Origin of the sequence: Streptomyces sp. NPDC059853 (assembly GCF_042731495.1) — a bacterium.
GTDB lineage: Bacteria > Actinomycetota > Actinomycetes > Streptomycetales > Streptomycetaceae > Streptomyces.
On the sequence record NZ_JBHWJL010000002.1, the window covers coordinates 1 to 57,671 of the forward strand.

50 protein-coding genes and 2 tRNA genes (1 of these 52 running past the window's edge) are annotated in these 57,671 nt (G+C 69.6%); 27 read left to right on the forward strand and 25 right to left on the reverse strand.

The annotated features are described in order from the left end of the window. Positions 1-43: 43 nt before the first annotated feature. On the reverse strand, positions 44-613 hold the full coding sequence (locus ACFV5N_RS00270) for a DUF5324 family protein (RefSeq protein ID WP_385592123.1): 570 nt from the start codon (positions 611-613) through the stop codon (positions 44-46). A 171-nt stretch (positions 614-784) separates the two neighbouring features. Here ACFV5N_RS00270 and ACFV5N_RS00275 point away from each other — a divergent pair, with 171 nt between their 5' ends. Both ACFV5N_RS00275 and ACFV5N_RS00280 read left to right on the forward strand, forming a co-directional pair. Then, a complete protein-coding gene (locus ACFV5N_RS00275; protein WP_385592125.1) occupies positions 785-1,306 on the forward strand; it encodes a peptidylprolyl isomerase in 522 nt (173 codons plus the stop codon). A gap of 90 nt (positions 1,307-1,396) precedes the next feature. Beyond that, a complete protein-coding gene (locus tag ACFV5N_RS00280; RefSeq protein WP_385592127.1) occupies positions 1,397-2,281 on the forward strand; it encodes a rhomboid family intramembrane serine protease in 885 nt (294 codons plus the stop codon). A 183-nt stretch (positions 2,282-2,464) separates the two neighbouring features. Here ACFV5N_RS00280 and crgA read toward each other — a convergent pair whose 3' ends face one another. Further along, positions 2,465-2,725, reverse strand: a complete 261-nt coding sequence (crgA, locus tag ACFV5N_RS00285) for a cell division protein CrgA (RefSeq protein ID WP_019432154.1) — start codon at positions 2,723-2,725, stop codon at positions 2,465-2,467. A 109-nt stretch (positions 2,726-2,834) separates the two neighbouring features. On the opposite strand from crgA, the gene ACFV5N_RS00290 reads away from it, so the two are divergent. From ACFV5N_RS00290 to ACFV5N_RS00315, 6 genes are all read left to right on the forward strand, one after another. Next, complete coding sequence (locus tag ACFV5N_RS00290; protein ID WP_385592129.1) at positions 2,835-3,572, forward strand: DUF881 domain-containing protein; 738 nt, start codon at positions 2,835-2,837, stop codon at positions 3,570-3,572. A gap of 91 nt (positions 3,573-3,663) precedes the next feature. Continuing rightward, positions 3,664-3,846 (forward strand): hypothetical protein, encoded by a 183-nt coding sequence (locus tag ACFV5N_RS00295; protein WP_019432156.1) that lies wholly within the window; start codon positions 3,664-3,666, stop codon positions 3,844-3,846. Next, positions 3,846-4,499 (forward strand): aminodeoxychorismate/anthranilate synthase component II, encoded by a 654-nt coding sequence (locus ACFV5N_RS00300; protein WP_385592131.1) that lies wholly within the window; start codon positions 3,846-3,848, stop codon positions 4,497-4,499. Before ACFV5N_RS00295 ends, ACFV5N_RS00300 begins: the two co-directional genes overlap by 1 nt. Beyond that, positions 4,496-5,707, forward strand: a complete 1,212-nt coding sequence (locus tag ACFV5N_RS00305) for a class E sortase (protein ID WP_385592133.1) — start codon at positions 4,496-4,498, stop codon at positions 5,705-5,707. Before ACFV5N_RS00300 ends, ACFV5N_RS00305 begins: the two co-directional genes overlap by 4 nt. After that, positions 5,691-6,467 carry a class E sortase gene (locus ACFV5N_RS00310; protein WP_385592135.1) on the forward strand — a complete coding sequence of 259 codons (777 nt, stop codon included), beginning with the start codon at positions 5,691-5,693 and terminating at the stop codon, positions 6,465-6,467. Before ACFV5N_RS00305 ends, ACFV5N_RS00310 begins: the two co-directional genes overlap by 17 nt. A gap of 245 nt (positions 6,468-6,712) precedes the next feature. Continuing rightward, positions 6,713-7,276, forward strand: a complete 564-nt coding sequence (locus ACFV5N_RS00315; RefSeq protein WP_385592137.1) for a dihydrofolate reductase family protein — start codon at positions 6,713-6,715, stop codon at positions 7,274-7,276. A gap of 300 nt (positions 7,277-7,576) precedes the next feature. Here the strand turns inward: ACFV5N_RS00315 and ACFV5N_RS00320 are convergent, their stop codons facing one another. Both ACFV5N_RS00320 and ACFV5N_RS00325 read right to left on the reverse strand, forming a co-directional pair. Beyond that, entirely contained in the window at positions 7,577-8,716 is a 1,140-nt protein-coding gene (locus ACFV5N_RS00320) for a GNAT family N-acetyltransferase (protein ID WP_385592139.1), read from the reverse strand. Then, positions 8,709-10,010, reverse strand: a complete 1,302-nt coding sequence (locus ACFV5N_RS00325; protein ID WP_385592141.1) for an acetyl-CoA carboxylase biotin carboxylase subunit family protein — start codon at positions 10,008-10,010, stop codon at positions 8,709-8,711. Before ACFV5N_RS00325 ends, ACFV5N_RS00320 begins: the two co-directional genes overlap by 8 nt. Before the next feature lie 213 nt (positions 10,011-10,223). On the opposite strand from ACFV5N_RS00325, the gene ACFV5N_RS00330 reads away from it, so the two are divergent. From ACFV5N_RS00330 to ACFV5N_RS00370, 9 genes are all read left to right on the forward strand, one after another. Then, a complete protein-coding gene (locus ACFV5N_RS00330) occupies positions 10,224-11,477 on the forward strand; it encodes an MFS transporter (RefSeq protein ID WP_385592143.1) in 1,254 nt (417 codons plus the stop codon). Between the two features lies 1 nt (position 11,478). Next, positions 11,479-12,312, forward strand: coding sequence for an alpha/beta fold hydrolase (locus tag ACFV5N_RS00335; RefSeq protein ID WP_385592145.1), 834 nt, complete (start codon positions 11,479-11,481; stop codon positions 12,310-12,312). 136 nt (positions 12,313-12,448) lie between these two features. Further along, positions 12,449-13,183: a class I SAM-dependent methyltransferase gene (locus ACFV5N_RS00340; protein WP_385592147.1), complete on the forward strand. Its 735-nt coding sequence runs from the start codon at positions 12,449-12,451 to the stop codon at positions 13,181-13,183. Positions 13,184-13,187: 4 nt separating this feature from the next. Then, a complete protein-coding gene (locus ACFV5N_RS00345; protein WP_385592149.1) occupies positions 13,188-14,474 on the forward strand; it encodes a peptide ligase PGM1-related protein in 1,287 nt (428 codons plus the stop codon). 4 nt (positions 14,475-14,478) lie between these two features. Further along, positions 14,479-15,096: an SET domain-containing protein gene (locus ACFV5N_RS00350; RefSeq protein WP_385592150.1), complete on the forward strand. Its 618-nt coding sequence runs from the start codon at positions 14,479-14,481 to the stop codon at positions 15,094-15,096. 45 nt (positions 15,097-15,141) lie between these two features. After that, positions 15,142-16,539 carry a KamA family radical SAM protein gene (locus tag ACFV5N_RS00355; protein ID WP_385592152.1) on the forward strand — a complete coding sequence of 466 codons (1,398 nt, stop codon included), beginning with the start codon at positions 15,142-15,144 and terminating at the stop codon, positions 16,537-16,539. A 229-nt stretch (positions 16,540-16,768) separates the two neighbouring features. Beyond that, positions 16,769-18,079, forward strand: coding sequence for a lysine N(6)-hydroxylase/L-ornithine N(5)-oxygenase family protein (locus tag ACFV5N_RS00360; RefSeq protein WP_385592200.1), 1,311 nt, complete (start codon positions 16,769-16,771; stop codon positions 18,077-18,079). Positions 18,080-18,094: 15 nt separating this feature from the next. Further along, positions 18,095-19,165: an NAD(P)/FAD-dependent oxidoreductase gene (locus ACFV5N_RS00365; RefSeq protein ID WP_385592154.1), complete on the forward strand. Its 1,071-nt coding sequence runs from the start codon at positions 18,095-18,097 to the stop codon at positions 19,163-19,165. After that, entirely contained in the window at positions 19,162-21,141 is a 1,980-nt protein-coding gene (locus tag ACFV5N_RS00370; protein ID WP_385592156.1) for a class I tRNA ligase family protein, read from the forward strand. Before ACFV5N_RS00365 ends, ACFV5N_RS00370 begins: the two co-directional genes overlap by 4 nt. Before the next feature lie 256 nt (positions 21,142-21,397). Here ACFV5N_RS00370 and ACFV5N_RS00375 read toward each other — a convergent pair. Beyond that, a tRNA-Ala gene (locus tag ACFV5N_RS00375) sits at positions 21,398-21,470 on the reverse strand. Positions 21,471-21,612: 142 nt separating this feature from the next. Between ACFV5N_RS00375 and ACFV5N_RS00380 the strand changes: the two genes are divergently transcribed. Continuing rightward, positions 21,613-22,173, forward strand: coding sequence for a helix-turn-helix domain-containing protein (locus tag ACFV5N_RS00380; RefSeq protein ID WP_385592158.1), 561 nt, complete (start codon positions 21,613-21,615; stop codon positions 22,171-22,173). 183 nt (positions 22,174-22,356) lie between these two features. Here the strand turns inward: ACFV5N_RS00380 and ACFV5N_RS00385 are convergent, their stop codons facing one another. The 10 genes from ACFV5N_RS00385 to dnaA form a co-directional block, all read right to left on the reverse strand. Further along, positions 22,357-22,500 carry a DLW-39 family protein gene (locus tag ACFV5N_RS00385; protein WP_019432167.1) on the reverse strand — a complete coding sequence of 48 codons (144 nt, stop codon included), beginning with the start codon at positions 22,498-22,500 and terminating at the stop codon, positions 22,357-22,359. A gap of 164 nt (positions 22,501-22,664) precedes the next feature. Then, positions 22,665-22,738 (reverse strand) — tRNA-Ile (locus ACFV5N_RS00390). Positions 22,739-22,807: 69 nt separating this feature from the next. Beyond that, on the reverse strand, positions 22,808-23,353 hold the full coding sequence (locus ACFV5N_RS00395) for a DUF3566 domain-containing protein (RefSeq protein ID WP_385592160.1): 546 nt from the start codon (positions 23,351-23,353) through the stop codon (positions 22,808-22,810). 113 nt (positions 23,354-23,466) lie between these two features. Next, positions 23,467-26,079, reverse strand: coding sequence for a DNA gyrase subunit A (gene gyrA / locus ACFV5N_RS00400; protein ID WP_385592162.1), 2,613 nt, complete (start codon positions 26,077-26,079; stop codon positions 23,467-23,469). Positions 26,080-26,129: 50 nt separating this feature from the next. Next, positions 26,130-28,187 carry a DNA topoisomerase (ATP-hydrolyzing) subunit B gene (gene gyrB / locus ACFV5N_RS00405; RefSeq protein ID WP_385592164.1) on the reverse strand — a complete coding sequence of 686 codons (2,058 nt, stop codon included), beginning with the start codon at positions 28,185-28,187 and terminating at the stop codon, positions 26,130-26,132. A gap of 280 nt (positions 28,188-28,467) precedes the next feature. Further along, positions 28,468-29,013, reverse strand: coding sequence for a DUF721 domain-containing protein (locus ACFV5N_RS00410; protein ID WP_385592166.1), 546 nt, complete (start codon positions 29,011-29,013; stop codon positions 28,468-28,470). Then, positions 29,006-30,136, reverse strand: coding sequence for a DNA replication/repair protein RecF (gene recF / locus ACFV5N_RS00415; RefSeq protein ID WP_385592168.1), 1,131 nt, complete (start codon positions 30,134-30,136; stop codon positions 29,006-29,008). The genes ACFV5N_RS00410 and recF overlap by 8 nt, the downstream gene beginning before the upstream one ends. A 27-nt stretch (positions 30,137-30,163) precedes the next feature. Further along, positions 30,164-31,039 (reverse strand): phosphogluconate dehydrogenase (NAD(+)-dependent, decarboxylating), encoded by an 876-nt coding sequence (gnd, locus tag ACFV5N_RS00420; RefSeq protein ID WP_385592170.1) that lies wholly within the window; start codon positions 31,037-31,039, stop codon positions 30,164-30,166. Between the two features lie 126 nt (positions 31,040-31,165). Then, a complete protein-coding gene (dnaN, locus tag ACFV5N_RS00425; RefSeq protein WP_385592171.1) occupies positions 31,166-32,296 on the reverse strand; it encodes a DNA polymerase III subunit beta in 1,131 nt (376 codons plus the stop codon). Between the two features lie 808 nt (positions 32,297-33,104). Further along, positions 33,105-34,934 carry a chromosomal replication initiator protein DnaA gene (dnaA, locus tag ACFV5N_RS00430; RefSeq protein WP_385592173.1) on the reverse strand — a complete coding sequence of 610 codons (1,830 nt, stop codon included), beginning with the start codon at positions 34,932-34,934 and terminating at the stop codon, positions 33,105-33,107. 369 nt (positions 34,935-35,303) lie between these two features. On the opposite strand from dnaA, the gene rpmH reads away from it, so the two are divergent. The 8 genes from rpmH (at position 35,304) to ACFV5N_RS00470 (ending at position 40,953) form a co-directional block, all read left to right on the forward strand. Further along, the gene (rpmH, locus tag ACFV5N_RS00435; RefSeq protein WP_019432177.1) at positions 35,304-35,441 is read left to right on the forward strand and encodes a 50S ribosomal protein L34; all 138 of its coding nucleotides are present in this window, start codon (positions 35,304-35,306) and stop codon (positions 35,439-35,441) included. A gap of 28 nt (positions 35,442-35,469) precedes the next feature. Then, positions 35,470-35,838, forward strand: a complete 369-nt coding sequence (gene rnpA / locus ACFV5N_RS00440) for a ribonuclease P protein component (protein WP_385592175.1) — start codon at positions 35,470-35,472, stop codon at positions 35,836-35,838. Continuing rightward, positions 35,835-36,149 (forward strand): membrane protein insertion efficiency factor YidD, encoded by a 315-nt coding sequence (gene yidD / locus ACFV5N_RS00445; RefSeq protein WP_078575806.1) that lies wholly within the window; start codon positions 35,835-35,837, stop codon positions 36,147-36,149. Before rnpA ends, yidD begins: the two co-directional genes overlap by 4 nt. 12 nt (positions 36,150-36,161) lie before the next feature. Continuing rightward, positions 36,162-37,232: a membrane protein insertase YidC gene (yidC, locus tag ACFV5N_RS00450; RefSeq protein ID WP_385592202.1), complete on the forward strand. Its 1,071-nt coding sequence runs from the start codon at positions 36,162-36,164 to the stop codon at positions 37,230-37,232. Continuing rightward, positions 37,232-37,756, forward strand: coding sequence for a protein jag (locus tag ACFV5N_RS00455; protein WP_385592176.1), 525 nt, complete (start codon positions 37,232-37,234; stop codon positions 37,754-37,756). Before yidC ends, ACFV5N_RS00455 begins: the two co-directional genes overlap by 1 nt. A gap of 38 nt (positions 37,757-37,794) precedes the next feature. Continuing rightward, complete coding sequence (rsmG, locus tag ACFV5N_RS00460) at positions 37,795-38,532, forward strand: 16S rRNA (guanine(527)-N(7))-methyltransferase RsmG (protein ID WP_385592204.1); 738 nt, start codon at positions 37,795-37,797, stop codon at positions 38,530-38,532. A gap of 274 nt (positions 38,533-38,806) precedes the next feature. Then, a complete protein-coding gene (locus tag ACFV5N_RS00465) occupies positions 38,807-39,853 on the forward strand; it encodes a ParA family protein (RefSeq protein WP_078575807.1) in 1,047 nt (348 codons plus the stop codon). Next, the gene (locus ACFV5N_RS00470; RefSeq protein WP_385592178.1) at positions 39,850-40,953 is read left to right on the forward strand and encodes a ParB/RepB/Spo0J family partition protein; all 1,104 of its coding nucleotides are present in this window, start codon (positions 39,850-39,852) and stop codon (positions 40,951-40,953) included. The genes ACFV5N_RS00465 and ACFV5N_RS00470 overlap by 4 nt, the downstream gene beginning before the upstream one ends. A gap of 103 nt (positions 40,954-41,056) precedes the next feature. Here ACFV5N_RS00470 and trxA read toward each other — a convergent pair whose 3' ends face one another. From trxA to ACFV5N_RS00505, 7 genes are all read right to left on the reverse strand, one after another. After that, complete coding sequence (gene trxA / locus ACFV5N_RS00475) at positions 41,057-41,404, reverse strand: thioredoxin (protein ID WP_385592180.1); 348 nt, start codon at positions 41,402-41,404, stop codon at positions 41,057-41,059. A 37-nt stretch (positions 41,405-41,441) separates the two neighbouring features. Continuing rightward, positions 41,442-42,404 carry a thioredoxin-disulfide reductase gene (gene trxB / locus ACFV5N_RS00480; protein ID WP_385592182.1) on the reverse strand — a complete coding sequence of 321 codons (963 nt, stop codon included), beginning with the start codon at positions 42,402-42,404 and terminating at the stop codon, positions 41,442-41,444. Between the two features lie 111 nt (positions 42,405-42,515). Next, positions 42,516-43,352, reverse strand: coding sequence for an anti-sigma factor family protein (locus ACFV5N_RS00485; protein ID WP_385592184.1), 837 nt, complete (start codon positions 43,350-43,352; stop codon positions 42,516-42,518). Beyond that, a complete protein-coding gene (sigM, locus tag ACFV5N_RS00490; RefSeq protein WP_385592185.1) occupies positions 43,349-44,071 on the reverse strand; it encodes an RNA polymerase sigma factor SigM in 723 nt (240 codons plus the stop codon). Before sigM ends, ACFV5N_RS00485 begins: the two co-directional genes overlap by 4 nt. A 67-nt stretch (positions 44,072-44,138) precedes the next feature. Next, complete coding sequence (locus ACFV5N_RS00495; RefSeq protein ID WP_385592187.1) at positions 44,139-45,860, reverse strand: protein kinase family protein; 1,722 nt, start codon at positions 45,858-45,860, stop codon at positions 44,139-44,141. An 88-nt stretch (positions 45,861-45,948) separates the two neighbouring features. Further along, positions 45,949-48,021 (reverse strand): murein biosynthesis integral membrane protein MurJ, encoded by a 2,073-nt coding sequence (gene murJ, locus ACFV5N_RS00500; RefSeq protein WP_385592189.1) that lies wholly within the window; start codon positions 48,019-48,021, stop codon positions 45,949-45,951. Positions 48,022-48,057: 36 nt separating this feature from the next. Continuing rightward, complete coding sequence (locus tag ACFV5N_RS00505; RefSeq protein WP_385592191.1) at positions 48,058-50,340, reverse strand: DUF6049 family protein; 2,283 nt, start codon at positions 50,338-50,340, stop codon at positions 48,058-48,060. A 64-nt stretch (positions 50,341-50,404) separates the two neighbouring features. On the opposite strand from ACFV5N_RS00505, the gene ACFV5N_RS00510 reads away from it, so the two are divergent. After that, a complete protein-coding gene (locus ACFV5N_RS00510; protein WP_385592193.1) occupies positions 50,405-51,985 on the forward strand; it encodes a CCA tRNA nucleotidyltransferase in 1,581 nt (526 codons plus the stop codon). Here ACFV5N_RS00510 and ACFV5N_RS00515 read toward each other — a convergent pair. The 3 genes from ACFV5N_RS00515 to ACFV5N_RS00525 form a co-directional block, all read right to left on the reverse strand. After that, positions 51,957-53,294: an MFS transporter gene (locus ACFV5N_RS00515; protein WP_385592195.1), complete on the reverse strand. Its 1,338-nt coding sequence runs from the start codon at positions 53,292-53,294 to the stop codon at positions 51,957-51,959. The genes ACFV5N_RS00510 and ACFV5N_RS00515 overlap by 29 nt on opposite strands. A gap of 12 nt (positions 53,295-53,306) precedes the next feature. Further along, positions 53,307-54,743: a glycosyltransferase family 87 protein gene (locus ACFV5N_RS00520; RefSeq protein ID WP_385592197.1), complete on the reverse strand. Its 1,437-nt coding sequence runs from the start codon at positions 54,741-54,743 to the stop codon at positions 53,307-53,309. A gap of 906 nt (positions 54,744-55,649) precedes the next feature. After that, positions 55,650-57,671: part of a transglycosylase domain-containing protein coding region (locus ACFV5N_RS00525; RefSeq protein ID WP_385592198.1), annotated on the reverse strand (this coding region is incomplete at its 5' end). The annotated region continues 161 nt past the right edge of the window; the window shows 2,022 of its 2,183 annotated nt.

A 57,671-nucleotide genomic window follows, 5' to 3' on the forward strand; every position in this document is an offset into this window, starting at 1 on the left:
CCGCCGGGCCCTCACCCGTATCCGGTCCGCCGCCCGCGGGGCCCTACGGCCGGTCGTTCCCGTCCAGGACGTCGGGCCCGCCGGTGGAGGTGGCCGCGTCGGCCTCGGTGGGCGGGCTGGGTTCCATCAGCCAGTCGGGGCTGGACTGGCCCTGCCACCAGCGCCAGGCGAGCACGGCCACGCCCACGGTGAGGCCGGCCACGCCCACGCGCCGCATCCTGCGCCGGCGGCGCGCTGCGCAGCGGCGGCGGTGGACGGCGTGCTGGATCTCCTCGGGCGTGACCTGGCCGCGCAGTGCGGCCAGCGCCGCGGCGGAGCGGGCGGCCGCCTCCTGGGAGGCGGGTCCGGCCGCCGCGATGGCCGCCTCGATGCGCGGTCCGGCGATCTCCCGGGTGCGGACGGCCGCGATCCGGGCCCGTTCGGCGGCCCGTACGGCGGCGGCGTCGACGCCCTCGGGGAGGTTCTGCCGGGCCTGGGCGAGCCCCTGCTGGAAGCCGTCGCGGGCATATCCGGCCGCGCGCTGGGCATGCGGAGCCATGTACGAGCCGGCGTCCCTGGCGTAGCAGGCAGCCTGGTCGCGCAGAGACCGGACCCGCTGGGATGTGTGGGGCATTCGTCCTCCTCCGTACCGCTTTACCGTGATAAACGACCTTCTCACCACTTGTGTGGAAATCATGCCGCCTGGGGGAGGTCTCAGCACGCGAAACGGGCATCCGGGCGCAGGGTGTGTCGCCGCCGCATGGCAGGATCGTTGACCGTCACTGACGTAAACGGAAGGTACATCGTGGCTGAGCAGCTGTACGCCACCCTGAAGACGAACCGCGGCGACATCGAGGTGCGGCTCTTCCCGCACCACGCGCCGCAGACGGTGCAGAACTTCACCGAGCTGGCTCAGGGCACCCGTGAGTGGGTGAACCCGGAGACCGGTGCCAAGACCACCGAGAAGCTGTACGACGGCACGGTCTTCCACCGCGTGATCAGCGGCTTCATGATCCAGGGCGGCGACCCGCTGGGCAACGGCACCGGCGGCCCCGGCTACAAGTTCAAGGACGAGATCCACCCCGAGCTGGCCTTCACCAAGCCGTACCTGCTGGCGATGGCGAACGCCGGCCCGGGCACCAACGGCTCGCAGTTCTTCATCACCGTGGCCCCCACCACCTGGCTGACCGGCAAGCACACCATCTTCGGTGAGGTCACCGCCGGCCAGGACGTGGTCGACGCGATCGCCACCACGGAGACCAACCCGCGCACCGACCGCCCCGTCAACGACGTGGTGATCGAGTCCGTGGTCATCGAGAACCGCTGAGGCGCTCCCCGCACCTCGGGAACCATTGAGGCCCCCCTGTCCGTAGGATCAGGGGGGCCTATCCATGGTGCCGGGACCCGAGGGGATGTCATGACGGAGCAGCAGGGGCAGCAGCAGCCCTCGGGCCTGGCCGTCTGCTACCGCCACCAGGACCGGGAGACCGGCATCCGCTGCACCCGCTGCGAGCGCCCCATCTGCCCGGACTGCATGATCTCGGCCTCGGTGGGCTATCAGTGCCCCGGGTGCGTGCGGGGCGCCTCGGCGGCCGGCCGGGGCAGCGCGCCGCGCACGCTGGCCGGCGGTTCGCTGGTGGCGGACACCCGGCTGGTCACCAAGATCATTCTGGCGCTCAACGTCGCCGTGTTCATCGCGGTGCTCTCGGCCGGCGACCGGCTGGTCACCGACCTGGGGATGCTCGGGCACGCCTGGGACCCCTCGCGCGGCGGCTGGGACTTCATCGGCGTCGCCGACGGCGAGTGGTACCGGATGCTGACCTCGGCCTTCCTGCACCAGGAGATCTGGCATGTGGGATTCAACATGCTGGGGCTGTGGTTCCTGGGCCCGCAGCTGGAGGCGGCGCTCGGCCGGCTGCGGTTCACCGCGCTCTATCTGATCTCGGCGCTGGCCGGCTCGACCCTGTCGTATGTGCTCGCGGCGCCGAACCAGCTCTCCCTCGGCGCCTCCGGGGCGATCTTCGGCCTGTTCGGTGCGACCGCCGTGCTCATGCGCCGGATGAACTACGACATGCGGCCGATCGGGATTCTGCTGGCGATCAACCTGCTGATCACCTTCACCTGGTCGGGCATCGCCTGGCAGGCGCACATCGGCGGTCTGGTGGCCGGGGCGGTGATCGCGTACGGGATGGTGCACGCGCCGCGCGCCCGGCGGACGCCGGTGCAGGTGCTGACCTGCGTGGCGGTGCTGGCCGTCATCGTCATCGCGTGCGTGGTCCGCACCCAGCAGCTGGTCGGCTGATCCTACTTATCCACAGCCCGGATGAGGTTGTGCACACCCGGTAGCGGCCCGCGTTTTCCGACCGTTTCCGCAGGTCAGCTACGGTCGGACCACTCCGCCCGACCAGGGGGCCGGAACGTCCGGCACCGGTTATCCACAGCCCATCCGATGATCACTGTGGATAACCCCGGGGACCGGCCCCGCTCACTTCCACTGCGTCGAGACGACGAACCCCACGGCGATGAACCCGAAGCCCACCACGATGTTCCAGTTGCCCAGCGCGGCCACCGGCAGTTCCGCCTGCGTCACGTAGAAGAGCACGATCCACGCCAGACCGATCACGAACATCGCCAGCATCAGCGGGGCCACCCAGCGACGGCCACCCATGTCGAGCTTGGTGCTCTCCTTCTTCTCCGGCGCGTGGAAGGCGGCGTCCTTCTTCTTCCGGATCCGGGACTTCGGCACGAGGGACTCTCCTGTCGATCGTGCGGCGGCTGGGGCGCGCACAGCGGTGGGATCGTCAGCTAGCGTAGTGCTTCCACGGCCGATACAGGAGACCAGGGGTGGGAGTGGGATGCGAGTGAACCCGATCCGCCCCGCCCGCCTCGGCACCATAGCCGTCTTCGCGCTCGCCGGTCTCCTCTTCTGGGTCAGCTTCAGCGTCTCCGGCGGCAGCAACATCCGCACCGACGACTCCCTGCTCCAGATGTCCGACCTCATCAGGGAACGCGACCGCGACAACGCCCGCCTCGAAGCCGACGCCGCCGAACTGCGCGCCGAGGTCGACTCCCTCACCAAGCGCGAGAACGGCGCCGACCCCGCCGGCAGCGAACGCCTCGCCCGCGCCGAGGACGCCGCCGGCCTCACCGAGCTGACCGGCGACGCCCTCACCGTCACCCTCACCGACGCCCCGCCGGACGCCGTCCCCCTGCTGCCCGGCCTCCCCGACCCGCTGCCCAACGACCTCGTCATCCACCAGCAGGACCTCCAGGCCGTCGTCAACGCCCTGTGGGCCGGCGGCGCCGAGGGCATCCAGGTCATGGACCAGCGGCTGATCTCCACCAGCGCGGTGCGCTGCGTCGGCAACACCCTCATCCTCCAGGGCCAGCTCTACTCCCCGCCCTACACCGTCACCGCCGTCGGCGACCGCGACACCCTGCGCGCCGCCCTCGACGAGGACCCCGCCATCCAGAACTACCGCGCCTACGTGGACGCCTACGGCCTGGGCTGGAAGGTCGAGGAGAACGAGAACCTCACCCTGCCCGCCTACAACGGTTCCACCGCACTGCATTACGCGGGCCCCACCGAATGACCTGATCCCCTGAAGGGCGCCCGCCGCCCGTCGTACCCTTGGGACACGCGGCGCCGCCGCGCGGAGCGGGACACGAAGGAGAAGCGACGCCATGTACGGCTGGATCTGGCGGCACCTGCCGGGCAACACGCTGGTGCGCGCGCTGATCTCCCTGGTGCTCGTCCTCGGGGTCGTCTATCTGCTGTTCAGCTACGTCTTCCCCTGGGCCGAACCCCTGCTCCCGTTCAACGACGTGACGGTCGACGACCAGCAGGGACAAGGGGCAGCCGGCTGATGAACGCACGCATTCTGGTCGTCGACAACTACGACAGCTTCGTCTACAACCTCGTCCAGTACCTCTACCAGCTCGGCGCCGAGTGCGAGGTCCTGCGCAACGACGCGGTCCGCACCACCGACGTCGCCGCCGACCGCTACGACGGCGTGCTGCTCTCCCCCGGCCCCGGCGCCCCCGAACAGGCCGGTGTCTGCATCGACATGGTCCGCCACTGCGCGGAGCGCGGCATCCCCGTCTTCGGGGTCTGCCTGGGCCTGCAGGCGATGGCCGTCGCCTACGGCGGCGTCGTGGGCCGGGCCCCCGAGCTGCTGCACGGCAAGACCTCCCAGGTCGAGCACACCGGCGGCGGCGTCTTCGCCGGGCTGCCCTCCCCGCTCACCGTGACCCGGTACCACTCGCTCGCGGTCGCCGAGGGCACCGTGCCCGAGGTGTTCGAGGTCACCGCTCACACCCAGGGCGTCGTCATGGGTCTGCGGCACCGCACCCTGCCGGTCGAGGGCGTGCAGTTCCACCCCGAGTCGGTGCTCACCGAGGGCGGCCACCGCATGCTCGCCAACTGGCTCACCGTGTGCGGCGATCCGGGCGCCGTCGAGCGCTCCCACGGCCTGGCCCCGGTCGTCGGACGAGCCGGCCGGCAGGAGCCCGCGGCGTGACCGACGGGCGTGGGGGCGAGGAAGGAACCTGGTACCCCGGGGAGGACGCCTACTACCCGCAGCAGCACCACCCGCCCCACGGGCAGCAGCAGCCCTACCAGGACCCGTACGCCGGCTACCCGCCCCCGTACCAGGGCGCCCCGCAGGACAGCCCCCCGCAGAACAGCGCGGCGTACGACAGCGCCCCGTACCCGGGCACCCCCACCGACCCGCAGACCGTCGGCCTGCGCCCGCCGGCCGATCTGCGCCCCGACGAGGCCGCCACCACCGTCCTGCCGCCCGTCCCCGCCGAGGAGAGCCCAGCCGGCCCCGCGCCGCTGCCCCCGCCCGGAGAAGGCCGCGCCGCCCGCCGCAAGGCCGCCCGGGCCGCCGGCCGGCACGGCGCCGGCGCCGCCGACCGCCCCCCGGCACGCCCCGGCACCCCGGCCGCCGACACCACCGCGCTGCCCGAGACCGGCGGCCGCGCCGCCCGCCGCAAGGCGGCCAAGGCGGCAGCCAAGGCCGCCAAGCAGACCGGCACCGCCATCAGCAACGTCATCGGCGAGCTGTTCATCACCACCGGCGTGCTGCTGATGCTGTTCGTCGTCTACCAGCTGTGGTGGACCAACGTCGAGGCCCGCGCCCACGCCAACGGCCAGGCCGACTCCCTCCAGGAACAGTGGGACCGCTCCGGGACCGACGAGGAGGACGAGGACACGGAACGCGAACCCGGGGTGTTCTCCCCCGGCGAGGGCTTCGCCATCATCTACCTGCCCACCCTCGATGTCCGCGCCCCCATCGCCGAGGGCGTCGACCCCAAGGGCGTCCTCGACAAGGGCATGGTCGGCCACTACACCGCCGAGGACCGGCTGCCCACCGCCATGCCCTGGGACGAGGAAGGCAACTTCGGCCTCGCCGGCCACCGCAACACCCACGGCGAGCCGTTCCGCTTCATCAACAAGCTCGAACCGGGCGACCCGATCGTCATCGAGACCGAGACCACCTACTACGTCTACGCGATGGCCTCCCGGCTCGACTCCACCTCGCCGTCCAACATCGCCGTCCTCGACCCCGTCCCCGAACAGGGCGGCTTCACCGAACCCGGCCGCTACATCACCCTCACCACCTGCACACCGGAGTTCACCTCCACCTACCGGATGATCGTCTGGGGGCAGTTGACCGAGGAGCGTCCCCGCAGCGAAGGAAAACCCGATGCCCTCGTCGACTGAGACGCCCGACACCGCCCAGGACCCCGAGCCCGCACCCGGGCCGGAGCCCGCGGCGAAGCCGGCCCGCGGGATACGCGGCCGGGTCGCGTTCGCCCTCTCCGTCTTCGGCGAACTCCTCATCACCGGCGGCATCGTCCTCGGGCTCTTCGTCGCCTACTCGCTGTGGTGGACCAACGTCGTCGCCAACCAGGAGGCGTCCCGCGCGAGCGACGCCGTGCGCGACCACTGGGACACCGAGGAGGCCGGCCCCGAGGACCCGGCGGCCTACGACCCCGCCGACGGCATCGGCTTCCTGCACGTCCCCGCCATGACCAAGGACGAGATCCTCGTCAAGGAGGGCGTCGACCTCGGCACCCTCAACGGCGGGGTCGCCGGCTACTACGACGAGCCCATCGAGTCCGCCATGCCCTGGGACGACGAGGGCAACTTCTCCCTCGCCGCCCACCGCGACGGCCACGGCGCCAAGTTCCACAACATCCACCGGCTCACCGACGGCGACGCGATCGTCTTCGAGACCCGCGACACCTGGTACATCTACCGGGTCTACGCCGTGCTGCCGGAGACCTCCAAGTACAACACCGCCGTCCTGGAGCCCGTCCCCGAAGAATCCGGGGCCACCGAGGCCGGCCGGTACATCACCCTGACCACCTGCACCCCGGTCTTCACCTCGCGCCACCGCTACATCGTCTGGGGCGAGCTGGAACGCACCGAGGCGGTCGACGAGCAGCGCACCCCACCCGCCGAACTCACCACGGACTGAAACACGCCAGCCCAACGTCTTGGATGACGCCCGGAAGGCACAGGCAGAGACGCCTTCCGGGCCGGCAAGCCGACGGACGCGAGGGATCGCGGGCCGTGGACGCCATCGACACGCCGGAGTCGCGCGCGGGAGGCCGGCGCCGCCCGGCGAACCCTTCGTCCGGCCCAGCGGTACCCGCGAGCCGCGATGAGTCCCGCACCGCCCGGCAGTCGTACGGTCGAACCCGGTACCGAGGAGGGCTTCTCATGCGCGACGTGACCTATTCGATGAGTGTCTCACTCGACGGCTACATCGTCGGGCCAGACGGCGGCTTCGACTGGACGACTCCCGACGCGGATGTCTTCCGCTTCTGGATCGACGACATCCGGGAGGTCGGCGTCCACCTGCTGGGGCGGCGGCTGTACGAGACGATGCTGTACTGGGAGACCGCCGACGCGGACCCCACGCTCGACGCCTCACAGCGTGAGTGGACCGCGTTGTGGAAGCGACTCCCCAAGGTGGTGTTCTCCACCACCCTCTCGGCGGTGCGGGGCAATGCCCGCCTGGCCTCCGGCAGCGTGGCGGAGGAGATCGGGCGGTTGCGAGCCGAGCCGGGGGAGGGCGAGATCGCGATCGGCGGCGCGACGCTGGCCGCCGAGGCAGCCGCGGCAGGTCTGATCGACGAGTACCGCGTCATGGTCCACCCGGTGCTGGTGGGCGGTGGCATTCCGTTCTTTGCGCAGCACGAGCGCCGGGTGGATCTGGAACTCGTCGAGACCCGCGCCTTCGGCTCGGACGTCGTCTACCTCCGCTATCGCGTGAGGCGCTGAGCAGGCCCCGCTCGTCCTGGACGGTCTTCGGCGCATGCGCCGCCCACCACACGCGAAGAGGACCCCCCGCCCTGCGTTTCCGCAGGTCAGAGGGGGGTCCGGAGAAGTGGAGCCCAGAAGAGTCGGACCCGGCGCTATCCCGCCGCCCCACGGAAAAATCGGAAAACCGGAAAGACACCCTCTTTTTGCCTTCCTGCGTCCTTCTCCGTTCAGCTTGACCGGCCCCCGTGCTGATGTGTCCGCACGGACCCGATATCCGTTGCTGGAGAGAACCCGACCGCCCACGGCGTGGGTCAGCGACTACTCGACGACCGCCGGCCGGACACCGTCGGCCAGCCTCTCCACGCACTCCCGGGCGGCTGGTGTCAGGGGCTTGAGATAGAGGAGTTGCGGGAGTGCGGTGGTGCCCCGGAGGCGTTTCGCTTCGTCCGCGCTGATGCCGTACTCCAGGACGCGGATCTCGGGAGCCGAACAGCCGTAGGAGACCGGCAGGTGGTAGCCGACCAACGAGTAGAGCGGCAGTCCGCGGCCGGCCTTGTAGTCGAAGCCGGCGTGGAAGCCGTACATCCGGTCCGCGTGGTGCAGCCACAGGGTCATGGCGACGACCTCACCCTTCAGCGAGGCGGTGAATACGGAGGCCGTGAGGTGGGTGGCGATGGCCGCGAACCACTCGGTGAGCTGCCTCGCCGACGACGATTGCCCGTACTTGCGCTCCAGGTTGTGGGCGAGGATACCGACCCGCTCCACGGTGGAGTTGTCCAACGGGAGATGGTCCGTGGTGACGCCGGCCTCCCGGCAGATCCTCAGTTCCTTGCGCCGCCGCACCCTGCGCCGCGACGGCAGTGTGGCGAGGTAGGACTCCAGGTTCGGATGGTCGCAGGAGAGCACGTGCCGGTCAGGGGCCGGCAGTTCGAGGTAGCCGTCCTCGCGCAGGACCTGCCGCAGCGCGCTGTCGGAGGCGTCCACATAGGGCAGACACATCGACGCGCACGCCCACGCGCGGCCGACATCGACCGCACGCGCGAGGAGCGCACGGCGCGCCGCCTCCGACTCTCCCTCGGAGGCTCCCGGCGCGATCATGACGGTGGAGTTGAACCAGCCGCCACAGGTGAGCGAGGGCAGCAGGCCGCTGGCCATCGCCGCGTCGGACAGGCCGCGGGACTGGGGCAGCGCCCGCACCATCAGGTCGACCCGGCAGGTATCGTCGTCCACCCCGTGGTCGAAGCTCTGCAAGGTGGCACCGGCGATCAGACGGCCGTCCCGCCCGGTGACCAGGCAGCCATGGGCAGCCGGTACCCACGGACCGGTGCCGGTCTGCTCCACTGCCAGCCAGCGGGGGGTGCAGAACAAGTCGGAGGGGCCGCACAGGTCGGCCCACGGAGCGAGTCCACGAGTCTCCTCCAGGGACAGCAGGTCGCTGTCGTACGGTCCGTCAGACATCGTCGTGTCCCACTGGGGTGACCGTCACCTGCTGGGCAAACCACTCCCCGGTATCGCGGAGTATCGCCCGGACCTCAGCTTCGCTGGGCGCGCGGACCATTGCCTTGGCGACCAGCAGATGCGAGGCCCGCCGTGGATCCCCCAGGATGTCGCCCGGTACGGCCCATGTCTGACCGAGCACGACCCCGGGCCGTGCCTCGATCTCCTCCCGTGTGGGGAGACTGCGCAACCGGCCGGTTGGGGCGGGCAGGTTGACCCAGCCGAAGGAGTCCGTCCGCGGCTCCTCGACCGGCACCGGTGCGGGCGGAGGGCAACCGAGGGCCGCCGCAGCCCACACGGCGTAGAGATCGACGCCGTACTTGCTGCGGACCACGTCGAGGATCAGCCCACCGCCAATCCGTCCGGCGCATTCGCCGAATACCAGGCCTTCGCCGTCGACGAAGGCTTCCAGGTGGAAAACGCCGTCCGCATGGCCGAGGGCGGTGAGCGAGCGTTCGGCCAACCGGTGAGCCCGGGCGACGAGGGGGTCGGAGTCGTCGAGGGTGGCGGATGCGACGAGGTGTCCGTCGTGCACCGTGATCACGTTGTGCAGGTACCGGCTGACGGACAGCACCTGGATCTCGCCACCGCGTATCGCCCCGTCGATGTGCAGCTCCTCGCCGTGCACATACTCCTCGACCAGCCATGGCCCGACCGGCGCATCACTGCTCGCGATCTCCTTCAGCGCGCTGTCCGTGTCGGACGTCTCCACGACGTGGGTGTGCTGGGCTGCCGCACCCGCCAGAGGTTTGATCACGAACGGGGGAACGAGCTCGGCGTCGCGAACTTCCTCCCGCACCGCGGCGAGGTCGGAGAGCCGCCGGCACCGGGCGGTCGGCACGTTGGCCTCCCGAATCCGGCGCTTCTGGACGGCCTTGTCCCGTAAGGCGAGCGCGACGGGGACAGAGAGCGGCAGGGCGTCGGCCGAGGAGGAGCCGGCGAGAGCGTTGAGGACGGCCGCAGTCACGAGGGCGAACTCATCCTCGGTGCAGACTGTCTCGAACCGGTCCGGCGTCAGCCCATATCCGGCCAGTGCCCCAAGGACGTCCTCGACGTTCGTGTGGTCGCGGGCCACCGCGATCGGGCCGTCGAACCCGGCCTCGGCGGGCTTGCCACGTTCAGCGGCCGAGACCACGCACATGACCCGGGTACCACAGGCCTGGAGTGCGTCGACCGCCTCGCGCTGCCATCCGAGATACAAAGTGGAAGGATAATCGACGTGATACCCGTCCCATGTTGTCTCTCGTTCAACCATTTCGCTCCTTTACAATGCCGCTGAATGTTCGTCAATGCCGCCTCGCGTCGACCGGCGAAACTGACCATCGTCCGGTCACTTGACGCGGCAACCCCAGTGGGAGATGCTTGCACGGGAATCAGGCAAAGGCAATGTTGTGTCCGGCCAGCGAAGCGGTAGGGGTGTACTGCTTCTCGAGCCAGTGGGGGATCTTTCCATGGATGTCGGTGAGTAATGGAAGCCGAGCAGAGATTATCCGAGCCACCTCGCCCTCCCGTCACTTATCGCAGCGTGCTGGGAAGTCGCAATGTTCCTCAGTTGCTACTCTCGGCATCGCTGTCCCGGCTCGCCCACGGAATGCTTATCTTTGTCGTCGTTCTGTATGCGATCGATGAATTCAATTCCGCAGTGATCGCGGGGCTGGGTGGCTTCTTCCTCACGTTCCCCGGGTTCTTCGTGAGCCCTGTGGCAGGGGCGGTCCTCGACCGGTTCGGGGCCCTGCGTGCGGTCGCCTTCGACATGGTGGCCAGCGCGATCTTCATGATTGCCTTCGTCACGCTCGCCGTGAGCGAGGCCTTGACTCCGACACTCTTCTGCATCATGCTCGGCCTGCTGTCGGTGACCCGTCCGATGACCGACGGCGGTATTCGTACACTCTTTCCGCAGTTCGTTCCCGATGAAGCGTTCGATCGCGCCAACGCACTTGATCTCAGCAGCTACTCCGTCATCGATGTCGGTGCACCTCTCGTCGCCGGGATTCTTTTCGCCTGGGGTGGCGCGAATCCGACCCTCGCTGTGGTGGCCGGCATGTACCTCTTGGCGGCGGCGAGCTTGTCCTTGTTGCGCGGAGCCGGCAGCCCGCAGGTTCGCGAAAGTGCACCAGGAACTCTTTTGAGGTCCGCCTGGGAAGGCATTGTTTATCTGGTGCGGCACGCCACTCTTCGAGGTCTTGCCGTTTCCTATTCCCTCTTCCAGGTGACCGGCGGAATGCTGATCATCATCGTTCCGGTGGCCGTCACCGAATGGGTCACCGACGGCGGAGAACCCGGGGCGTACGTCGGGGTCATCTGGGCCGTGGTCGGTCTGTGCGGCGGCCTGGGGGCACTGGCCGCCGGCCGGATCGTCACCTCCGGCTCCGAGCGCCGGGTGATGGGGCTGACGCTGGTGTTGGGCGCCTTCGCGGTTTTCCCCTTCAGCGCGCTCGGGTCGCTGGTCGCGCTCCTCGCGGGCCTGGCCGTTTTCGGGCTGCTGGAGGGGATGGTGAACGTCAGCCTGCTCTCCCTGCGCCAGCGGCGTACCCCCCCGGACTGGCTGGGCCGCATCATGACTGTCTCCATCAGCGTGAACCTCGTCGGCTACCCCATCGGCACAGCACTCGGCGGTGCCCTGGTCACCACAGCAGGTCCCGGCACGGCCCTGGCAGTCGCGGCGGCGATCACCCTCGTGTCCGCGCTCTGCGTCCGTCTGCTGATCCCTCGGGAGGCGTGAGATGCCGATCCCTCTTACCGCTTCCCGTTGGGGAAGCGGCCCCCTTCTCGTGTGCCATCCCGGTGGTCCTGGGCTGCACCCCGACTACCTCGCATCGCTCGAAGCGCTGGCGGAACACCGCACTGTGATGGTCGTGCATCCCCGGGGTGTGGGGCGCACACCGGCTGCCGCCGAATCCGACGACTACGGACTCGACGCCTACACCGCCGACCTCTCCGCCTGGATCGACCGGGAGGCGAGAGGGGAGCCAGTTGACCTGCTGGGCCACTCGCACGGAGGGATCGTGGCCGGCCTGCTGGCGGCCCGGCGACCGCGGGCCGTACGTCGTTTGGTGTTGATGGCTACACCCGCCTACGGCGGCGACGAGGCGGACACGAGGGCTCACGAGGGGTACCGGGCGCGGCGGGACGAACCGCTGGTGGCCGCCGCCCTGGATACTCTGGAGCGACACGACCGGCTGCCGGCGGACGGTGGCGCCCTGGGCCGGCTCGTCGCGAACCTGCTTCCCCTGTGGATGGGGCCGGACCCGCACGCCGTGACGCGCTGGCAGCGGCGCCTCGCCGAGCTACCCGCGAACCCCGACGCGTTGCACCATTTCAACACCCGCGTCCACCCCGTGCTGACGACCGAACTCCTCGGGCTGCGGGAGATCCGTGGCCCGACCCTCGCGGTGGCCGGCGACCTGGACAGCCTGGCCGGCCCCGACCACCTCCACCGTCTCGCCGCGCTCGTGCCCGGCGCGCGGACCGTCACGCTGCCCGGCTCCGGGCACATGTGCCACCTTGACGCCACGGAAGCCGTGATACGGGCCGTCGCGGATTTCCTGCTCGACTGATCGCCGACTGGCGAGTCGTGAGGGCCGCGCCGGACGAGGACCAGACCGGTGGAACGGACAACAGGGGGTGGCCCCGGTCGAACTCGCGCAGATGAGGGCGACCGAGGACCGCCGAGACTATCGAGAAGAGGCCACCATGAGCACATCGCAGGACTGGCTCGAAGAGGACTCCAGTGAGTTCGTGGAGTTCGGCGACTACTTCGTGCCGGACCGTCAGACGCAGATCGACACCGTCCTGTCCCTCATTCCCCCGCCGGACGAGCCGGTCGAGATGTTGGACCTGTGCTGCGGCCCGGGTCTGCTGAGCAAGGGTCTGCTGGAGACCTTCCCTCAGGCGACCGTCGTCGGGCTGGACGTCAGCCCCACCATGCTGGAGACCGCACGCCGGGAACTGTCCGGATTCGGTGAGCGCTTCGCAGCCGAGCACTTCGACCTCGGCAGTCAGGCCTGGCGGAGCCGGCCCCTGGCCCCGGCGGCTGTCGTCTCCTCGCTGGCCGTTCACCACCTCGACGGCGAGCAGAAGCAGTCCCTCTTCCGTGACGTGCACAGCCTCCTGCGGCCCGGTGGTGTGCTCGTCATCGCTGACCTCGTGCAGCCAGTCGGGGCGCGTGGTCTGGCCCTCGCACGCGAGAGCTGGAACACGGCGGTCAAGGAGCAGAGCCTCGCGCGCCACCAGAGCCTCACCCCGTACGAGAAGTTCCACCAGCTGGAGTGGAGCTGTTACGAGTACCCGGACGAACTCGACAAGCCCTCACCTCTCCCCGACCAGTTGCGCTGGCTGAACGAGGCGGGCTTCGACGAGGTGGACGTGTACTGGATGCGGGCCGGACACGCTGTCTACGGCGGCGTCAAGGCCGAAGGGCGACGGTGATCACATGCGACGCGACCATCCTCTGCTGATCCTGGGAAACTTCGTCAACGAACTGATGGTGACCCGCCCGGTACACCATCACGCGGACGCCCTCATCGCCGTGTCCCCCCGCAAGATCTGGTTGACCCAGCCCGGTGACGTGTTGGTGACGCCCCGACCCGTACCGCATGCCCTCCGCGACTACGCCTGCGGCCTTCTCGGGTTCCCCCCTGAGGACGTGTTACTGCTCGACGCGCCGACTCCCGACCTGGAGACGCTGACCACCGCAGTGAGCCGGGACGGCCTCGTCGATCGGCTGCGCATCGAGTTGGGCGAGCGACCCGGCGCCCGCCTCCAGGCGTTCGCTCAGGATCGTCCTGCCTTGTCACTGGCAGCCGAACTGGGTGTGCCCGTCGAGGGGTACGGCCCGGACGGGGTGCCCGACAGTGCCACCGACGCGGTCTACCGGATGAACACCAAACCGGGCTTCCGTGACGTTGCCCAGGAGTGCGGTATCCGGGTGGCGTACGGGTTCACCTGCGGAACGGAGGAGGACCTGGCGGACGGACTCCGCAAGGTACTCGCCGAGCACGGCGGAGCGGTGGTGAAGCCGACACGTGGCTCCAACGGCTACGGCGTCGCCTTCTGGGACACCGAAGACCTCCCCGAACTCGACCGCCGACTCGCGGAGTACGTCGCCGGCCTGGCTGAACAACCCGTGGGCTGGGTCGTCGAGGAGCGGCTCGACCTCGCGCGCGTCGTCACCGTCGAGATGGAGGTCGACGACGCCGGGCCACGCGTCCTCCACGTCGGTGAGATGCGGACGCCGAACGGTAGTTTCACCGGTCAGATCACCCCGCTGGTCGCCAGTTCCGCCGCTGTCGGCGAGCTGACCGAGGGCGGGCTCGCGCTCGGTCGTTACCTCCACCGGGCCGGCTACCGGGGGCCGTTCGACATCGACGGCGGCATTACCGCCGACGACACGCTGTACGCGACCGAGAGCAACGTGCGGAAGACCGGCTGCACCTACCTCGACCTGCTGGTACGTCGACTTCTCGGCGAGGACGGTGCCGCCCGAGCCGTCTGGCTGGCCGACTCCCGACAGGGCACGGCCGATCTCGACTTCGTCGCAGGCCTGGAGCGGATCCGGCGGGCCGGGTTGGCCTTCGAGCCCGGCGCGCAGCGCGGTGTGGTGCTGACCGCCGACACGTTGGCCGTGGACGGCAAGTGGCGCTACCTGATCCTGGGCACGAGCCACAACGAGGTGGACGCCATGGAGGCAGCCCTCGCCGGATCGCTGGGACTGGGGTGACCGCGTGCTCACCAAAGGTGTCGACGTCCGCCCGAGTCCCACGCACAACGTGGGACTCTTCGCCACCGAAGCCATCCCGGCGGGCACTGCCGTGTGGCTGCCGTGTCCGAAGTGCTCGCGCTGGTCAGCCGATGAGGTGGCACGGCTGCCGGAGGACCGGCTCGCCGTCCTGGATACCTACGGGCATCTGCTGAACGACGGGAGCCTGTTGCTGCCGTGCCTCGGTGCCTACCTGATGAACCACTCGTGCCGGGCGAACGTACTCGATTTCGGCCTCGACTTCGGGGTGGCCGTCCGAGACATCGAGGCCGGAGAGGAAATCACCTGCGACTACGCCACGTTCACCGAGGACAAGGGCTGGCGAATGGACTGCCGGTGTGGCGCCCCCGGTTGCCGGGAGGTCGTCACCACGGCCGAGGGCGGCGACTCAGCGCTACGTGCCGTGTGGCAGGCCCGGGTCGAGGCCGTTCTGCCGCGCATCGCAGCGGTGGCGCAGCCGCTGCACGACGTGCTGGTCGACGTGAGTGAGTCCTACCGGCGTGCCAGGGCGGGGGCAACCGCGTTGGCGCAGGTCTCCACAGGCGCGAGCGTGTGCGCCCCCACGCTGCGGTCGCCTCCCTGACCCCTCTTCCTGCGAGAGTCGGACGATGTCCATTTGAGAGGACCTATGTCTAGCATCCCGCACCAGCCGTACACCTATCGCCGGCACGAGGCGGAGGAGCCCGATCCGCGTCGCTTACCCGGCTGGCGCGCGGTCACGGACGAGGAGTGGAACTCCGCACAGTGGCAGCGGGCCCACTGCGTCAAGAACGCACGCCAGCTCAGGGAGGTGACCGGGAACCTCCTCGGGGACGTCTTCTTCGCCGACCTCGAGCGCGACCAGCGGGAGCGCGCCACGATGTCCATGCTTCTCACCCCGCACGTGATCAACACGATCGCTCCCGCGGTCATGTCCCACCGCTCGGGCCAACTCACCGACGCCTACTACGAGGATCCGGTCCGCCGTTACATGCTGCCGGTGTTCTCCGATCGCCGCCGTGACTTCCCCTCCCACCCCTACGCCCAGCGCGATTCCCTGCACGAGCGCGAGATGTGGTCGGCGGAGGGGCTCACACACCGCTATCCGACGAAGGCGCTGGTCGAGCTGGTGGCCACCTGTCCGCAGTACTGCGGACACTGCACCCGCATGGACCTGGTGGGGAACTCCACCGCCCAGGTGGAGAAGCTGCGGTTCTCGTTGCGTCCGCAGGCCCGCGTTGCGGCTGTCCTCGACTACCTACGCGCCACGCCAACCGTACGCGACGTCGTGGTCTCGGGTGGAGACATCGCCAACCTTCCGTGGCCCCGGGTGGAGGCGTTCGTCACGGAGCTGCTGGAGATCGAGTCCGTACGCGACATCCGGCTGGCCAGCAAAGCGCTGATCGGACTGCCCCACCACTGGACTGATCCGGCAGTACTCGCCGGACTGCGCCGGCTGACGGCTCTCGCCCGACCGCGGGGCGTGCAGATCGCATTCCACACACACGCGAACGCCGCCCAGCAGATCACCTCCAGCGTCGCGGCGGCCTCTCGGGCGCTGCTTGAGACGGGGCTGCGGGATGTCCGGAACCAGGCGGTGCTCCTGCGGTCCGTGAACGATTCCACAGAAGCGCTTCTCGACCTGTCCTTTGCGCTCCTCGACTCCGCCACGATCATGCCCTACTACGTCTATATGTGCGACATGATCCCCGGCAGCGAGCACTGGCGGACCTCAGTTGCCGAGGCCCAGGAACTCCAGCACTCCATCATGGGATACCTTCCCGGGTTCGCCACCCCCCGTGTGGTCTGCGACGTGCCCTACGTGGGAAAGCGGTGGGTACATCAAGTCTCCGACTACGACCGCACCCTGGGCATCTCCTATTGGGCGAAGAACTACCGCACCCGCCTGGACGCGGATGACGAGAAAGAACTCGACCGGCTCTACGAGTATCACGACCCCATCGACACGCTTCCGCCGGAGGGACAGCGGTGGTGGCGGTCGCGCCTCATGGACCGCGCCGATGGCAACGGGGTGGTCCGAGCCTGATCCGCCGGTCCGGCCGTAGCCAATGACGAAACCGTCGATCTGACGGACGAATTGAGTACCGAGACCAGCACGTGGGAGTCGTGGCCTCGCGCCCGCGACCCGGACACCGGCAGGCGTCGCGGGCCCCGGCTGCGGACGATCACGTCCGCACAGTGGGTATCCACGAACGCGAACCCCCACCGCCTTGTCTCCCGTGTTCGACGTCACCACGGACAAGAGAGGTCGGCACATGCGTCATGATAAATCCGAGGTCCAACGGGGCCATTACCACTGCGTGGGCATCGGCGCCGGGCCAGCCAATTTGAGCCTCGCTTCACTTCTCCATCCGGTTCGCTCGCTGTCGAACCTCTTCCTCGATCGGAAGGAGCGCTTCAGCTGGCACGACGGGCAGCAGATCCCTGGCAGTTCGCTCCAGGTGTCGCTCTTCAAAGACCTGGTCACGCTCGCCGATCCGACCAACCCTTTCTCGTTCCTCGCCTACCTGCACGACCAGGGGAGAATTCACCACTTCATCAACGCGCGCTTCACCTCCGTCGCGCGGGAGGAGTTCCGGGAATACCTCGACTGGGCCTGTCGGCGCAACGAGAACGTGGTCTTCGGCGAGAACGTCCGTGAGGTCGACTTCGACGGGGTATTCCGGGTACAGACCGATCGCCGGACAGTAACGGCCGATAACCTCGTTGTGGGGGTGGGCAACCGCCCGTCCGTACCCGAGTACGCCGTGCCCCACCTGGACGCCACGAACTTCCACGTCAGCGAGTTCGTGCGGCGCCTCCCCGGCACCGGGGGCAAGCGGGTGGTGGTGGTCGGGGGCGGCCAGTCCGGCGCCGAGGCGTTCGAGTACCTCGCGGCGCGGCAAGGCGCAGAGCAGCCCCGGCGGGTGTCGTGGATCTCGCGGCGGCGCAACTTCTTCCCGATCGACGACTCGCCCTTCACCAACGACTTCTTCATGCCCTGCCACTCGGAGTACTTCTACGCCTTGCCGCCGGAACTACGGGAGGCGTTCAACACGAAGTATGTCCTCAGCAGCGACGGGATCTCCGAGAGCACACTGCGCTCGGTCTACCAGAGGCTCTACGCCCGCAGGTTCATCGACGGCCTGGACGACCTCGTCGGGCTGTATCCCAACCGTGAGACGACGGGACTGTCCGCCGGGGTCGACGGCAGCTGGGTTGTCACCACCCGGCACTGCGACCACCCCGCGTCGGAGGAGCGCTTCGAGGCCGACGTGGTGGTCTGGGCGACCGGGTTCGTCCCCGCCCCCCTGGACTTCCTCGGCCCTCTGGCCAACCGGCTGGAGTGGGAAGGGACCGAGCCCCGGGTGGATCCCGACTTCGCGGTGCGCTGGGACGGCCCCCCCGGGCACAACATCTTCTTCCAGAACGCGGTCCGCAGCCAGCGCGGGCTGGCCGATGTCAACCTCAGCCTCAATGCCTGGCGGAGCCGGCGCATCGTCGATCGCCTCTGCGGTCGGCGCAGCGACGAGCAGCTGCCCTCCTTCATCGAATGGTCGGCGAAGGCATCGGCCCCCAACCCGTGAGCGAGGAGCCCAACGGTGCAGACAACAGTGGATGTGGCTGTGGTGGGCGGCGGCATCATCGGCTGCGCGACCGCCCACGCGGTCCTGCGCGACGCCCCCGGCGCCTCGGTGGTGGTTCTGGAGCGCGACGGCCTGGGCTCCGGTGCGACAAGGCGATCCGCCGCCCTGCACCTGCCGCGCGGTGCCACCGAGCGGGTGCGCCGGATGGCGTCCTACAGCCAGGACCACTACGCGCGCCTCCTGGAGAGTGAGCCCGCAGTGCCCATCCATGGGTTGCCCATGACGGTGCTGGCCAGTGAGTCGTCGGCGGAGGATATCGACCGCGCCTATCTCGACAGTTCCCATCTGCGTCGTGTGGACAGCGTCCCGGACCCGAGGATCAAGGTTCCCACGGGGCACGTGGTCTGGCAGGGCGGTGCCTGCCATTACGCCGACGCCCACCAACTCACCCTGCACCTGGCGCGAACGCTCTGTCCGGCTGCCTCGGTCCGGGAGGGAGTGCGGGTGACGGACCTGGATCTGGGGGACGATGCCGTAGTCCTGTCGCTCGGCAACGGCGAGCGCTTGCGGGCCCGATGCGCCGTGCTCGCCCCCGGCCCCTGGGTGGCGTCCGGCCCATGGCGGGAATACGTCGAACCGCTGGACATCCGCGTGAAGAAGGTCGTGGCGCTGCATCTCGACGTCCGGCCCCGCGACGGCGACCACGTCATGGTCTTCCACGACGAGGACGCTTTTCTGCTGCCCCTGCACCATCGGGGTCACTGGCTGTTCAGCTACACGTGCCAGGAGTGGGATGTCGAGCCTGACGCAATCGCCACGGACGTGTCCGCCGACAACCTCCGCGAGGCACGGGAAGTGTTGGGCCGGTACGCCCCCCAGCTGGTCGGCACAGCCGTCTCGGGGCGCGCCTTCTGTGACGCCTACAGCCCCTCGCGGGAACCCGTGGTGACCGCACTCGACCCCGGCAGCAGCCTGGTGCTCGCTGGGGCGTGCAACGGCGCCGGCTACCGACTCGCGCCCGCCATCGCCGCCGAAGCGGCGGGATTGGTGCGTCTTCCCAACAGTGCAGAAAGGGCTTCAGCGTGATCATCGACAGGTACGACCCGGCCGGACTCCGGAAGGCTTTCGGCATCGACATGCGTGCGGTGGACGGGCTGGGTGGCGGGGTGAGCTGGGGGCGCGTGCCCCCGGGCGGCCGCACCGAAAGCCACCACCACGACGAGACAGAGATGTTCATCATCGTCGCCGGCCACGGCGACATCGTGGCCGGCGCCGGCGTCCGCCACCCTGTCGGCCCCGGCACCATCGCACGCTTCGAGCCCTTCGAGTCGCATGTGCTGGAGAATAAGGGAACAGCTGATCTGGTCTTTCTGACGCAGTACGGCAGGGATCCGGAACAGGCCTTGGCCGCGGCTTCCGCCCGGGGCAGCATCGGCGACCGTCCCGTCTTCGTCTTCTCCACCCCACCGACGCCCAACGGCGACCTCCACCTCGGACACTTGTCCGGCCCCTACCTCGGCGCCGACGCCTATGTGCGCTTCCAGCGGATGAATGGCTGCCGCGCTTGGCATCTGACTGGCAGCGACGACTTTCAGAGCTACGTCCCCTCCGCCGCCCGGCGCGACGGGACAACGCCGGATCGGATCGCCGCCCGGTTCAGCGCCGAGATCGCCGAGACACTGCGGCTGATGGACATCACACCCGACCAGTACACCGTGACAAGTGCCAGTCCCGGGTACGCGGACGACCTGAGGCGGTACTTCTCCCGACTCGTCAACTCCGAGGCGGTGACCTGGCAGAACGGCGATGCCCTCGTCGACGGTGAAAGCGGGGACTACCTGTACGAGGCCGACGTCAGCGGCGGCTGCCCCCACTGCCGAGCCGGGACCGGAGGCAACATCTGTGAGGAGTGCGGCGAGCCCAATCAGGTCGTCGACCTCCTCTGCCCGCGCTCCGCACTCTCGGAGGCGCCCCCGCGCCGCGCCACCGTAAGGCGATTCACACTCTCCCTCGGGAAACTGCTCGACGAGGTGCGGGAGCACCATCGGGAGGGCAGAGTGCCGGCTCGGCTACGTGAGCTGGCCCACCGTTTGGGGGTCCGGAAGGACCTCGACATTCCGGTGAGCCATCCTGCCGAATGGGGGGTCTCACCCTCGGAGAAAGAGGCTGAGGGGCAGGTCGTCTGGGTCTGGCCGGAGATGTCGTTCGGCTTTCTCCACGGTGTGGAGCGCCTCGGGCGGCAGCTCGGCGAGGACTGGTCCGCCCTCGAACCACGCGAGGAGTGGAAGATTGTCCACTTCTTCGGCTACGACAACAGCTTTTACCACGGCGTGCTTTACCCGGCTCTCTACCGGTTGGCGTTCCCCGAGTGGCGTCCCGACATCGACTACCACGTCAACGAGTTCTACCTGTTGGAGGGCGACAAGTTCTCGACCAGCAGGAGGCACGCCATCTGGGGCAAGGAGATCCTGCATCCCGGCAGCGTGGACGCCGTGCGCTTCTACCTCTCCAGCACGCGCGGGGAGGGCGAGCGCACGGACTTCCGCCGCACGGCATTCGACGCGGTCGTGAGCGAGCAGCTCATCGGTACCTGGCAGGCATGGTTGAACGACCTCGGCTCCCGTGTCGACCGGCATCATGGCGGGCGCGCACCGGACGCCGGGAATTGGACGCCTGAACACATCGCCTTCCTTGCCCTGTTGGGATCTCGCCTGACCGACATGACCGTAAACCTGGGTCCGGACGGCTTCTCGCTGCGTCAGGCTGCTGCGGGACTCCAGAGGCTCGTCACCGACACCGTCCATTTCAGCAGGGCGCAGCGGCCGATCTCGGACGGCGAGGAATGGAGGGACGACGACCGGACCACGATCGCGCTCGAACTCGCTGCCGCCCGCCTCTTGGCCACCGTGGCGTTCCCCATGATGCCGCGGTTCGCGACGGTGCTTTCTGCCGCGCTCGAACTTCCGCCCCCCGAGCGATGGCCCGACACCGTCGAGCTGCTGCGTCCCGGCTCCGCCATCCAGTTGGCGTCTGCTGAGTTCTTCCGCCCCCATGCCGACTGACTCCGACCCGTGGCCCCACGGAGCGGGGCCCGGCCTGGCGGCCACCGCGAGGCCGGGCGACCCCGTCCGTCCGGCCTCGCGGCGAAACCGTGCCGCTCATGCCGTCCGTGGTGCCGGCATTCTGGGCGGGAGGAAGTGCAAATCCCTTGGGAGGTAGGGGCCGCCTCTGGGCCCAGCGAGCACCGATGCGCCCGTCAATGGGCGCGAAAAATGCCCCCAAAATCTCCGTTTCCGCAGGTCAGAGGGCATTTGATTGTGGAGCCTAGGAGAGTCGAACTCCTGACATCCGCCATGCAAAGACGGCGCTCTACCAACTGAGCTAAGGCCCCGGGGCCGATCCGGCCACGGCCTAGCGTACCCAATCTTCCCACCGGAAACCGACCGGGTATCGCCCCGCGCCACCTCGCTCCGTAGGATGACGCGCAACTTCGCTCACGTGAAGCGATCAGGGGAGAACAAAGGGGAGACACGATGGACTCAGCGCAACAGGAGGCCACCGAAAAGGCGAGAGAGCAGCAGACCACCTGGTACGGCGAGCCGCTCGGCACGCTCTTCCGCCGGCTGATCGCCGACCTCGGCCTCAACCAGGCACGACTCGCCGTGGTCCTCGGCCTCTCGGCGCCGATGCTGTCCCAGCTGATGAGCGGACAGCGCGCCAAGATCGGCAACCCGGCCGTCGTCCAGCGGGTCCGCGCCCTCCAGGAACTGGCCACCGACGTGCGCGCCGGCCACCTGAGCGCCGCCGAGGCCACCGCCGCCATGGAGGAGATCCGCCGCAACTCCGGCGGCAACGTGCTCGGCGACCGGACCGGCGGCGCGCGCTCCGGCTCGCTCGGCATCCCCGCCAACCCCACCAAGCGCGTCGTCCGCGAGATCCAGGCCCTGCTGCGCTCGGTCTCCGACGCCACCGAGATCCAGAGCGCCTCCCGGCTGCTCGCCGACAGCCACCCCGAACTCGCCGAGTTCCTGCGGATCTACGGCATCGCCCGGACCAGAGAGGCCGTCGAGCACTACGAGAGCCACCAGGGCTGACCACGCCGCCGCGGAGCGCCGTGCCGGGCCCCCAGCGGCCCGCAACACCCCGCTCCGCGCCCCCGGCCCCCTCTCCGGCCGCCCGGCGCCCCCGGCGCCCACCACGCCGCTTCCCCCGGCACACACACCACGGGCCCCCGACCGCGATCAGCGGTGGGGGGCCCGAAAGTTTGACGACGGGAGTCAGACGCCCGCAGGAGCGGAGTCGGCCGGAACCGTGTCCGTGGCCTCCGTCCACAGGTCGTCCTCGGCCTTCTTGGCCTGGAGCTGGCGGTACACGAGGAGACCACCGACGGTGGCCAGTGCGACCAGGAGGAGCTTCTTCACCGCGCTACCTCGTCCTTCTTCGACGTGAACGAATCATCCGCCGCCCGATGATACCGAATGAGTACGGCCGACGGCCGCTGTCAAGGGGACGGCGCGGGCCGGGCTTCCCCTCCCCGGACGCGGAACGGCCCCGGTCACTGATGACCGGGGCCGTTCTCTACCGGTGGGGCTAACAGGACTTGAACCTGTGGCCTCATCCTTATCAGGGATGCGCTCTAACCATCTGAGCTATAGCCCCTCGCGCACGGCAAGGTTAGCGCATCCCGGCCCCGCTTCCCAAATCGGTGTGCGGGACCCTGAACTGCGGTTACTCGTCCTCCGCCAGCGTGACCTCCACACCGCCGACGAAACCCGCCGACAGGTTGTAGATGAAGGCCCCCAGCGTGGCCAGCGCGGTGGCCAGCACCACGTTGATCACCGCGATCAGCGTCGTGAACATCAGCACGCGCGGCAGCGACAGGAACGCCTCCAGGTCGAAGCCCGAGCCGTCCTCCGAGCCGGTCGCCTCGATGATCACGTCACCGATGGAGGAGAAGACCCCCATCGCGTCCATGACCATCCACAGCACCCACACGGCGATGATCGTGCAGATCCCGATCGCTATCGACAGCAGGAAGCTGACCTTCATCACCGACCACGGGTCGGCCTTGGCCACCCGCAGCCGCGCCTTGCGGGTGCGCGGCACCGTACGGGCGCCGGTGCGCGGCCGGCGCACGCCCGCCCCGTCGGTACCGCCGCCGCCCTGCTGCGGCCCCACCGACGGGGCACCGCCCGGCGGCGCCGGGTAGGCCTGCGGCGGGTGGTAGGTCTGCCCGTCCTGTGAGTAAGGATCCACCGGTCTGGCGCTGGTCATCGTGGAACCCCCACGAGTCGTCTCTTCCTGGGACGGCCCGGCGGACTGTGGCCCGGCCTCACTGCTCGTACCGCTCGTACCGCCCTGCGCGGCGCCCGCGGCACCCCTCACACCTACTCCTCGTCGCTCGTGACCGGGCCCAGGCCGCTCTCGGCACCTTCGGCGCCCTCGATGGCCTCGACCTCCTCAGCCTCCCGGCCCGCCTCGGCGTTGCGTGCGATACCGACAACGGCATCCCGCTTCCCGAGGTTGATGAGCTGGACGCCCATGGTGTCACGCCCGGTCTCCCGCACCTCGTTCACCCGGGTACGGATCACGCCACCGGAGAGGGTGATCGCCAGGATCTCATCGGTGGCCTCCACCACCAGCGCGCCGACCAGCGAACCGCGGTCCTCGACGATCTTCGCCGCCTTGATGCCGAGCCCGCCACGGCCCTGCACCCGGTACTCGTCCACCGGCGTGCGCTTGGCGTATCCGCCGTCGGTGGCGGTGAACACATACGTGCCCGCCCGCACCACGTTCATCGACAGCAGCTCGTCACCGGGGCGGAAACTCATCCCCTTCACGCCCGAGGTCGCCCGCCCCATCGGCCGCAGCGAGTCGTCGGTCGCGGTGAACCGGATCGACTGCGCCTTCTTGCTGATCAGCAGCAGATCGTCGTCCGCCGACACCAGCTCGGCACCGATCAGCTCGTCGTCGCGGCCGTCCTCCATCTCCCGCAGGTTGATGGCGATGACCCCGCCCGAGCGCGGCGAGTCGTAATCCTTCAGTGGCGTTTTCTTCACCAGACCCGACTTCGTGGCCAGCACCAGGTACGGCGCCGCCTCGTAGTCCCGCACCGCCAGGATCTCCGCGATCCGCTCGTCGGGCTGGAACGCCAGCAGGTTCGCCACGTGCTGCCCGCGCGCCTCGCGCCCGGCGTCCGGCAGCTCGTACGCCTTCGCCCGGTACACCCGGCCCTTGTTGGTGAAGAACAGCAGCCAGTGGTGCGTGGTGGAGACGAAGAAGTGGTCGACGATGTCGTCCTCGCGCAGCTTGGTGCCGCGCACGCCCTTGCCGCCGCGCTTCTGCGCCCGGTAGTCCACCGTCTTGGTGCGCTTGACGTAGCCGCCGCGGGTGATGGTGACGACGATGTCCTCTTCGGCGATCAGGTCCTCGATGGACATGTCGCCCTCGAACGGCACCAGCGCGGTCCGCCGGTCGTCCCCGAACTTGGCGACGATCGCCGCCAGTTCCTCGGAGATGATGGTCCGCTGCCGCTCGGGCGAGGCCAGGATCGCGTTGTACTCGTCGATCTTCGCCTGGAGTTCGTCGTGCTCGGCGGTGATCCGCTGCCGCTCCAGGGCGGCGAGCCGGCGCAGCTGCATCTCCAGGATCGCGTTCGCCTGGATCTCGTCGATCTCCAGCAGCCGCATCAGGCCGCCGCGCGCCACATCGGCCGTGTCCGAGCGCCGGATCAGCGCGATGACCTCGTCGATCGCGTCCAGCGCCTTGAGCAGGCCGCGCAGGATGTGCGCCCGCTCCTCGGCCTTGCGCAGCCGGTAGCGGGTACGGCGCACGATCACGTCGATCTGGTGGCTCACCCAGTTGCGGATGAACGCGTCCAGCGACAGGGTGCGCGGCACCCCGTCCACCAGCGCCAGCATGTTGGCGCCGAAGTTGGTCTGGAGGTCGGTGTGCTTGTAGAGGTTGTTGAGCACCACCTTGGCGACGGCGTCCCGCTTGAGGACGATCACCAGCCGCCGGCCGGTGCGCGAGGAGCTCTCGTCCCGCACGTCGGCGATGCCGCCGACCCGCCCGTCCTTCACCAGGTCGGCGATCTTCAGCGCCAGGTTGTCCGGGTTGACCTGGTAGGGCAGCTCGGTGACCACCAGGCACTGCCGGCCCTGGATCTCCTCCACCGCCACCACGGAGCGCATCGTGATCGAGCCGCGCCCGGTGCGGTACGCCTCCTCGATGCCCTTGCGGCCCACCACCAGCGCGCCGGTCGGGAAGTCGGGGCCCTTGATCCGCTCCATCAGGGCTTCCAGCAGCTCCTCGGAGGTTGCCTCCGGGTGCTCCAGGTACCACTGGGCGCCGGCCGCCACCTCGCGCAGGTTGTGCGGCGGGATGTTGGTGGCCATGCCGACCGCGATACCGGCCGAGCCGTTGATGAGGAGGGAGGGGAACCGGGACGGCAGGACCGTCGGCTCCTGGTTGCGGCCGTCGTAGTTGTCCTGGAAGTCGACGGTCTCCTCGTCGATGTCCCGCAGCATCTCCATGGCCAGCGGCGCCATCCGGCACTCGGTGTACCGCATGGCGGCGGCCGGGTCGTTGCCCGGGGAGCCGAAGTTGCCGTTGGAGTCGACCAGCGGCATCCGCATCGACCAGGTCTGGGCCAGGCGCACCAGGGCGTCGTAGATGGAGCTGTCACCGTGCGGGTGGTACGTACCCATCACGTCGCCGACGACGCGCGCGCACTTGTAGAAGCCGCGCTCGGGGCGGTACCCGCCGTCGTACATCGCGTACAGCACACGCCGGTGCACCGGCTTGAGGCCGTCGCGCACGTCGGGCAGCGCACGGGAGACGATCACGCTCATCGCGTAGTCGAGATACGAGCGCTGCATCTCGGTTTCGAGCGTGACCGGCTCGATGCGCTGGGTGACTTCCTCTTCGAGCACCGCGGCGGGGTTCTCGACGACGGGGGAGTCCCCGCCGTCCGAGGTGGGGGTGATGTCGTCGGCCATGACTGAAGTCAGATTCCTCTCAGCTGCTCAAACTGCCAGGTGGGATGCGCTCAGATGTCCAGGAACCGGACGTCCTTGGCGTTGCGCTGGATGAAGGACCGCCGGGCCTCCACGTCCTCGCCCATGAGGATGGAGAACAGATCGTCGGCGGCCGCCGCGTCGTCCAGCGTCACCTGGCGCAGCACCCGGTGGGCCACGTCCATGGTGGTCACGCGCAGTTCCTCGGCGTTCATCTCGCCCAGACCCTTGAACCGCTGGATGGAGTCCTCGCGGATGCGCTTGCCGCGCTCGCGGCCCAGCAGGACCAGCGAGTCGCGCTCGCGGTCGGAGTAGGCGTACTCGAACTCGTCCCGGCCCCACTTGATCTTGTACAGCGGCGGCTGGGAGAGGAAGACGTGCCCGGCCTCCACCAGCGGACGCATGAAGCGGAAGAGGAGGGTGAGCAGCAGGGTGTTGATGTGCTGACCGTCGACATCGGCGTCCGCCATCAGGATGATCTTGTGATAGCGGAGCTTCTCGATGTCGAAGTCCTCGTGGATCCCGGTGCCGAACGCCGAGATCAGCGCCTGGACCTCGGTGTTCTGGAGGACCTTGTCGATCCGGGCCTTCTCCACGTTGAGGATCTTGCCGCGGATCGGGAGGATCGCCTGGAACTGCGGGTCACGGCCGGCCTTGGCGCTGCCGCCCGCCGAGTCGCCCTCCACGATGAAGATCTCGCACTTGGCCGCGTCGTTCGACTGGCAGTCGCTGAGCTTGCCCGGCAGCGAGGCCGTCTCCAGCAGGCCCTTGCGGCGGGTGAGATCGCGCGCCTTGCGGGCCGCCACCCGGGCGGTCGCGGCCTGGATGGACTTGCGGACGATGTCCGCCGCCTCGGTGGGGTTGCGGTCCAGCCAGTCGGCGAAGTGTTCGTGAACGACCTTCTGCACGAAGGTCTTCGCCTCGGTGTTGCCCAGCTTCGTCTTGGTCTGGCCCTCGAACTGCGGCTCGCTGAGCTTGATCGAGATGATCGCCGTCAGACCCTCGCGGATGTCCTCACCGGTGAGGTTGTCGTCCTTCTCGCGGAGCAGCTTCTTGTCCCGGGCGTACCGGTTGACCAGCGCGGTGAGCGCCGACCTGAAGCCCTCCTCGTGGGTGCCGCCCTCGTGGGTGTGGATGATGTTCGCGAAACTGTAGACACCCTCGCTGTACTGGGTGTTCCACTGCATCGCGATGTCCACCGAGAGATGGCGCTCGGGGTCCTCGGCGTCGATCTCGATCACCGAGGGGTGCACCGGCTCGCCCTTGCGGGAGTTGAGGTGGCGCACGAAGTCGGCGATGCCGCCCTCGTAGTGGTAGCTCACCGAACGCGGCTTGTCGTCGTCCTCGGGGCTCGCCGAGTCGGCGCCCGAGGTCTGCTTCGCCGCCGCGCGCTCGTCGGTGAGGGTGATGGTCAGGCCCTTGTTCAGGAACGCCATCTCCTGGAACCGGCGCGAGAGCGTCTCGAACGAGTAGTCCGTCGTCTCGAAGATGTCGCCGTCGGCCCAGAAGGTGACCGTGGTCCCGGTGTCCGAGACCTCCTCGTGCTGCGCGAGGGGAGCGACCGGCACCCCCAGCTCGTACTCCTGCGTCCAGCGGTGGCCGTCCCGGCGGATCTCCACCGCCACCCTGGTGGACAGCGCGTTCACCACCGACACACCCACGCCGTGCAGACCACCGGAGACCGCGTAACCGCCGCCGCCGAACTTGCCGCCGGCGTGCAGCACGGTCAGCACGACCTCGACCGCGGGCTTGCCCTCGGAGGGCACCATGCCGACCGGGATACCCCGGCCGTTGTCCACGACCCGGACCCCGCCGTCGGCCAGGATCGTCACATCGATCCGGTCCGCGTGGCCGGCCAGCGCCTCGTCGACCGAGTTGTCGACGACCTCCTGCACCAGGTGATGCAGACCACGCTCACCGGTCGATCCGATGTACATGCCCGGCCGCTTGCGGACCGCGTCCAGACCCTCCAGCACCGTGATCGCGCTGGCGTCGTACGCCGCGCCACCGTCCGCCGGCACACCGAGCGCGACCTCCGGTGCGTCACCGGGGGTCGGGATGTTCTTGTTGGAATCGCCGGAATCGGCCACGAAGCGCCCTTTCTGGCACAGCGCGAGCCGTCTGCGTTCCCACAGAAACGGCTGCGTCGTTCGACATGGTCCGCACAGCACGGATCCCGTCCATTCTACCGCTAGCGCCAACCTCGATGGCGGTTTGCCGGGCCCTGAGTCCGCATGTGCCGCCCTGAACTGGCATCCCCCGACTCCCCATATGCAGCCCAGGGGCCGCATCCGCTCCAGGCGGCGCTCAGCGCCTTCGCCTGTCAACCCACAGCGACGTGACCGGCATCACATCGCGCACCCCGCGGACCTACCCGTACGTGTCCCCCGGACCCCTGCTCCCGGGCGCCCGCAACCGGCCCCCGCCACCCTGCCGCGGCGGCCCCCCGGGACCCAGCACCTTGATCAACCGCACCGAGTCCCGGCCCACATCCGCGTTCAGCTTCCGCAGCACATCCGAGGCCATCCACCGCAACTGCGTCGCCCACGCCGTCGAATCACAGCGCACCGACAACACCCGCTCCGCCTCGTCGAACGACAACGGCACACAGTGCGCGGCGATCTCCGGCCCCACCAACTCCGGCCAGCGGCCCATCACCCCGCCCACCGCCAGCGGAACCTCCCAGCCGCGCTCCACCCGCAGCCGCTCCACCGCCGCCCCCAGCAGCAGCGGATCCCGCCCCCCGGGACGCGCGCCGGACCGCAGCCCGCCGCCCCGCCGCGCCTGCCGCCGCTGACCCGCCTGATCACCGCGCTCCTTGGCCCGCGCCTTCGCCGCCCGCAGCGCCACCCGCGCCAGATCCACCCCCGACGGCTCCGGCGCCTTCCGCTCCTGCGGCTCCTCCCCGCTACTCACGCTCAACCCGCCCCCCGGACACCGCGAACCGCGCCCCCGCCAGCACCGCCGGTACGTCCTCCGGCACCGCCGCCGTCACCAGCACCTGCTCACCACCCGACACCAGACCCGCCAGCCGCTCCCGCCGCCGCGCGTCCAGTTCCGCGAACACATCGTCCAGCACCAGCACCGGCTCGGGCCCCTCCTGCCGCAGCAGCTCGTACGCCGCCAGCCGCAACGCCAGCGCCAGCGACCACGACTCGCCGTGACTCGCGTACCCCTTCGCGGGCAACTCCCCCAGCCGCAGCACGAGTTCGTCCCGGTGCGGACCCACGAGCGTCACCCCGCGCTCGATCTCCCGCTTCCGCGCCTCCCCCAGCGCGGCCAGCAGCAGCCCGTACAGCTCCTCACGCCCCACCGCGTCCACCGGCTCCTCCGAGGCCGCCGCACGGTAGTCGAGCCCCACCGGGCCACCCGCCGGCGCCAGCTCCTCGTACGCCGCGTCCGCCAGCGGGCCCAGCGCCGCCAGCAGCCCCAGCCGCTGCCCCCACAACTCCGCACCCGCCCGCGCGAGATGCTGATCCCACACATCCAGCGTCGTCAGATCCACCCCGCGACCACCGTGCCGCCGCGCCATCGCCGCCGACTTCAGCAACGTGTTGCGCTGCCGCAGCACCCGCTCGTAGTCCGACCGCACCCCCGCCAGCCGCGGCACCCGCGCCGTGACCAGCTCGTCCAGAAACCGCCGCCGGTCCCCGGGATCCCCCTTCACCAGGGCCAGATCCTCCGGCGCGAACAGCACCGTCCGCACGATCCCCAGCAGATCGCGCGGCCGCACCTGCGAGGAACGGTTGATCCGCGCCCGGTTCGCCCGACCCGGGTTCAGCTCCAGCTCCACCAGCTGCCGGCGGTCCCCCTCCACCACCGCGGCCCGCACCACCGCGCGCTCCGCGCCCGAGCGCACCAGCGGCGCGTCCGAGGACACCCGATGGCTGCCCAGCGTCGCCAGATAACCGACCGCCTCGACCAGATTCGTCTTCCCCTGCCCGTTCGGGCCCACGAACGACGAAACGCCCGGGCCGAGTTCCACCTCGGCCCGGGCATAGGACCGGAAGTCGGCCAGCGACAGATGCGTCACATGCACAATGCGCCCCCGCCGGTCCGGCCGCCGCTACTTGCTCTCGACCGCGTGACCGCCGAACTGGTTGCGCAGCGCCGCGATCATCTTCATCTGCGGGGAGTCGTCCTGGCGCGAACCGAACCGCGCGAACAGCGACGCCGTGATCGCCGGCAGCGGCACCGCGTGATCGATCGCCGCCTCCACCGTCCAGCGCCCCTCGCCCGAGTCCGCCGCGTACCCGCGCAGCTGCTCCAGGTGCTCGTCGTCGTCCAGTGCCCGCACCGACAGGTCCAGCAGCCAGGACCGGATCACCGTGCCCTCCTGCCAGGACCGGAAGACCTCGCGCACATCGGTGACCGAGTCCACGGTCTCCAGCAGCTCCCAGCCCTCCGCGAAGGCCTGCATCATGGCGTACTCGATGCCGTTGTGGACCATCTTCGCGAAGTGCCCGGCACCCACCTTGCCCGCGTGGACGGAGCCGAACTCGCCCGCCGGCTTGAGCGCGTCGAAGATCGGCTGCACCCGCGCCACGTGCTCGGCCTCACCGCCGTACATGAGGGCGTAGCCGTTCTCCAGGCCCCACACGCCGCCGGAGACACCGCAGTCCACGAAGCCGATGCCCTTGGCCGCCAGCTCGCGGGCGTGCTTCTCGTCATCGGTCCACCGCGAGTTCCCGCCGTCGACCACGATGTCCCCGGGGTCGAGCAGCTCGGCCAGCTCGTCGATGGTCGACTGCGTCGCCTCACCGGCCGGGACCATCAGCCACACCACACGGGGCGCGGCCAGCGAGTCCACCAGCTCCTTGAGGCTGTGCACGTCCGAGACATCCCGCTGGTGGGCATACCCGACGACGGTGTGACCGGCACGGCGGATGCGCTCGCGCATGTTCCCGCCCATTTTGCCCAGGCCGACGAGACCCAGTTCCATCAGGACTCCTTCATCGTGCTTAACGCTTCCCGCCGAGCCTACGCCCGCACCCCCGCGCTCACCTGCGGGGTCAGCCGCTCATCCGGCCGACCCTCGCGCTCCCGCCCGGCCCGCCGTGGCCGCGGGTCAGCCCGAGAGCCGCACCGGCATGATCAGGTACTTGTACGCCTGGTCCGCCTCGGCGTCCTTGGCGGGACGCCCGCTCAGCAGGGCCGGCTTCGTCGAGGTCGTGAACGCCAGCTGCGCCACCGGCGAGTCGATCGCGCTCAGGCCCTCCAGCAGGAAGCCCGGGTTGAAGGCGATCGAGATGTCGTCGCCCTCCAGCTCCGCGTCCACCCGCTCCACAGCCTGTGCGTCGTCGCTCGACCCCGCCTCCAGGGTCAGCACGCCCTGCTCGAAGCTCAGCCGCACCGGGGTGTTCCGCTCGGCCACCAGGGCCACGCGCTTGACGGCCTCCACGAACGGCGCCGTCTCGATCACCGCCACCGAGTTGAACTCGGTCGGGAACAGGGTGCGGTACTTCGGCAGATCGCCCTCCAGCAGCCGCGTGGTGGTCCGCCGGCCCGCGCCCTCGAAACCGATCAGGCCCTCGCCGGAGCCCGAGCCGGACAGCGCCAGCGACACCGTCTCGCCGCCGCTGAGCGACTTCGCGGTGTCCAGCAGCGTCTTCGCCGGCACCAGCGCCACCGCCGACACATCGGCGATCTCCGGCTTCCACAGGAACTCCCGCACCGCGAACCGGTAGCGGTCGGTCGAGGCCAGGGTGACGGTGTCGCCCTCGATCTCGATCCGCACACCCGTCAGCACCGGCAGCGTGTCGTCCCGGCCGGCGGCGATCGCCACCTGGGCGACGGCCGACGCGAACACCTCACCCGGCACCGTGCCGGTCGCGGTCGGCATCTGCGGCAGCGCCGGGTACTCCTCCACCGGCAGCGTGTGCAGCGTGAACCGCGACGAACCGCAGACGAGCGAGACACGCACCCCGTCGGTCGAGATCTCCACCGGGCGGTTCGGCAGGGCGCGGCAGATGTCGGCCAGCAGCCGGCCGGAGACCAGGACGGTGCCCTCCTCCTCGGCGTCCACCTCCACCGAGACCCGGGCCGAGACCTCGTAGTCGAAGCCGGACAGGCTCAGCATCCCGTCCTCGGCCTTCAGCAACAGGCCGGCGAGAACCGGCACCGGCGGACGGGCGGGCAGGCTCCGAGCGGCCCATGCGACCGCCTCCGCGAGCACATCGCGTTCTACCCGGATCTTCACTTCAGCCGCCTCCTGCTGTCGCTGGCTGCTCCCAGCCCTTGCTGCCTTGCTGGCGTTCTACCGGCCACCAGTCTGACGCACGGCACTGACAGTAGGGGCTGGAGAGCGTCAAATCGATCCGGGATGGGTATGCCGCCGGAGAGCCGTTCATCCACAGCACCCACTTCGAAACGACCTCCCCGCTCTTCATGTGTCGTAGTAGTAGTAGGGCCTGTGGAAACCGTGGATAACTCCCTTTCCCCAGCTCAGGCGCCGTTTTTTGTCCACACGCCCTGTGCACGGATCCGTGGATGAACAGGGGGTCCCTGTGGACCGGGGCCCGGTCGTCCACAGACGTCCACAGCAGCGGGCGGGTTACCCACAGCCACGTCCACAGAATCCGGAGCCCTTCTCCACAAGGCGTGCGGGCGTTTGCTGTGACCCGATTCACCCTCATCGGTGAGTCGGCGCGTTGTGTTGCCGAACAGTGGACAGCCTTGTGGATCACCTGTGGGTAACCTGGCCCCTCCTGTGGATCAAGCGGGTTCGCCTGGGGAAACCACCGGTGAACCGCAGGCTGCCCCTCCCGTTGTCCACAGCCTGTGGAAGATCGATATCCACGTTTCCACACCATCCTGACCTGCGGCGACAGCGCGCACCCCGGCACCCTGTGGACGCCGGTGTGGGCGACGCGCCGTTCCCACAGGGTGTGGACGGCAGCGCACCCCGATTTCTGTGGACGACCGGGCCGCGGCGCCCTGAAATCGAACAGCGCCCCCGGGAGGACCCGGGGGCGCTGTGGAGGCCGGAGCTGCCGTGGAGGGCCGGCTCAGCCGTTCTTGATGCGGTTGGTCAGCTCCGTGACCTGGTTGTAGATGGGCCGCCGCTCGGCCATCAGCACCCGGATCTTGCGATCGGCGTGCATGACGGTCGTGTGGTCGCGGCCGCCGAAGTGCTGGCCGATCTTGGGCAGCGACAGGTCGGTCAGCTCCCGGCACAGGTACATGGCGATCTGCCGGGCGGTGACCAGGGTGCGGCTGCGCGAGGAGCCCGCCAGGTCCTCCACGCCCAGGCCGAAGTACTCGGCCACGGCGGAGGTGATCGCGTCCGCCGTGATCTCCGGGGTCGACTCCTCGCCGCCGGGGATCAGGTCCTTGAGGACGATCTCGGTGAGCCCGAGGTCCACCGGCTGCCGGTTGAGGCTGGCGAAGGCCGTGACCCGGATCAGCGCACCCTCCAGCTCCCGGATGTTGCGGGAGATCCGGGAGGCGATGAACTCCAGCACCGCCGGCGGCGCGTTCAGCTGCTCCTGCACGGCCTTCTTGCGCAGGATCGCGATCCGCGTCTCCAGCTCGGGCGGCTGGACGTCCGTGATCAGGCCCCACTCGAAGCGGTTGCGCAGCCGGTCCTCCAGCGTGATCAGCTGCTTGGGCGGCCGGTCCGAGGAGAGCACGATCTGCTTGTTGGCGTTGTGCAGGGTGTTGAAGGTGTGGAAGAACTCCTCCTGCGTGGACTCCTTCGACGCCAGGAACTGGATGTCGTCCACCAGCAGGATGTCCATGTCGCGGTAGCGCTTGCGGAACGCGTCCGCCTTGCCGTCGCGGATCGAGTTGATGAACTCGTTGGTGAACTCCTCCGAGCTGACGTAGCGCACCCGGGTGCCCGGGTAGAGGCTGCGGGCGTAGTGCCCGATGGCGTGCAGCAGATGGGTCTTGCCCAGCCCCGACTCGCCGTAGATGAACAGCGGGTTGTACGCCTTGGCCGGGGACTCGGCGACGGCCACCGCCGCGGCGTGCGCGAAGCGGTTGGAGGCGCCGATGACGAAGGTGTCGAAGAGGTACTTCGGGTTCAGCCGGGCGGTGGGCTCGGGGGGCCCGCCGCTGCCGGAGACCGTGCCGCCGCCCGCGCCCTCCTGCGGTCCGCCCGGGCCGGGGCCCCGGTCCTGCCCCGCCCGGGGGTCCGCGCCGTGCCCGGGGCCGCTGTTCTGGCCGGGCAGCGCGTCCTGCGGCAGCTGCTGCGGGCCGGCGTGCTCGTAGGAGCGGTAGCCGGAGTCGTACGGCGGCGGCTCGTGCCGGGCGTAGCGCGCCGGCTGGGCCGGGATCTGCGGGTAGGCGTCCTGCCCCGGCCAGCCGCCGGGGACCCGGCCGCCGCTCGCCGGGCGCGGCGCCTGCGGATGGTCCGGGTAGGCGGGCCGGGCGGTCGGCAGGTCCTGGCCGTAGCCGTCGTATCCCCCGCCGTCGTCGTAGCGGCCCTTCCCGTAACTGTCGTAGCCGCCGTCGTATCCGTCGCGGGGCGGGGCGGGGTGGTCGCGGCGCGGCGGAGGGTTCCCCGCGGGGTCCTCCGGGCGGCGCGGGGCCGGCGGGCCGCCCGCGGCGGGCGGGGGTTCGGGGGGCGGCGCGGTGACCGTGATGGCCAGGCCGATGGGCTGGCCGCACTCCCGGCTGAGGGCTTCGCCGATCAGCGGGGCGAGCCGGCCCTCCAGCACGCTCTTGGCGTACTCGTTGGAGACACCGAGCAGCGCGGTGCCCGAGACCAGGGCCAGCGGGCGGCAGTCCTGGAGCCAGCGGTGGTCCTTGGACTCGACGCCCTGGCCGTCGGCGAGGATGGCGCTGAGCACCCTGGGCCACACCGCGGCAAGATCTGCAGGTAGGTCAGCCACGGGGCACGCTCTCTCACTCGCAGGGGTGGCGCCGGATGTGGTCATGAGGTGTGACGCGGAGGCGACCGGGACATAGATGTCGAGTTGAGCCACGTTAGTCAGCGGGGCCCGGGGACATCAAGTCGTTGTCCACAGGGTGTGTACAACGGGGCGGGGTCCGGTTTGACCGTGCGGCCACCTCGCGCGTACCGTTGCCAGGTCTCATTGCCGACGGCTGCTGCCGCCTGCCTCCGATGGTCCGCCCTCCCCGCGCGAGCGGTGGTGGTTCCGTTGCGAGTCCCTCGTGGGCGCACGGTGGCAGCCAGTCGGTCCGCCGCATCCTGTCTCGGCAGCCTGTGCCGGAACACCGAAAACTTCTGGAGCCCTCGAGTGAGCAAGCGCACTTTCCAGCCGAACAACCGGCGTCGGGCGAAGACCCACGGCTTCCGGCTGCGCATGCGGACCCGTGCCGGCCGCGCCATCATCACGGCCCGCCGCAACAAGGGCCGCGCCCGGCTGTCGGCCTGAGCCGCCGCCGGATCGACGGGTCCATGCGGTGCTCCCCCCCGAGAACCGGCTGCGGCGGCGCGAGGATTTCGCGACCGTGGTGCGCCGGGGACGCAGGGCCGGGAGCCGGCGTCTCGTCGTCCATCTGAGCAGTGGTACGGACCCGCACGCGGGCCGGGAGAGTTCTCTTCCGGTGCGTGCGGGTTTCGTCGTGAGCAAAGCGGTGGGCAATGCCGTGGTGCGCAATCGCGTGCAGCGGCGGTTGCGGCACCTCATACGGGCCCGGCTGTTCCGGATGCCCCCCGGTAGCCTTGTCGTCGTCCGGGCTCTGCCCGGGGCGGGCACCGCTGGCCATGAACAGCTGGCCCGGGATCTCGATGCCGCGCTGGAGCGGCTGCTGGGAGGGGTACGGCAGTGAAGTACCCGCTGTTGCTGCTGATCAAGCTGTATCAGTGGACCATCTCCCCGCTGCTCGGGCCGGTGTGCCGTTACTACCCGTCGTGCTCCCATTACGGATACACGGCCGTCGGCCGGCACGGAGCGATCAAGGGTTCCGCGCTGACCGCCTGGCGGATCCTGCGGTGCAACCCCTGGTCTCCCGGCGGTGTGGATCATGTCCCGCCGCGCAAGCGTCCCGTCTGGCATCGGCGTCTGCGTGATCGCTGGCGGCACCGGACTCTCCTCCGGATCCCATCCGGGGGCGCCTCTCACAATGCCCAAGGAGTCTGACTCGTGGACACGATCAACACGATCCTCAGTCCTCTCTATTACGCTGTGTCGTGGATCATCATCCGCTTCCACGATCTCTACAGCCTGGTCTTCAACGAGGACAGTGGGTGGGCCTGGGGCCTGTCGATCGTGTCCCTGGTCATCGTCGTGCGTATCGCGCTGATCCCGCTGTTCTTCAAGCAGATCAAGTCGACGCGCAATATGCAGGCGCTCCAGCCGAAGATGAAGAAGATCCAGGAGCGCTACAAGAACGACAAGCAGCGGCAGTCCGAGGAGATGATGAAGCTGTACCGGGAGACCGGTACGAATCCCCTCTCCAGCTGTCTGCCGATCCTGGCGCAGTCGCCGTTCTTCATCGCGCTCTTCCAGGTCCTCAACCACATCGCGAACAACGACAAGGTCGGCGTGCTCACCGCCGAGCAGGTCACCAGCGCGCGTGAGGCCACCATCTTCGGTGCCCCCATCGCCGCCCGCTTCCTGGACAGCGCGGACAAGCTCGCCGAGCTGGGCGCCTCGCTGACCGACGTGCGGGTGGTCACGGTCGTGATGATCGTGCTGATGTCGGCCTCGCAGTTCTTCACCCAGCGCCAGCTGATGACGAAGAACGTGGACCTGACGGTCAAGACGCCGTTCATGAATCAGCAGAAGATGCTGATGTACATCTTCCCGATCATGTTCGCCGTCTTCGGCATCAACTTCCCCGTCGGTGTGCTGATCTACTGGCTGACCACCAACGTGTGGACGCTGGGACAGCAGATGTACGTGATCACCCGGAACCCCACCCCGGGCAGTGTGGCCTTCCAGCAGCGCCAGGAGCGGCTGCGGAAGAAGGGCAAGCTGAAGGAGGACCCGGCCGAGGTCGAGGCGAAGAAGGCCGCCGAGGCGGCGCGGGCCACCCGGACCCAGCCCAAGCGGCAGACGAAGTCGCAGCGGCAGTCCGGTGGCACCCACCCGCAGGGCAAGCCGGAGAGCGGCCAGCCGTCCGCCGAGCAGCCGAAGAAGGCTCAGCCCCGGCAGCAGCCCAAGCAGCGGCCGAAGAAGTCGCAGCCGGGCAAGCCCAAGTCCCCCAACAGCAAGAAGTGATGAAGGAGTCCCCCGTGACGGACACCACCCCGACGGCCGCTGAGGGCACCGCCGACACCCTGACCCGCCTGGAGCAGGAAGGCGAGATCGCGGCCGACTACCTCGAGGGGCTGCTGGACATCGCGGACCTCGACGGCGACATCGACATGGACGTCGAGGCGGACCGTGCCGCGGTCTCGGTGATCTCCGAGGGCACCTCGCGCGATCTGCAGAAGCTGGTCGGCCGGGACGGTGAGGTCCTGGAGGCGCTCCAGGAGCTGACCCGGCTCGCGGTGCTGCGGGAGACCGGTGAGCGCAGCCGGCTGATGCTGGACATCGCGGGGTTCCGCGCCACCAAGCGGGAGAAGCTGACCGCGCTGGCCCAGGAGGCCGTGGAGCAGGTCAGGGAGTCCGGTGAAGCGGTGAAGCTGAGCCCGATGACGCCGTTCGAGCGCAAGGTCGTGCACGACGCGGTGGCCGCTGCCGGTCTGAGCAGCGAGTCGGAGGGCGAGGAGCCGCAGCGCCGCGTGGTCGTTCTGCCGTGAGTGAGGACGGGACGCCCGGGGAGTCGCCGGGCACCGAGCTGCCGGCCCCGCCCGAGGCGGCGGGTGATGTCTTCGGGGACCGGCTGGCGGACGCGGTGCGGTACGCCGAGCTGCTGGCCGACGCCGGGGTGCGCCGGGGGCTGATCGGCCCCCGGGAGGTGCCCCGGCTCTGGGAGCGCCATCTGCTGAACTGCGCTGTGCTGTCGGAGGTCGTCCCCGAAGGGGTGACGGTCTGCGACGTCGGTTCGGGGGCCGGCCTGCCCGGTATCCCGCTGGCGCTGGTGCGGCCCGATCTGGAGATCACGCTGCTGGAGCCGCTGCTGCGGCGCACCAACTTCCTCCAGGAAGTGGTGGAGTTGCTCGGCCTCGACCATGTGAACGTGGTCCGGGGCCGGGCGGAGGAAGTGCTGGGGAGCTTCACCCCGGTGCATGTGGTCACGGCGCGGGCAGTGGCCCCGCTGGACCGGCTGGCCGGCTGGGGCGTGCCGCTGCTGCGGCCGTACGGCGAGATGCTGGCCATCAAGGGCGACACGGCGGAGCAGGAGCTGAAGTCGGCCCGCGCGGCGCTCGGGAAGCTGGGCGTGGTGGAGACCTCGGTGCTGCAGGTGGGCGAGGGTCTGGTGGACCCCCTCTCCACGGTGGTACGGGTCGAGGTCGGGGAGAGCCCCGGAGGCGTGCGGTTCGCGGCGAAGCGGGCCAAGGCGTCGCGGTCCCAGCGGGGCGGCCGGGACAGCTGGCCGAGCCGGGGCAACCGGGGCAGTCGCCGGGGACGCTGAGCGGATCCCCGCGGCCGGATTCCTCCGAACCGGGTAAAAGAGCTGAAGATATCCCGGGAGCGGAGTGTCGCCCGGCCGCGGGGATCGCGGCGTGGGCATCGTGTTTCACGTGAAACGCCGCTCACTGCTGCACGGGATCATCAGCCGTGGTCGCGCAGCCACCGGACCGCGCAACCGTAAGTCGTCGTCACCAACCAAACGGGTGACCGAGGTATCCACACCCCCCGAGTTGTCCACACGTAATCGGGCCTCGCTGGTTCATGACCCCCGAGACATGGCAGGCTTTGACTCCACGGAGCCTTCGCATGTCGAGGAGAGTGAACCATTGCGGTCCGACGCCAATATCGCTGGGCCGACGGCCGATCCGGTCCCCGGCCCCCGGTCCGAGCCGGCGGACGCGCCGGGCGGTGCCGTTGACATCGCCCATACCGCCCCCGCGGCGGCCGACGCCCCGGTGGGCAGGGCGGCCCAGCAGACCGTCGCGGCCATGTACCGGGCCGGTGGCGGGCTGCCCCGCCCGGAGCGGACCCGCATCATGATCGTCGCCAATCAGAAGGGCGGCGTCGGCAAGACCACCACGACCGTGAACCTGGCGGCCTCGCTCGCGCTGCACGGGGCCCGGGTGCTGGTCATCGACCTCGATCCGCAGGGCAATGCCAGCACCGCGCTGGGCATCGACCACCATGCCGAGGTCCCCTCCATCTACGACGTGCTCATCGACAGCCGTCCGCTGTCCGAAGTGGTGCAGCCCGTCCGGGACATCGAGGGCCTGTTCTGCGCCCCGGCCACCATCGACCTGGCGGGCGCGGAGATCGAGCTGGTGTCCGTGGTGGCCCGGGAGAGCCGGCTCCAGCGGGCCATCAGCGCCTATGAGCAGCCGCTGGACTACATCTTCGTGGACTGCCCGCCCTCGCTGGGGCTGCTGACGGTCAATGCGATGGTGGCCGGTGCCGAGGTGGTCATCCCGATCCAGTGCGAGTACTACGCGCTGGAGGGACTGGGCCAGCTGCTGCGGAACGTGGAGCTGGTGCGTGGGCACCTCAACCCGGAGCTGCATGTCTCCACCATCCTGCTGACCATGTACGACGGCCGGACGCGGCTGGCGTCGCAGGTGGCGGAGGAGGTGCGCGGGCACTTCGGCAAGGAGGTGCTGCGGACCAACATCCCGCGCTCGGTGCGGATCTCCGAGGCGCCCAGCTATGGGCAGACGGTCCTGACGTACGACCCGGGTTCCAGTGGCTCGCTGTCCTATCTGGAGGCGGCGCGGGAGATTGCCCTGCGGGGACCCATTCCACGGCAGCATGAGGGGATTCATCAGTGAGTGAACGACGCAGGGGTCTGGGACGCGGTCTGGGCGCGCTGATTCCCGCCGCGCCCAGCGCGGAGACCGCCACGCCGACGGTGGAGCAGGGCGGTACCACCTCGCCCAGCGCGGTGCCGGTGCTCACCCCGGAGCGCGGGATCGCGGCGGCCAAGGTGGCGTCACTGCCGGACACCGAGGTGTTCGGCGAGATCCCGGCACCCGCCGCGGAGCCGGTGGTGCCGGAGGCGCGGGAGACGGCCGGGACGGTGGCGGGTGCGCACTTCGCGGAGCTGCCGCTGGACGCCATCACCCCCAATCCCCGTCAGCCGCGTGAGGTCTTCGACGAGGACGCGCTGGCCGAACTGGTCACCTCCATCAAGGAGGTGGGTCTGCTCCAGCCGGTGGTGGTGCGGCAGCTGGGTGCGGAGCGCTACGAGCTGATCATGGGCGAGCGCCGGTGGCGCGCGTGCCGTGACGCCGGTCTTGAGGCGATCCCCGCGATCGTCCGGGCGACCGAGGACGACAAGCTGCTGCTGGACGCCCTGCTGGAGAACCTCCACCGGGCCCAGCTGAATCCGCTGGAAGAGGCGGCGGCGTACGACCAGCTGCTGCGGGACTTCAAGTGCACCCATGACGAACTGGCCGACCGGATCGGTCGTTCGCGTCCGCAGGTATCCAACACGCTGCGGCTGCTGCGGCTCTCGCCGCGGGTGCAGCGCCGGGTGGCGGCCGGTGTGCTCTCCGCCGGGCATGCGCGCGCGCTGCTGTCCGTGGAGGACTCCGAGGAGCAGGACAAGCTGGCCCGCCGCATCGTGGCCGAAGGGCTGTCGGTGCGGGCGGTCGAGGAGATCGTCAGTGTGCAGGCAGCTGCCGCCAAGAGTGGCGGCCGGCACCGTAAGCCCCGGGCCGGGAAGCTGATCTCGCCGGCGCTGGACAGTCTGGCCGGCCGGCTCTCGGACCGCTTCGACACCCGGGTGAAGGTCGACCTCGGGCAGAAGAAGGGGAAGATCGTGGTGGAGTTCGCCTCGATGGAGGACCTGGAGCGCATCCTGGGCCAGCTGGCTCCGGGTGAAGGCCGGGTGCTGGAACAGCAGTTGCAGGAGGAGGACGAGGGCTGATCCCCCCTCTCCCTTCTCCGGTACGACGAGAGGGCCCACTGTTTCACGTGAAACAGCGGGCCCTCTTCGTGTGTGCCGGTGGCCCGGCACCGCCGGGGACTGCTCAGCCGATGAAGTCGGCGAGGTCACGCTCCAGGGCGGCCTTCGGCTTGGCGCCGACGATCGACTTCACGATCTCGCCGTTCTGGTAGACGTTGAGCAGCGGGATGGAGAGTACGCCGTACTTCGCGGTGATCTCCGGGTTCTCGTCGGTGTTGAGCTTGGCGATGGTGAGCTTGTCGCCGTGCTCGGCGGCGATGGCCTCCAGGGCGGGGGCGATCTGCCGGCACGGGCCGCACCACTCGGCCCAGAAGTCGACCAGGACCGGCTTGTCGCTCTGCAGGACCTTCTCGTCGAAGTCCGCGTCGGTCACGGTGATGGTGGCCTTCTCGGGGGTCTTGGCATCCGCCATGGTGGTTCTCCTCTGTGCTGGGCGTGGGGTGGTGGCGTTAGGACTGGACGGCTTCGGCGGCTTCGGTGTGGCTGAGGGCCGCCAGGTAGCGTTCGGCGTCCAGGGCGGCGGCACAGCCCGTGCCGGCGGCGGTGATGGCCTGGCGGTAGGTGTGGTCCACCACGTCGCCGGCGGCGAACACCCCGGGGATGTTGGTGCGGGTCGAGGGGGCGTCGACCTTGAGGTAGCCCTGCTCGTCGAGGTCGAGGACTCCCTTGAACAGTTCCACCCGGGGGTCGTGGCCGATGGCCACGAACAGGCCGGTCGCCGGGAGGTCGGACAGCTCACCGGTGGTGGTGGAGCGGATCTTCAGCCCGGAGAGCTTGCCGTCGCCCTGGATCTCGGCGACCTCGCTGTCCCAGAGGAAGGTGATCTTCGGGTCGGCGAAGGCACGCTCCTGCATGGCCTTGGAGGCGCGCAGGGTGTCCCGGCGGTGGACCACGGTGACGGTGCTGGCGAAGCGGGAGAGGAAGGTGGCCTCCTCCAGGGCGGTGTCGCCGCCGCCGATGACGGCGATGTGCTGCTCGCGGAAGAAGAACCCGTCGCAGGTGGCGCAGTAGGAGACACCGCGGCCGGACAGCTCGTCCTCGTTGGGCAGGCCGAGCTTGCGGTGCTGGGAGCCGGTGGCCACGATGATCGCCTTGGCCTGGTGGACCGTGCCGGCGGTATCGGTGACCGTCTTGATGTCCCCGCTGAGGTCCACGGCGACGATGTCGTCCGGGACCAGCTCGGCGCCGAACCGCTCGGCCTGGGCCCGCATCCCGTCCATCAGGTCCGGACCCATGATCCCGTCCTTGAAGCCGGGGAAGTTCTCCACCTCGGTGGTGTTCATCAGTGCGCCGCCCGCCGTCACCGCGCCTTCGAAGACCAGCGGCTTGAGGGACGCGCGGGCGGTATAGAGCGCGGCGGTGTAGCCCGCGGGTCCGGAGCCGATGATGATCACGTTTCGGACGTCGCTCACGGAATTCTTCCTTGTCTCGGGGCACTCACCCAGGGCCCCGGGTGGGGTCCACAGTCCAGTAACAGATCCTAGGGTCCCAGACATTCCCGACGGGTCAGTGCCCCCAAGGCGTTACTCGTCGAGCGGGTAGCTCTCCTTGACCAGGACCTCGCCCTCGACGGAGGGGGAGGCGCTCACGCAGTCGGCGTCCACCACATAGGCGTCGACGCGCAGCGGATCGGCGGAGTGCGGGAGGACCACGAGATAGGCGTCGGTGCCCTGGTAGCGCTCCGCCTCGGCCACCAGGGGGACCTCGGTGCGGCCGATGGCCGACTCGACACAGGACGGGAGGGGCGCGGACACCGCCCCGTACTCCTCGCCGGGGTCCGGCTCGGCCGCCTCCGTGGTCTCGGGGGTCGGGTTGTCGGGCCGCTGGTCGCTCTCACCGGAGACGGAGCCGGTGTCGGCGGACTCCAGGATTTCGGCGTACTGCGGCACATCGGCCTCGGCCAGCAGCTCCCGCACCTGGTTCTCCAGCGGGTCGCCGGACTCCTCGGCGGTGTCCGCCTCGGTGGCCAGGTCGGCGGTGGAGGCGTCGCTGCCGGGCTGGAGGTTCTGAACGAGGAGGGTGCCCAGGCCCACGGCCACCACGGTGCCCACGGCGGCGAGGGCGAGGCGGGACCGGCGCCCGGTTTCACGTGAAACAAGGGCGCGGAAGCGGCTGACCGGCGCGGGGGTGGCTGCGGCCTCGGCGGCCAGGGCGGCATCGATGCGGGCCGCGACGTCCGGGGGCATCTCCGGGGCGGGCAGCTGGGTCAGTTCCTGGCGCAGCAGGTGCAGCTCCTGCTGGATCTGCGCGCACTCCGGGCAGCCGGCCAGGTGCTCCCGCAGTCGGCGGGCCTCGGCCGGCGGGTGCAGATCTTCGTCGAGAGCCGCGATATCAGCGGGCTCGGGATGCATCTCGGTCATGTGTGTCCGCCTCCACCCCGCACGACCCCATTCTCTCCGGTATCTCTGGGAGGTGGGACGGATGTACCTGGTGTCCGGTTCCTGCCCGCGGTGTCCGGAGGAGAGTCGTTCTGGGCGCTGCGGGGATTGAGATGACTGACGAGCGGCAGGAGCCGGGCCCGGGCCCGGGCGCAGCGGCTCTTGATGGTGCCGACGGGGATGCGCAGGATCTCGGCCGCTTCGGCGACCGGGTAGCCCTGCATGTCGACCAGGACCAGGGCCGCGCGCTGCTCGGGTGGCAGGACGTCCAGGGCGTGGCGGAGCTGTCGGCGCAGGTCCTGGCGTTCGGCGGGGGCCGCCGCCGATTCGTGCGGTTCGAGCAGGGTCTCCAGCCGCTGCGGCTCGGGCACGGGGGTCGCGCGGCGGCTCTTGGCCTTGCGGATCCGGTCCAGGCAGGCGTTCACGGTGATGCGGTGCAGCCAGGTGGTGACGGCGGACTGGCCGCGGAAGGTGTGGGCGGCCCGGTAGGCCGATACCAGAGCGTCCTGGACGGCGTCCGCGGCTTCCTCGCGGTCGCCGAGGGTACGGATGGCGACGGCCCACAGCCGGTCGCGGTGGCGGCGTACCAGTTCACTGAAGGCGTCCGGATCACCGGCTGCGTGCTGGGCGAGCAGTTCCTTGTCGGTGGGGCCGTCGCCGGCGGTGGGCGTGGAGGGGACGCGTCGCGTGCGCTTGCCCACGGCGGATCCTCCCCTTCTGTCGGTACGGGTGCGGCCGGCCCGGCTGATGTGTGCGGGAGGCGAGCGGTCAGCCGGAAACCGTGATCTCGCTGATGCGCCCACGGTAGTTGCCGTCGCTTCCCATCGGCAGGTCCGTCATCCAGACGAGAATAAACCGTGTTGTCACGGGCTCTTCGGCCGTCAGGGTGTGTGAGGTGCCGCTGCCCTGGTCCACCAGCTCGAAGGCGTCGAGCTGAGTGGGGCGCGTGGTGACGCCGGGGCCGGCCACCCGGAACTCCAGCGGGGTGTCGCCGATGGTCTGCACGGTGAGGGTGTTCACGGTTTTCGGCTCCCCCAGGTCGAGGACGAGCCCGAGTCCGTCCTTGAGATTGCCGAACTTGGAGTAGCCGTAGAAGTTCTTGGTGTGCCAGAACGTGTCGGGGTCGCCGTCGAAGGCGTTGGGCACCGCCTCGGGGTTCTGTGATCCGCCGGATGAGGCCGGGTCGAACTCGACGGCCTCGACGATCGGGTACAGCTCCGGGTCGGCCACGTCTTCCTCGGCCACCGGCGGATCGCTCTTGGCGGGCGGGTCGGGCGGGGCGTCCCCTTCGAGCAGCGCGTCGGCCAGCTGCCAGCTGGCGAGGGCCAGCGCGGCGATGAGCAGCGCGGAGACCCCCCACTTGAGTGCGGCCCCCGTGCGGCCGGGCAGCGTCGGCGGGGCGGGCGGCGGCGGGGCGTGCTGTGGCAGGGGTGCGCCGTGGGAGCCGGCGCCCAGGGAGCCGCGCTGGTAGGTGGTGCGCTGATAGCCGGCGAGGTCGACCGGGGGCGGCTCGGGGGCGGGGATGCGGGGCAGCGCCGCGATCGCCCGGGACAGTTCCTCGGGGGTGGTGCAGGGCTGCTGCTGGCTGGTGGCGGTGGCGCCGTCGTTGACCATGGCGCGCATGGCCAGCTCGGAGAGACCGCGGTGCACCCCGGCCCGTACCTGGTCCGGTGCGGCCAGGGACTCCTTGGAGCTTTTGCTGAGGCCCGTTACTCCATTGAGGCCATAGCCGCCCTCGCCGTACGGCCAGCGCTGGGTGAGAGCGGCGTACAGGAGGGCGCCGATGGCCTCGGTGTCGGTGCGCTGGGGGTGCTCGGAGCTGATGCCGCGCAGGGCGGCGTCCACGGCCAGCCCGCGGATCCGGAACTGACCGGTGCCGGTGCGCAGCACGGTGGCGGGGGTGAGCCGCAGATGGGCGAGTCCTTCGCGGTGGGAGGCGGCCATGGCCTGGGAGACCTGGCTGACGAGGGCGTGGGCCTCGTGGGCGTCCAGCGGGCCGTTCTGCAGCACGGTGCTCAGCGGTGTGGCGTCGGGCAGCCACTCGTGGATGACCCAGACGACGTCGGCCTCTTCGACGGCGTCCAGGACCTGGACGAAGCGGGGGTCGCCCAGGAGCGCGGAGGAGCGGGCGGCGGAGATCACGGAGGCGGCGCGGTCGTGGTCGGCCGGCAGCACATGGACGCCCACGGCACGGCGCAGCTTCTCGTCGACGGCGCGCCAGCTGCTGAAGCCGTCCAGCCGGGTGATGCATTCCTCGAGCCGGTACCGCTTGGCGAGTCTGTGGCCGCTGTGCGGCTCGGTGGCGCGGGAGGGCGCCGGGGGTGTGGCCGTGTCGGCGTGTGCCGCCTGCTCCGCGTCGCGCGTGGTGCGCTGCGGAGGGCTGGTCGCCGTGCTCCGTTCCGCCACCGCTGAATCCGCCTCCCCGTGTTGGCTGCCGCTGGTGACACTGCCTGTCTCATTGTGCCGGTAGTCCGTCACCCTGCACGACATGTGAGTGCGGCCAGAGGTTGTACAGGGGGTGTCCGGCGGCCGGTGGGCGGGCGCCCCGCCACGGTTGGTGACGGCGGGGCGCCGGGGGTCAACGGCCCAGCCGGGAGCGGACCATGCCGACCATGGCGGTCAGTTCCTCGACCCGCATCCGGCGGGCGGTGAGGTAGAAGACCACCAGGAGGACGGCTCCGCCGCCGGCGAGGGCGGCGAGCGAGCCGATGACGCCGTGGCCGAGGGCGCCGGTGATGGCGTATCCGGCGCCGCCGCCGAGGAGGGCGGCGGGGATGCTGGCACCGGCGAGGCGGATGTAGGTGCGTACCACGCGGGCGCCGTCGAGGTCGGTGTTCATCCGGGCGCGCAGCCGGCGCCAGGCGACCGAGACGCCGAGGGCGTAGGCGATGCCGTAACTGAACGCGATGCCCGCCACGACCCAGCGGTCGGGGAGAGTGACGAAGCACACGGCGGAGAGCACGATCCAGGCGGCCGAGACGATCACCGTGTTGTAGAAGGGGGTGCGGGTGTCCTCGTAGGCGTAGAAGGCGCGCAGCACCACGTACTGGGCGGAGAAGGGGATCAGGCCGAGGCCGAAGGCCATGAGGATGTAGCCGAAGGAGCGGGCTCCCTCGTCGCCGGCCGAGCCGAAGAGCAGGGTGCACATGGGGATGCCGAGGGCGACGAAGGCGAAGCCGATCGGCACGATGGCGACCGCCGAGGTGCGCAGCCCGTGCGAGAGGTCGTCGCGGACGGCGGCGGTGTCGCCGTCGGCGGCGGAGCGGGAGATGCGGGGCAGCAGGGCGGCCATCACGGAGACGGTGATGATGGCCTGCGGCATCTGCCAGATGAGCAGGGCGCTGTTGTAGGCGATGAAGCCGGTGCCGGGGTAGCCGGCGCGCTCGGCGTTCTCGCCGGCCCAGGTGGCGAACTGGGTGATCACCACGAGCCCGGCCTGGTTGGCGAAGACGAACAGCACGGTCCACTTGGCGAGTTTGGCGGCCTTGCCCAGGCCGTGGCCGCGCCAGTCGAAGCGGAGCCTGACGCGGAAGCCGGCGGCGCGCAGATAGGGGATCATCGCCAGCGCCTGGACCACCAGGCCCAGCAGGGTGCCGACGCCGAGCAGCCGGATGCCTTCGGGGGTGATGGTGGTGACGCCGAGTTCGGAGCTGCGCTGGGTGCCGTAGACCCAGAGGAACATGCCGAAGGTGAAGATCACCACGATGTTGTTGAGGACCGGGGTCCACATCATGGGGCCGAAGGAGTCGCGGGCGTTGAGGATCTGGCCCATGACCACGTGGACGCCCATGAAGAAGATCGTGGGCAGGAAGTAGCGGGCGAAGGTGACGGCGACCTCGTTGGCCGCCGGGTCGTCCGCGATCTTGGCGGACATCATCCGGATCAGCAGCGGGGCCGCCAGGACGGCGGCGATCACCAGGCCGCCGAGGACGACCATCACCAGGGTGAGCAGCCGGTTCGCATAGGCGTCGCCGCCGTCGTCGTCGTTCTTCATCGCCCGGACCAGCTGGGGGACGAAGACGGAGTTGAGGCCGCCGCCGATGGTGAGGATGTAGATCATCGAGGGCAGCGCCCAGGCGACGGTGTAGGTGTCACCGAGGACGGCGGCGCCCAGGGCCGCGACCAGGACGAGCTGGCGGACGAAGCCGGTGAGCCGGGAGACCAGGGTTCCGGCGGCCATGATGGCGCTGGAGCGCAGTATCCCGGCGGCCTTGCCACCGCGTTGGGGGGCCGGTGGCGGGGTGGGGGCCGGTGCCGGCTGCTGCTGGGCCGTGGGGGCTCCGGTGCCGGGGGGCGGGGTGGGCTGGGCCGGGTAGCCGCTGCCGTGGCCCGGGGCGGTGCCGGGGCCGGCCGTGCTCTGCTGGTCGCGGAAGAGGTGGGCGAAGGCGTCCTGCGACGGCTGCTGGGCCTGCGGCTGCTGCGCGGGGTACGGGTGCTGCTGCTGGGGGTACTGCTGCGGCGGCTGGTGCGGGTACGGCTGCTGTGCGGGCGTGCCGGACCAGCCCTGGGGGTCGCGAGGGGCGTAGGGCTCCTGGTGCTGCTGCTGGTACGGCTGCTGCGGGTGGGGGGAGGGGCCCGGGGGATACGGGCCGGGGTGCGGGTCACCGTCCCCCTGTGCCTGGCCGCCTTCACGGTCGTACGGCGCTTGCATCGTTACCCCACCTCTGGTTCCGGGCCGGAGTCCGGCTCACTCGCTTCGATCCACCCTCTCACCATCGGGAGGGGTGCTGGTGCCGTCGTCACCGGTGTCGGTGCCGCTCTCACCCGCAGGCACGGCACCGTCCGGCGCCTCGTCGGCGGGGCGGGCGGCGCGCTTGCGCTTGGTGTACATGCGGACCCCGGCCAGGACCACCAGGAGCAGGCCGCCGGCGATCACCATCAGCACGGCGGAGGTGATGGAGGTGACCTGGGCCTGGAAGCGCATGGGCTTGCCGTAGGGCTTGCCGTCCGCCGTGTACAGCTGGGCTTCCAGGTAGGTGAGGCCGTTGGCCCGGGCGGTGGTGGAGAACTTCACCGAGGCGCTGTGGCCGCCGTTGACGGTGACCTGCTGGGGGTCGCCGACCTCCAGGCCGATCTTGCGGCTGGAGGTGAGCCGCAGCTCCAGGTTCTGCACACCCTGGACCAGGTTGTTCTGGACCGAGATGGGGATGGTGGCGCTGCGGCCGGAGAGCGTGATCCGGGTCTTCTGGATCAGGTGCACGCGCTCGGTGAGTTCGGTGAGGTCGCTCTGCACGGTGGCGCGGTACTGGGCCGCCTCGGTGCTGTGGCCGCGCCAGGAGGTGGACATCTCGCGGCGGATGGCGTTGCCGAACGGTGTGGTGACGCGGTCGGGGCGGGTCAGGATGACCTGGAAGTCGTCCAGGGTCCGCTGCGTCTCGCGCATCTCCTGGAAGGCGCTGGTGGGCAGCTCCTGGTCGCGCAGCCGGTCGGGGTAGGCGTCGGCGCCCGGCACCTGGCGGTTGGCCCCGGGGTCGGGCTGGGCGTCGGCGGCCTCGGTCACTCCGGTGAAGGAGATCCACTGCGGGTGTGCGGTGAGGGCGGTGATCGCCCCCGCCATGGCCCGGGCCTGCTCGGCGGTGGGGGTGCGCTGGGGGGCGAGCAGCAGGCTGCGGTCCCGGCCCGGGTCCTGCTGGGCGATGGTGAGCGCGTGGGCGAGGAACTGCTGGCGGGCGGTGGTGGCGTTGGCCGGGAGGCTCATGTCGGCTTCGAAGAGCTTCGAGAGCGTGGCGTCGGCGACCAGCGCGGTGGTGCCGCCACCGATCGGCCGGGCGGCTGTGGCCGTGTAGTCGAGGGAGTCGCCCGGGCGGAGGCTGTCGCTGCGGCTGATGATGTGGTGCGCGCCGGCGGAGGTGGCCACGGAGACGATGTCCGGGTCGATGGCGCCTTCGACGGGCCAGGCGAAGTCGGTGCTGGGCTGGATGCCGAGGACGGTCTCGACGGTGAGGGCGGAGACCTCGGTGGCGGTGCGCAGCCGGCCGAGGGCGCCGGGGACGTCCTTGCCGCGGTGGGCGAGCGAGGCCAGGTCGGGGTCGCCGAAGGGCAGGGCGATCACGTCGGCGTCCTGGACGGCGTCCTGGAGGGCGGCGAGCCAGGCGCGGGCCGCTTCCTGGCCGGTGCCCGGCTGGAGGCCGTCCGGGGTGTGGATGCGGTAGTCCTCGGTCATGGCGTCGACCGAGGCGAGCAGGTCGGCGTCGATGACCCAGGTGACCGGGAGGTCGGCGCCTAGCGTCACCAGCTCGTACAGCCGGCCGCCGGGGGAGATGTCGGTGAGCAGCGAGCTGTCGCGGAAGGCGGGCGTCTGCTCCTCGTCGGCGTCGGTCTCCGCCGTGAGGTGGGTGGTGGAGATCAGCGGCCACAGCACGGTCAGCTGCGTCCCGGAGCTGCCTCCGCCCGCGCTCTCCTGCCAGGGCAGCAGGCTGCGGCCGACGCCCAGGATCTGGTCCCAGCCCTCGGCCTCGGTCCGGCCGGTGAGGGTGAGCGCCAGCTGGTACACGCCGTCCGCGCCCAGCTCCAGGGCGGAGACCGGCACCTGCAGCTCGAAGGTGGCGGACATGCCGGGGGCGATGGTGCCGATGTCCTGGCCATGCTCGTTGACGAGCCGGCCGTCCTGCTCGGCGGCGAAGCCGGTGCGGTTCAGCGCCTCCTGAAGGTCCTCACGGGCGGGCAGGAGGGTGCCGGTGCGCGGGGCGAGCCGGCTGTCGGTGATCGCGGAGGAACCGGCGTTGGTGACGGTCCCGCGCAGCGTCAGGGTGTCGCCCTCGGTGGGCACGTCCGGGGTGATCTCCGTGAGGGCGACGGTGGCGGTGCGCTGGCCGGTGCCGACGTCCTGGGCGGGCACGGAGACCGGAGCCTGCTGGAGGGCGGTGACCAGCGGCAGGACCACCAGGAGGCTCAGCAGCGAGGCGATGATCAGCCGGGCGCGGCGCCGGGCAGGTCCCCGCCGGCGGTCTCTGTGGGCACGGGAGATCATCGCCGGCACCTCTGTCACGCGATTGCCCCGTTCCCTCGTCCCAGAACCCGCACACATGGTAACGATGGATCCCGGGGCTCCGTGCCGGGGAGCGGCCGGGGGAAGGGGCGGTCCGGTGAGGGCCGGGCACGTACGCTGTGCTGTTGTGCCGAACGACAGGAAAGACACCCACGCCCCGCAGTCCCTCCCCGTGCTCAGCCAGGTGCAGCAGCAGGCCGTGAGTGAGCTGTTGCGGGTCTCCCCCATCGCCGATGATCTTGCCAGGCGGTTCGAGGCGGCGGGCTTCTCGCTGGCCCTGGTGGGGGGCTCGGTACGCGACGCGCTGCTGGGGCGTCTGGGCAACGATCTGGACTTCACCACGGACGCCCGGCCGCAGGACGTACTGCGGATCGTGCGCCCCTGGGCGGACGCGGTCTGGGAGGTGGGGATCGCCTTCGGCACGGTCGGCTGTCGGAAGCGGGCGCCGCACGCGGGGCAAACCGGCGCGGGAGACGGCGTTCAGGACTATCAGCTGGAGATCACCACCTATCGGTCGGAGGCGTACGACCGGGACTCCCGCAAGCCGGAGGTCGCCTACGGCGAATCCCTGGAGGAGGATCTGCTGCGCCGTGACTTCACGGTGAACGCGATGGCGGTGGCGCTGCCCCGCAAGGAGTTCATCGACCCGCACCAGGGGCTGGAGGATCTGGCGCGCAAGGTGCTGCGGACCCCCGGTACCCCTGAGGCGTCCTTCTCCGACGACCCGCTGCGGATGCTGCGGGCGGCCCGGTTCGCCGCCCAGCTGGACTTCCAGGTGGCCGACGAGGTGCGGGCGGCGATGACGGCCATGGCGGACCGCATCACCATCGTGTCGGCCGAGCGGATCAGGGACGAGCTGAACAAGCTGGTGCTGGCGGACCGGCCGCGCCGCGGGCTGACGCTTCTGGTGGACACCGGGCTCGCCCGGCACGTTCTGCCCGAGCTGCCGGCGCTGCGGCTGGAGCGCGACGAGCACCACCGGCACAAGGACGTGTACGAGCACAGCCTGACCGTGCTGGAGCAGGCCATCGCGCTGGAGACCGAGGGGCCCGACCTGACGCTGCGGCTGGCCGCGCTCCTGCATGACATCGGCAAGCCGAAGACGCGGCGGTTCGAGAAGGACGGCCGTGTCTCCTTCCACCACCACGAGATGGTCGGCGCCAAGATGACAAAGGCGCGGATGACCAAGCTCAAGTACCCCAATGAGCTGGTCAAGGATGTCTCCCGGCTGGTGGAGCTGCATCTGCGCTTCCACGGCTACGGCACGGGCGAGTGGACCGACTCAGCGGTCCGGCGCTACGTCCGTGACGCCGGACCCCTGCTGGACCGGCTGCACAAGCTGACCCGCTCCGACTGCACCACGCGCAACAAGCGCAAGGCGCTGGCGCTCTCCCAGTCCTACGACGGCCTGGAGCGCCGCATCGCCCAGCTCCAGGAGCAGGAGGAGCTGGACGCGATCCGCCCTGACCTCAATGGCAACCAGATCATGGAGATTCTCGGCATCGGCCCCGGACCCGAGATCGGCGAGGCCTACCGGCATCTGCTGGAGCTGCGGCTTGAGCACGGCCCGCTGGAGCACGAGGCGGCGGTGGCCGCGCTCAAGGAGTGGTGGGCGTCCCGGGACTGACGGGAGGCTGGGGCGGTGTTTCCCGTGTTTCACGTGAAACATCGGTCCGGCGCAGCCGGTAGATCAGGGCCGCGGTGAGGGCGAAGAGCACGGAGACGATCAGCAGCAGCTGTACGGAGCGTCCGTCCGTGGGGAGCATCAGCGCGGCCAGCCCGGCCGACGCGACGAAGGCGATATTGAAGAGCATGTCGTAGAGGGCGAAGACCCGGCCTCGGAAGGCATCGTCCACGGAGGACTGCACCACGGTGTCGGTCACGATCTTGGCGCCCTGTGACGTCAGGCCCAGCATGAACGCGGCGATGAGCATGGGCACCGGATGGAAGGGCAGCCCCAGCGGGACCAGCAGGACGGCCGGGGTGGCGGCGCAGAGGGCGAACCAGCCCAGCCGTCCGAAGCGCCGGACCGCACCGGGGGTGAGGACCGCCGCGACGAAGAAACCGGCCCCGGTGGTGGCCACGGCCAGCCCGAGCAGGGTCATGCCGCCGCCGTTGCCGTCATGGCCCCAGTGATTGCGGGCGAGCATCAGCAGCATGATCAGCAGGGCGCCGTAGCCGAAGCGCATGAGCACCACCCCGGTCAGCGCCCAGGAGGCGGTCCGCCGGCGGGCGAGGTGGCGCAGCCCGGCCACCAGGCCGCGTGCGGTGGAGGCGAGTGCCGCCAGGACCCGCGGCTGGACCTCGTCGGGCGCCGGGCCGAGCAGGTCACGCCGGATGCGGATGGCGGCGAGACCGGCGGCCAGATAGACGAGCACCGAGACGATCAGTGCCAGTGCGTCCTCGCTGACAGCGGTGTGCGTGAAGATCTGGGTCACCAGTGTGACGCCGCCGCCGATGGTGGCGGCGATGGTGCCCGCCGTCGGGGAGAGGGAGTTGGCGATCACGAGTCGGTCGGCGTCCACGACCCGGGGCAGCGAGGCGGACAGGCCGGCCAGGATGAACCGGTTGACGCCGGTCACCGAGAGCGCCGAGAGATAGAAGAGCCAGGTAGGCACTCCCTGGATCACCAGCGCGCAGGTGACCGCGGCCAGGAACGCGCGCAGCAGATTCCCGTAGAGCAGTACCTGGCGCCGTCGCCAGCGGTCCAGCAGCACCCCGGCGAACGGGCCGAGCAGCGAGTACGGCAGCAGCAGCACGGCCATCGCCCCGGCGATATCGGCGGGAGTGGTCTGCTGCTCCGGAGAGAAGACCACATAGGTGGCCAGCCCGACCTGGAACGCGCCGTCGGAGAACTGGGAGAGCAGCCGGACGGTCAGCAGCCGTCTGAAGTTGGGGAAGCGCAACAGCGTCCGGAGGTCGGTGACGACGGTCACGCGTTCCGCCCTTCATGTTTCACGTGAAACGCCCCGCCCGGAAACGGCGACCCGGCGGTGCAGGGTGAAGACATCGGCGGCACCGTCCAGGACACCTCCTCCCGGGTCGTCGGATCCGGTACGCCGGATCACATCATGATCGGGACGCAGTGCATCGCGCACGATCATCACACAGAGATAGAGCGTGCCCAAGAGATGGGCGGCAATGGCCAGCTGGTATCCGCCCACCGGCAATCCCTCCTGGCTGTCCCCGGTGATGTGGGCGAGGTACAGCCAGATGCCGAAGAAGTAGAGCACCTCCCCGGCCTGCCAGATGAGGAAGTCCCGCCAGCGCGGACGGGCCAGGGCCGCGAGCGGGATCAGCCAGAGCACGTACTGCGGCGAGTACACCTTGTTGGTGAGGATGAACACGGCCACGACGAGAAAGGCGAGCTGGGCCAGCCGTGGCCGGCGCGGTGCCCGCAGGGCGAGCAGGGCGATCCCGGCGAAACCCAGCAGCGTCAGCGCGGTGGCGTAGGTGTTCACGGAGTCCAGCGGGATGTCGGTGCGCTGGGCCAGGATCAGCCAGAAGGAACCGAAGTCGACGGGCCGTTCCTCGCTGAAGGCGTAGAAGGTGACCCAGCCCTCCCAGGCCAGCAGCATCACGGGGCCGTTCACGACCAGCCAGGCTCCGGCGGCCCCCAGCAGGGCCGAGCCGAAGGAACGCAGCCGTCCGGCCCGCCAGCAGAGCAGAAAGAGCGGTCCGAGCAGCAGCAGGGGATACAGCTTGGCGGCGGTGGCGAGCCCCAGCAGCACCCCGGCGGCCAGCGGCCGGCTCCGGGACCACATCAGCAGCGCCCCGCAGGTGAGCGCCCCGGCCAGCAGGTCCCAGTTGATGGTCGCGGTGAGCGCGAACGCGGGCGCCAGCGCCACCAGCAGCCCGTCCCACGGCCGGTCGCGGTGGGTGCGGGCGACACAGGCGGCGATGATCGCCGCACAGGCCAGCAGCATCCCGGCGTTGACCAGCCAGTACAGCTGCCCCGGCCCCGGATCGACGGCCCCGCCGGGGGTGAGCCAGGCCGCCACTTCCATGAACAGCCCGGTGAGCACCGGGTATTCGAGGAACGCCTTGTCGGGGGAGAGAGTCTCGGGGATGCGGTCGAAGTACGGGATCAGCCCGTCCGCGAAGCCCCGCCCGTAGTAGAGGTGCGGGATGTCGGAGTAGCAGGCCTGCGTGTACTGGGCGGTGGGGCCGCCGACCCAGCTGTCGGCGTAGCAGGGCAGCTTCTGCACCATGCCAAGGGCGAACATCCCGATCATCACCAGCACGACCACCCGCGCCGGATGCCACCAGCCCCGCCCCACGGCGGCCCGCCTCCCGACGGGCCCCCCGATCAGCTCACTGCCGGCCGCCGCCACCTCATCATGCGTGGTGGGCCGTACGGGCACGGGTGGGTTGGTCGGTGCCATGCCCACATCCTGCCGTACGACCCACCAGGGTCAGCCGATGACTCGGCGGACGGTTTTCCTCCTGACCGCGCTGCCTAGCGCGGTCAGTGAGACGTGTAAAGACGGCTGGCAGTCTGTAAAAACTCGTAAGTGAGAGGAAAGACATGGATTTGCGCGAATCACAACATTAATTAGGAAATTTTATGCGAATGTGAACCAAGTGTGGGTAGGAAAAGTACGTACCGTCGCCCCGTAGACACATTGAGATAGCACTGTGTACGGTCTGTTCGTCGGCCTTCACGTAGGGGGAGGCCGGTCAGTTTAATCTCAGAGTCCGGACATGGGATGGGGTCTTGGCATGATCCGAAAGCGACTGCGCGCCAAGCGGATTGCTGCATTGGGGGCTGCGGCTACATCTATTGCAGTGGCGGCTTCATTGATGACGGCGGCTCCCGCATCGGCTGCCAGCTATAACGGTGCTTGTGGGAGTGGGTACTCGCAAGTCGAATCCTGGGATATTCGAGATTCATATGGATACGTAGTGGGTCAAATTTTTGCCACGTATAATCGGTCTAATGGATACAAATGCACTGTTACTATCAAGGATAACAGTTATCGAATGACTATGTCAGCCGGGATTAAGCGAAGCTCTGCGAGCAATTATGTTCGAGATACCGGGGAGTACACAACCTATGCTGGCCCTGTTTATACCCATGCTCCCGGGCAGTGCGTCAGTCTTTCGGGCCGGATTGACGGAGCGACTCGCAGTCTAGTTAGTACCTACTGCCATTAATCGGCTCCCCTCCGCGATGTAAGAGTCGGTTACCAGTAAAGGCCTCGGACGGTGGGCTGCTGCACGAGCAGCCCACCGTCCGAGGCCTAGTTTCTGCTCAGTTACCGGTGTGAGCGCGGCTGGCTGGCGGAGGACTAACCGGTGCCTCCGCTCCACCAGCCTGGGCTTCCGCTGTCGCCGCTGTTGGCGTTGCCCGCGGAGTCGGTGTCACCGGAACCCGCGTCCGCTCCGGCGTCCGCCCCGGTGTCCGCTCCCTCGTCGCCGTTGCTGGCGCCTTCGTTGCCCGCGTTGGCGCCGCCGGGCAAGCCGGACCCGGCGTTGTCACCGCCCTGGGTGCCACCGCCGTCGGAGCAGGTCGGGTCTCCGGGCTGACAGGAGTCGGTCGGGTCGGGCTCGGGGTCGGCCGGCGGAGTCTCGGTCTCCTCGTCCCGCTCCTCTTCCTGCTCCTCGTCGATGTCCGGTTCCTCGGACTCCTCCGTCTCGTCGGTGACCGGCGGGTCGGGCTGCTCGGGCTCGGTGCCGATACCGCGGTACTCCTCGCCGATCTTGCCGGGCTTGGGGAAGTTGTCCGGCGGATCGTTCTTGGTGGCCTCCATCATGAAGCCCATCCAGACATCGGCAGGGAGGGAACCGCCGGTGATCTTCTCCATGCCGGCGGTGCCGTACATGGAGAGAAACTTGCGGTCTGCGGGAGCGATGTCCTCGGAGTCCGGGAAACGCCACATACCGATCGCGGTGGAGAGGTGGGGGGTGTAGCCGACGAACCACGCACTGTTGTTCTGGTCCGTGGTGCCAGTCTTGGCGGCGGCGGGCTTGCCGAGCTCCTGAACCTTCCGGGCACTCCCCTGTTCCCCGTTCACCACGCCGACCAGTACGTCGGTCACGTTGTCGGCAACATTGGCCTCGAAGTGCCGTTCCGTCTTGCTCTCGTGCTCGTAGAGGGTCACGCCCTCTAGCTCCGCATGGGTCACGAAGTACGGGTCGGCCTGCTCTCCGCTGGCGGCGAAGGTGGCATACGCGGTGGCCATCCGGATCGGGCCGGGGGTGGAGACACCCAGCGCGAAGGTCGGCACGGTGTCATTCGCCGGGCCGAGAGTGCTTTCGAGCAGTCCGGCGTCGATCGCCGCTTCGGCGACCTTGGCCGGGCCGACATCCATGCCGAGCTGGACGAAGGGTGAGTTGGCCGAGATCTCCATCGCCTTGCGCAGGGTGATGTCGCCCTTGCCACCGTCCTCGAAGTTCTTCTGCTCCCAGGTGAACGGCTCGCCGTCTTCGTCCTCTCCGTACCAGATCTCCCCGTCGTAGTTCCGAATCAGCAGGTCGTTCTCGCTGGAGTAGATGCTGTCCGGCGAGATCGGCGTCCGGTCCTTGTCCGGCTGGTCCGCCGGCTTCTCCGGGTCGCGGACGCCGTCGCGCATCGCCGCCGCCAGGACGAAGGGCTTGAAGGTCGAGCCGACCTGGGCGCCCGCGTTGTTGGCGTTGTTCAGGAAGTGTTCGAGGTAGTTGTGGCCGCCGTAGATCGCGACCACCGCGCCGTCGCCGGGCACGACGGCCGCGCCGCCGAACTGGACGTGCTCGTCCTCTTCACGGCTCTCGGGGTCCAGGTTGTCGTCGATGACCTTCTTCACCGCGTCCTCCATCTGCTTCACCATCTCCTTGTCGAAGGTGGTGTGGATGGAGTAGCCGCCCGACGCGAGCTTATCCGCGTCGACGTCGATGTCGTCGTTGTTGATCAGATAGCTGTCGGCGAGCTCCTTCAGGTAACCGATCTGGCCGGCGAGATCCGTCGACGGCGCGAGGTCCTGCGGCATGGGGAACTCGGTGTACTCGTTCCGCTCCGCCGGCTTCATGTTGCCGACGGCCACCCGACGGTCCAGGACCGTCACCCACTGGTTCATGGCCCGCTCGGTGTTGGCCTCGGCGCGCTCGGCGCCGCCGGTGCCACCCGAGGTGTCGTACAGGTCGGCGCCCTTCAGCAGGGTGGTGAGGTAGGCGCACTCGTTCGCGTCGAGGTCCTTGGCGTCCTTGTCGTAGTACGCCCGGGCCGCCGCCTGGATGCCGTAGGCGCCGCGGCCGAAGTAGGCCGTGTTCAGGTACCCGGCCATGATCTCTTCCTTGGACACGTCGGACGCGACCTTGACGGAGATCAGGAGTTC

Excerpts from the sequence above, each read along its gene's own strand:
- ACFV5N_RS00360 (WP_385592200.1), top strand. The coding sequence starts at position 16,769 with ATGCGTCATGATAAATCCGAGGTCCAACGGGGCCATTACCACTGCGTG.
- ACFV5N_RS00465 (WP_078575807.1), top strand. The coding sequence starts at position 38,807 with ATGGCAGGCTTTGACTCCACGGAGCCTTCGCATGTCGAGGAGAGTGAA.
- murJ (WP_385592189.1), bottom strand. The coding sequence starts at position 48,021 with ATGCAAGCGCCGTACGACCGTGAAGGCGGCCAGGCACAGGGGGACGGT.
- ACFV5N_RS00520 (WP_385592197.1), bottom strand. The coding sequence starts at position 54,743 with ATGGCACCGACCAACCCACCCGTGCCCGTACGGCCCACCACGCATGAT.
- ACFV5N_RS00280 (WP_385592127.1), top strand. The coding sequence starts at position 1,397 with ATGACGGAGCAGCAGGGGCAGCAGCAGCCCTCGGGCCTGGCCGTCTGC.
- ACFV5N_RS00325 (WP_385592141.1), bottom strand. The coding sequence starts at position 10,010 with ATGGTTGAACGAGAGACAACATGGGACGGGTATCACGTCGATTATCCT.
- ACFV5N_RS00310 (WP_385592135.1), top strand. The coding sequence starts at position 5,691 with ATGCCCTCGTCGACTGAGACGCCCGACACCGCCCAGGACCCCGAGCCC.
- ACFV5N_RS00315 (WP_385592137.1), top strand. The coding sequence starts at position 6,713 with ATGCGCGACGTGACCTATTCGATGAGTGTCTCACTCGACGGCTACATC.
- gyrA (WP_385592162.1), bottom strand. The coding sequence starts at position 26,079 with ATGGCCGACGACATCACCCCCACCTCGGACGGCGGGGACTCCCCCGTC.
- ACFV5N_RS00495 (WP_385592187.1), bottom strand. The coding sequence starts at position 45,860 with ATGTCGTGCAGGGTGACGGACTACCGGCACAATGAGACAGGCAGTGTC.
- ACFV5N_RS00510 (WP_385592193.1), top strand. The coding sequence starts at position 50,405 with ATGGATCCCGGGGCTCCGTGCCGGGGAGCGGCCGGGGGAAGGGGCGGT.
- ACFV5N_RS00505 (WP_385592191.1), bottom strand. The coding sequence starts at position 50,340 with ATGATCTCCCGTGCCCACAGAGACCGCCGGCGGGGACCTGCCCGGCGC.
- ACFV5N_RS00300 (WP_385592131.1), top strand. The coding sequence starts at position 3,846 with ATGAACGCACGCATTCTGGTCGTCGACAACTACGACAGCTTCGTCTAC.
- ACFV5N_RS00485 (WP_385592184.1), bottom strand. The coding sequence starts at position 43,352 with ATGACCGAGATGCATCCCGAGCCCGCTGATATCGCGGCTCTCGACGAA.
- ACFV5N_RS00345 (WP_385592149.1), top strand. The coding sequence starts at position 13,188 with ATGCGACGCGACCATCCTCTGCTGATCCTGGGAAACTTCGTCAACGAA.
- ACFV5N_RS00320 (WP_385592139.1), bottom strand. The coding sequence starts at position 8,716 with ATGTCTGACGGACCGTACGACAGCGACCTGCTGTCCCTGGAGGAGACT.
- ACFV5N_RS00270 (WP_385592123.1), bottom strand. The coding sequence starts at position 613 with ATGCCCCACACATCCCAGCGGGTCCGGTCTCTGCGCGACCAGGCTGCC.
- ACFV5N_RS00395 (WP_385592160.1), bottom strand. The coding sequence starts at position 23,353 with ATGACCAGCGCCAGACCGGTGGATCCTTACTCACAGGACGGGCAGACC.
- ACFV5N_RS00295 (WP_019432156.1), top strand. The coding sequence starts at position 3,664 with ATGTACGGCTGGATCTGGCGGCACCTGCCGGGCAACACGCTGGTGCGC.
- gnd (WP_385592170.1), bottom strand. The coding sequence starts at position 31,039 with ATGGAACTGGGTCTCGTCGGCCTGGGCAAAATGGGCGGGAACATGCGC.
- ACFV5N_RS00290 (WP_385592129.1), top strand. The coding sequence starts at position 2,835 with ATGCGAGTGAACCCGATCCGCCCCGCCCGCCTCGGCACCATAGCCGTC.
- ACFV5N_RS00330 (WP_385592143.1), top strand. The coding sequence starts at position 10,224 with ATGGAAGCCGAGCAGAGATTATCCGAGCCACCTCGCCCTCCCGTCACT.
- ACFV5N_RS00340 (WP_385592147.1), top strand. The coding sequence starts at position 12,449 with ATGAGCACATCGCAGGACTGGCTCGAAGAGGACTCCAGTGAGTTCGTG.
- trxA (WP_385592180.1), bottom strand. The coding sequence starts at position 41,404 with ATGGCGGATGCCAAGACCCCCGAGAAGGCCACCATCACCGTGACCGAC.
- ACFV5N_RS00335 (WP_385592145.1), top strand. The coding sequence starts at position 11,479 with ATGCCGATCCCTCTTACCGCTTCCCGTTGGGGAAGCGGCCCCCTTCTC.
- ACFV5N_RS00380 (WP_385592158.1), top strand. The coding sequence starts at position 21,613 with ATGGACTCAGCGCAACAGGAGGCCACCGAAAAGGCGAGAGAGCAGCAG.
- ACFV5N_RS00355 (WP_385592152.1), top strand. The coding sequence starts at position 15,142 with ATGTCTAGCATCCCGCACCAGCCGTACACCTATCGCCGGCACGAGGCG.
- ACFV5N_RS00455 (WP_385592176.1), top strand. The coding sequence starts at position 37,232 with ATGAAGGAGTCCCCCGTGACGGACACCACCCCGACGGCCGCTGAGGGC.